This window comes from Nocardia sp. NPDC058640, from assembly GCF_042716995.1.
GTDB lineage: Bacteria > Actinomycetota > Actinomycetes > Mycobacteriales > Mycobacteriaceae > Nocardia.
In genome coordinates, this window is sequence record NZ_JBHXRG010000008.1 from 1 (window position 1) to 57,349 (window position 57,349).

The window sequence follows — 57,349 nt, forward strand, 5'->3', positions numbered from 1 at the left end:
CCACGGTTATTGCGCCCCCGTCCCCTAACATACCCCTAGACCAATTTTTCGGGCCCCTCGTTAACAACTTTGTCCCCCCCGGGGCGGTACACCGGGTTTTGGGGGGCACCCGGCCCGACACGCGAGGATGGTCGGATGCTTATCCGAATCGTCGGGACGCAGCTGCCCGGATCCTCCTGCCAACCGGCGGGAATCGCGTCGGCGTACACGAACATCCATGTCGGGGTGCAACGGAAGAACCGCCCACAGGAGTTGCTGGACCCACAACGGGGAGACGCCGACACGGTCACCTGGACCGTGGAGTGCACCGTCGACGGCGACGACGTGCGCGGTCCCTACATCCAGGGTCGGCCGGGGGAGCGGTTCCTGTACCTCAGCTGGGGCACCGTCGATGCCGCCGGTACCACCACCATGTTCCGGCGAGCCAAACTGATGCTGGCCGATGTCCCCGCCGAGGTCCTGTCCGCGGCGGCGCGATCAGGCGTACTCGAGGCGCGAGTGCGCCTGACCGACGCCGCCGGAAACCCGTTGTGCGCCAGAGTGAAACCCGCCTGGATCGACTGGACCGCCACGACCTGAGTGCCACAGCCTTTCGCTGCCCGACCGGCCGGCGCATCGGCTGACAGCGCGCGATCTCACCGGTGGGGAGTGGGCCGCGGTGAAATCAGCGTCCTCACTAGCATCGATGTAGCGCAAATATCGTTGAAACCAGAGGACGTGTGTTGAGTACCGAACAACTTGATCGCTGGAATGCTCAGGAAGCTGCCGCGGAGGCGATGATTCCGATCATCGGGACCCTGTATCGCAGTAAGGGTGTGACGATTCTGCTGCACAGCCGGTCGCTGGTGAACAAGTCGGTGATCAGCATTTTGCGCACGCATCGGTTCGCGCGGCAGATCGGCGGCGAGGAGCTGTCGGTGGATGAGACGTTGCCGTTTCTGCAGGTGATCAGCCGGTTGGATCTGGGGCCGTGCAAGGTCGATCTGGGGCAGCTGGTGATGGCGTATCACGCTGCGGGGCAGCGGCTTTCGGTCGAGGAGTTCACCACTTCGATGCTGGCGCAGGCCAGTGACGCGAACAAGGCGGTCTCGCAGGGGCCGCGCGATGTGGTGCTCTACGGGTTCGGGCGGATCGGGCGGCTGGTCACTCGGCTGCTCATCGAGAAGGCCGGGTCGGGTAACGGGCTGAGTCTGCGGGCGGTGGTGGTGCGTCGCGGTGGCGACGACGACCTGGCCAAGCGGGCGTCGCTGCTGCGGCGCGACTCGGTGCACGGGCACTTCAACGGCACGATCAAGGTCGATGTCGAGAACGAGACGATCACCGCCAACGGCAACGTCATCAAGTTCATCTACAGCGACGACCCGACCACGATCGACTACACCGCCTACGGCATCGACAACGCGATCCTGATCGACAACACCGGCCGCTGGCGTGACCGTGAAGGCCTGGAACAGCACCTGCGCCCCGGCATCGCCAAGGTCGTGCTCACCGCACCGGGCAAGGGCGACGTGCCCAATATCGTGCACGGCGTCAACCACCGCGACCTGGACCTGTCGCAGCAGATCTTCTCCTGCGCCTCCTGCACCACCAACGCGATCGTGCCGCCGCTCAAGGCTATCGACGACGAATTCGGCATCGTGCGTGGACATGTCGAGACGGTCCACTCGTTCACCAACGACCAGAACCTGCTGGACAACTACCACAAGGCCGACCGTCGCGGCCGCTCCGCGCCGTTCAACCTGGTGCTCACCGAAACCGGTGCGGCAGAGGCCGTCGCGAAGGCGATGCCGGACTTCAAGGCCAAGATCACCGGCAACTCGATCCGCGTCCCCACCCCCGACGTCTCGGTCGCGATCTTGAACTTGCAGCTGAAGCAGGACACCACCAAGGAAGACGTCCTCGCCTACCTGCGCCAGGTCTCCCTGGCAGGCCCGCTGAGCCGCAACCTCGACTACACCGCCGCCACCGACGCCGTCTCCAGCGACTTCATCGGCTCCCGCGCCGCCTCGATCATCGACGCCAACGCCACCATCGTCGAAGGCGACACCGCCATCCTGTACGTCTGGTACGACAACGAATTCGGCTACTCCTGCCAGGTGGTCCGCACCGTGCAATACATCTCGGGCATCGAATACCCGACCTACCCGCAGTCGGGTGCCGACACCCGCGCACTGGCCGACGCCCGGTAGCGACACGTCCGCGAGGCGGGCACCTGTTCCGACCAGGTGCCCGGCCGACCGCTTGTCGGGTCGGACATTGTTGTGCATACTGGCCACATGACGACAAGTGGAAAGGGCGTCCTCCGCCCGGGCCGTTGAGCCCCACGCCGGTCATCGAACCGGCAACCCTCCCGCTCGATCACGTCGACGATCCCCGCCTTGCCTTGTGGCTGCGCGTGCGCGAATTCGCTGTCCCACCCGCCATGATCGACACCGCCACCGCCCGCCGCACCGTCGGCGACTGGGCAGGCGCGTGCGCCGCGGCGCATGTCGACCTCGATCTCGATCTGCGTGCGCTGGCGCGAACCCATGGTCGAGAGCTGGCCGCCCGAGTGCGGGCCGATCTGCGCCATCTCGCACCGGATCTACTGCGCTGGCACCTACCGCGAGTCGCGCCCGACGGGTTGCTCCGGCCGGGATTGACAATGGTGCTGGCCCGATACGGCACCGCAGGTCAACCTGACGGCCTGGACGAAAATGACTGCGCCGGTGCGGCTTCGGTGCACCTGGTGGTTCGCACTCCGCCGACGTGGGCGACCGCCGGTCAGCGGATCAGCCTCGCGCTCTGGGACGCGGACCGACCCGAAGTCGGCCCGAACCTGCACCCACATCCGCGACCGAACCGGCGCTATCGGCTCGACCTGCACCCACATCTGTGGGACGCGCGCCACGCACATCAGCTGCGAATACGTTGTGGGACAGGTCAATTCGTGGCCTCCGAGCTCCCGATGCGGGTGCCCAGCTCGTGTGCGGTGGACCGCTGGCAGGCTGAGGCCGCGATCCTGCTGCGCACCGACCAGTGCGGGTCGGGGTTGGTCGCGGTGCGGTGTGGTGCGCGGAAACGGATCATCCTCGAGATCGGCGAGCACGATCTCGCGCAGTCGGGCCCACCCGCCTTGCGTATCGCGCAACAGGCCGTTCGCGGCGGCATCTCGGCGCTGCCGGTCCTGCCAGACGCGGCAACCTGGGTGCTGCCCGATCTCGAGCTGATCCGCCGAGGTGCGATCACCCCCGATCGGCTGCATCCGCTGGTCGCCTCGGCGCTCGGCGAAGCCTGCGAGCCGACCGAAACGCCGGGGACCAGCGGTGAGCGGCTCGTGGAATGCCGGGGACAGCAGCACCGAATCGGCGTGGTGGACGGCGTGCTCACCGCACTCGATCACGACCCGACCGAAATTCGGCGCGAGGAACTGCTGGTCGCGCTGACCGGCACCCCGATGCCCTGCCTGCAAGCCATCGACCGCACCCATCGCCGCCCGGACTGGCTGGACGTGGTTCGCGAACACCTGGACCACGGCGATATCGCGCGCGCGCTGACGGTGGTCGAGGGCGTGCTCGGCGCCGACGCGGTACTGCGCGACGGACCGCTGCGCACCGAGCTGGAAGCCGCTGTCCGGCAACGGATCACCTACGGCCTGTTCCGCGCCGGACTGCCCGCACCCGGTCGCGCCGACAATCCCGTGCGCCGACTTTCCCGGGCGCAGCGACGCACACATCCACGCCACGCAGCCTCGCGCTGATCCGTCGACACCGACCGACCTCCGCCACTGTCCGCTGCTCCACGGCTGTGGCAACCAGTCCCGCCGACTCGCGCGTGACCCCCAAACCTCCTCGACCCCAAGGTGATTCACACATGTCTGTTCACACACTGTGCCCTGCGCGTCCCAGCTCCCAACTCGACCTCGCAGGCGATCTGCTGACTCTGCTCGGCGAGGTCACCACCGAACCGCGCCCCGACACCCAACTCGACGCGTTGACCCTGGCCGTCGCCGCCGACCTACCGGTGCTGCTGTGGGGCGAACCGGGCATCGGCAAGACCGCCGCCCTGACCCAACTCGCCGAGTCCCTCGACCTACCGCTGACCACGGTGATCGCCAGTGTCCATGAGCCGTCGGACTTTTCGGGCCTGCCCATCATCGGCGACGATCCCGCGACCAAGGGTGTCCCGATGGCGCCGCCGGACTGGGCCGTGCGACTGGTACAAAACGGTCGCGGCCTGCTGTTCCTCGACGAACTGTCCACCGCCCCGCCGGCCGTGCAAGCCGCACTGTTGCGCGTGGTCCTGGAACGCCGGATCGGCACCCTGCACCTGCCGCCCGGCGTGCGCATCGTCGCCGCCGCCAACCCGCGCTCCTCAGCCGCCGACGGCTGGGAACTGAGCGCACCGCTGGCGAACCGTTTCGTGCACCTGCAGTGGGTGCACAACCACGATGTCGTCGTCCGAGGACTCGGCGGCACATGGCCGCGCGCGACCCTGCCGCGGCTCGACCACGAAAAGTTCTCCGAGGCAGTCACTTTCGCCAGACGCGCGGTGTGCACTTTGCTGGCGGCCAGGCCGAAACTGGTGCACCAACTGCCCACGACCGAAACCCGCCGTGGCGGAGCGTGGCCGTCGCCGCGAAGCTGGGAGATGACCGTGCGGCTGATCGCCTTCGCCACCGCCTCCGACGCCCGTCGCGACGTGTTGTCCCAACTGATCCGCGGCACCGTCGGCGACGGTGCCGGGTTCGAACTGCTCACCAGTATCGATCGAATGGATCTGCCCGACCCCGAAGTGCTGCTGGCCGACCCGGACGCCGCCGACCTGCCCGAACGCGGCGATCTGCGCCAAGCCGTGCTCGACGCGGTGGTGGCCGCGGTGCGCAAACGCCCGGAGAGATCCCGCTGGGACGCGGCCTGGGCGCTGCTGGTCAGGGCCGTGGAAACCGGTGCCCCCGACCTGGTGGTGGTCCCGGCGACCACCCTGGCCACCCTGCGGCGCGACAACTGGGCGATCCCCGCATCGATCGAACAGCTCGGCGCGATGGTGGCGGTAGCGCAGAGTGCCGACCGGGCCGCGGCCCGCGTGGCCGTCGAGGAAGGCCGATGACAGTGACGTCCGGCCTCGACCTCGACAAGCTGTATGCCGCACGCCTGCACGCCGTTTCGGCTCGGCCCTACCTCGCGACCGCCCTGTACGCGCTGCACATCGTCGAGTCGCCCGCGGTGCGGACCATGGGCGTGGACAAGTACTGGCGGTGCTATGTGTCGCCCGCGTTCGTGAACCACACGTCGGTAGAGGAGCTGGCTTCGATACTGGTGCACGAGGTTTCGCATCTCCTGCGCGAACACCACGCCCGCAGCGACCGCTACGCCGACACCCATGACCTGTCGGGCCCGGCGGAACGTCTGCGCATGAACATCGCCGCGGATGCCGAAATCAACGATGACGCCTTCGGTGACGGATTGGTCGTGCCGGACGGCGCGGTCACGCCGGGAACCCTGGGTCTGCTCGCGGGCGGACTCATGGAGGACTACCTGGATCAGTTCACCTTCGCGCGCGGAGCGCAGCAGTTGGGCTGGCTCGATTGTGGCAGCGGCGCAGACGGATCGGCCCGGGAGTGGGACCTGGGCCCCGACGGTGCCGACGGGCTCAGTGAACAGGAACGCGAAGGCGTTCGGTTCCGGGTGGCGCAGGGCATCGTCGGCAATCCGGGCAACGCGCCGCAGGGCTGGCGACGTTGGGCCGACCAGGCATTGCACCCGCCGCAACCCTGGCGGGACCTGCTGGGAGCCGCTCTGCGCGCGGCCGTTTCGGCCCCCGGCGTCGGTGAGGACTACACCTACGGCCGCCCGGCCCGGCGCAGCGCGAGCGTGCCCGGCGTCGTGCTGCCGAGCCTGCGCCGCACACCCCCACGCGTGGGAGTGGTCATCGACACCTCCGGCTCGGTCAGCGACGCCGAACTCGGCAGCGCCCTGCTCGAAGTCGCCGCCATCACCCGCGCCGTCGGCGGCCGCCGCGACCTGATCACCGTGTTCTCCTGCGACGCCGCCGCCCACATCGCCTACCCGCTGTGCCAGGCCGAATCCATGTCGCTGATCGGCGGCGGCGGCACCGACCTGCGAACCGGCTTCACCAAGGCCCTGCGCACCCGCCCCGACGTCATCGCGGTGCTGACCGACGGGCAAACCCCCTGGCCCAGCGACCCACCACCGTGCCGAACAATCGTCGGCCTGTTCCGCCGCGCGGATTCCTGGAGCGAGCACAACCCCGACTACATCCCCGATCGCCCGCCCACCTGGGCCCGTGTGGTCGACATCGGATGACGTCAGCCGTGTGACCGGTGTCACGGATTGGTGGCGATTCGCCACAAGTTGCCCGAAAAGCTTTCCTAGTGCTTGGGAAGTTCTTTACTATTGTCGCGGCCTTCGCGTCATGAGTCCGAAGCTCCACGAAGCCGTTCGCTGTTTCTCTTGCTAGTACATGTTCGACCGATGAACCGGGAGTGCGCTTCCGGCGAAGGAGAATGATGGCTACGAAATCTGTTCTGCGGCATGATGTTCCGGCGTCTGTGGTGGTGTTCTTGGTGGCGCTGCCGTTGTCCATCGGGATCGCGGTGGCGTCGGGGGCGCCGGTGGCCGCCGGGTTGATCGCCGCGGTGGTGGGCGGGGTGGTGGCCGGGTTGTTGGGTGGGTCGCCGTTGCAGGTGAGTGGGCCTGCGGCGGGGTTGACCGTGGTGGTCGCGGAGACGATCGCACAGTTCGGCTGGCGGGCAACGTGTTTCATTGTTGCCGGTGCGGGTGTTTTGCAGATTCTGTTCGGGCTCAGTCGGATTGCGCGCGCGGCGCTGGCGGTGGCGCCGGTGGTGGTGCACGCGATGCTGGCCGGGATCGGCATCACCATTGCGCTGCAACAACTTCTGGTGCTGCTGGGTGGGGTGTCGAGTCATTCGAGCCTGGCCAACCTGAGTGCGTTGCCCGCACAGCTGTCCGCGGCCCGCTGGGGGGATGTGATCGTGGGTGGGGCCGTGATGGTGATCCTGCTGGGGTGGAAGTATCTGCCGGCCAAGGTCAGGGTGGTGCCCGCGCCGCTGGTCGCGATCGTCACCGGTGCGGGGTTGGCGATGGTGTTGCCCACCGATATCGAGCGAATCATGTTGAACGCCTCGCTGTTCGAGTCCATGACGTTGCCGCAGCTTCCGTCGGGGCAGTGGTGGCAGGTGGCGTTCGCGGTGCTCACGATCGCGCTGATCGCCAGCGTGGAAAGCCTGCTCTCGGCGGTGGCCGTGGGGCGGATGCGCGACGGGCAGCGCGCCGATTTCGATCGGGAACTGCTCGGACAGGGTTGTGCGAATCTGCTGTCGGGGCTGGTCGGCGGGTTGCCCGTCACCGGTGTGATCGTGCGCAGTGCCACCAATGTCCGTGCGGGGGCGCGCACGCGGGCGTCGGCGGTGCTGCACGGGGTGTGGATTCTGGTGTTCTCGGTGGCGCTGGTCGGGGTGGTGGAACAGATTCCGAAGGCGGCGCTGGCCGGGTTGCTCATCGTCATCGGTATGCAGTTGGTGAAACTGGCGCACATCCGGCTGGCGCGACGCACCGGTGACCTGCTGGTCTACGTGGTGACCGTGCTCGGTGTGGTGTTCGCCAACCTCCTGGAAGGCGTGATCATCGGGCTGGGTCTGGCCTTCGCGTTGCTGCTGTGGCGGGTCGTGCGCGTGCACGTGCAGGCCACGCCGCTGCCGGACGGGAACTGGCAGGTTCATATCGACGGGTCGTGCACGTTCCTGGCGCTGCCGAAGATGTCGGCGGAACTGGCGAAGGTGCCCGCGGGTGCCGATGTGCGGGTGGAGATGACCGTGGACTTCCTCGACCATGCCGCGTTCGAGGCGATCGAGGACTGGCAGCGTCAGCACGAAAGCACCGGTGCGCGTGTCGATTTCGTCGAGATCGGGCCCGCCCGGATGGCCGATACCCCGGCCGCGCCGCCCACGCGCGGATTCGTGCGCGCCGCCATCGACGACATGCTGCGCCCGTGGCGGCACCAGAAGTCCGGTGGCCACGCGATGACCGCCGGGATCGCGGCCTTCCATCGCGGGCACGCGCACGTGGTCCGCCCGCACCTGGACGGGATGCACCAGGACCCCGACTCCTTTTTTCTCACCTGCTCGGATTCGCGGATCGTGCCCAATGTGATCACCAACAGCGGACCGGGCGACCTGTTCACCGTGCGCAACGTCGGCAACCTGGTGCCGGTCAGCGGCGACGACTCGGTCGAAGCGGCGTTGACCTTCGCCCTGGATTCCCTGGCGGTGCGCACCGTGGTGGTGTGCGGGCATTCCTCGTGCGGGGCGATGAAGGCGGTCCACAGCGCGGCCGACACCGGCGGCGGCCTGGGTTCCTGGTTGCGGCACGCCGAGCCGACGCTGCAACGGTTCCGCGCGGGTCATCCGGTGGCCGCCGCGGCCAGGGCGGCCGGATACGGCGAGGTGGATCAGTTGAGCATGGTGAATGTGGCCGTGCAGCTCGAGACGCTGGGACGCAACCCCGCCGTTCGTCGCGCGGTGGCCGAACGGGGGCTGGAACTGTCGGGATTGTTCTTCGACATCGCGGGCGCGCACGTGCTCGAGGTGACCGTCGACGGGGTTCGCGCCATCGACGATCACGCGGCACTCGCGGTCACCGGTTGACGCGGGTGGGGTGGGCAAAAACCCGCTCGTGGGCGGGGGCGAAGCCGTCACGTCGCGACCCGGCGGCGGTCGAACTCGTAGTGTGGACACCATGACCAGCGATTCGACCGCGGCCGAGCACGTCACCGACAGCGCCTCCACCGCCGAGCCGGGGCGATGGGACGCCGTCAAGGATCGCGGGCGCGCCTTCCGGGAACACATCGCCGCGCGCCCTACCCTCAACCTCGGTTACCGCATCGCCGTGGGCGTGGTCGGTGGGCTGGTGCTGCTGCTGGGGATCGTCGCGATCCCGTATCCGGGACCCGGCTGGGCGCTGGTGTTCGCGGGGTTCGGCATCCTGGCCACCGAGTTCGTCTGGGCCCACCACACCCTGAACTGGGTGCGCGGCAAGTACCGGATCGTCATGGACTGGTACACCTCGCGCGGCTGGTTCATCAAGGTACTGGGCGCGGTAGCCACCTTCGCCCTCGTCCTGGTGACGCTGTGGCTGCTGGGTACGTTCTCGATCATCGACGGGTGGATCGGAGTCGATTGGCCATGGTTGCACAGTCCCCTGATGTCGTGAGCACGGTTGCCGGCCGACTACTCGCCGATCCCGCGTGGGTGTCGGCCCGGATCGCCGAGATGAGTCGGTCGTGGGGCACGGAAACACCGAGGGTGGGCGGCACGCTGTGGTGGTGCATGGTCGCGTCGGCGCTGGTCGACCAGATCACCACCGCCTACGCATCCGGTCGACCCGCCCCGATCGCGACGCTGGACGGGCTCGAATGCGAGGTTCGCCCCGATGGGGGAGTCGAGCGCGTGCACTTCCGCGGCAAGTCTCCCGAGGCAGCCGTCGGAACCGCACTGCGCGAAACGCTGACCACGGTGATCATGCAGGTAGCGGCCGTTTCCGGCGCCGGAATCCCGGCCCTGTGGGCCATCGTCGCCGACGCGATCGGCAACCGCGCCCTCGACGCCGGTGCCCCCGAGGCAGGCACGAAACTGGCCGCCGAAATCGGCGCGAAACTACCTGCGCCCCGCTTCATCACGGTCGGCACCCGCACCTTTGTGAAACGCATCTCGTGCTGCCTTGTCTACGGGGTCCCCGGCTGCGAAATGTGCACCAGCTGCCCGAAACGCCCCTCCGCGGAGCGAACCGCCCTGTTGGCACAGACCTGAAAGATCTTTGCCACCTGGCCAAAAATCCCGAAGACACGGAACAGTAGGATCGTGCGTGCGGGATTTACCCCGCAGCCGCCAAGTCCAAGGAGAACCTCCCCGTGACCACCTCTGCACCCATCAGTCCTGTCGCCGTCGTCCGCGTGCCGGCCGGGACTACCGCGGGCGCAGCGGTTCGCGAAGCGGGGCTGCCGACGAAGGGCCCCGACACCATCGTGGTCGTGCGTGATGTCGACGGTGCGCTCAAGGATCTGTCGTGGACCCCCTCCGAAGACGTCGATGTGGAGCCGGTCGCCGCGAACACCGAGGACGGGCGCAGCGTGATCCGGCACTCGGCCGCGCACGTGCTCGCCCAGGCGGTGCAGCAGGAGTTCCCCGACGCGAAGCTCGGCATCGGCCCGCCGATCAAGGACGGCTTCTACTACGACTTCCAGGTCGACAAGCCCTTCACCCCCGAGGATCTGGCCAAGCTGGAATCGCGGATGAAGAAGATCATCAAAGGCGCGCAACGCTTTTCGCGTCGTGTCGTCGAGGTCGACGATGCCCGTGTCGAACTGGCCAACGAGCCGTTCAAGCTGGAGCTGATCAGCGACAAGTCCGGCATCGACGACCCGGAGATCATGGAGGTCGGCGGCAACGAGCTGACCATCTACGACAACCTCGACCCGCGCACCGGCGAGAAACTGTGGGGCGACCTGTGCCGCGGCCCGCACATCCCCACCACCAAGTTCATCCCCGCGTTCAAGCTGACCCGCTCCTCGGCCGCCTACTGGCGTGGCGACCAGGACCGCGAGGACCTGCAGCGCGTGTACGGCACCGCGTGGGAATCCACCGAGGCGATGGACGCCTACCTGGAACTGCTCGCCGAAGCCGAGCGTCGCGACCACCGCAAACTGGGCCTCGAGCTGGACCTGTTCTCCTTCCCCGACGAGCTCGGTTCGGGCCTGCCGGTGTTCCACCCCAAGGGCGGCATCATCCGCAAGGAGATGGAGGAGTACTCCCGCCAGCGCCACGTCGAGGCCGGCTACGAGTTCGTCAACACCCCGCACATCACCAAGGGCGCGCTGTTCGAGACCTCCGGCCACCTCGATTGGTACCGCGACGGCATGTTCCCGGCCATGCACCTCGATGCCGAACTCAACGAAGACGGCACCGTGCGCAAGCCCGGCCAGGACTACTACGTCAAGCCGATGAACTGCCCGATGCACAACCTGATCTTCCGTGCGCGCGGTCGCTCCTACCGCGAACTGCCGCTGCGGATGTTCGAATTCGGTTCGGTGTACCGCTACGAGAAGTCCGGCGTGGTGCACGGCCTGACCCGCGTGCGCGGCATGACCCAGGACGACGCGCACATCTACTGCACCAAAGAGCAGATGCACGCCGAGCTCACCAGCACCCTGCAGTTCGTCCTCGGCCTGCTGAAGGACTACGGCCTCGACGACTTCTACCTCGAGCTGTCCACCAAGGACCCGAAGAAGTACGTGGGTTCGGACGAGCTGTGGGCCGAGGCCACCGAAACCCTCGAAAAGGTCGCCGAGGCTTCGGGTTTGGATCTGGTGCCCGACCCGGGCGGTGCCGCGTTCTACGGCCCGAAGATCTCCGTGCAGGTCAAGGACGCGCTGGGCCGCACCTGGCAGATGTCGACCGTGCAGCTCGACTTCAACCTGCCCGAGCGCTTCGACCTCGAGTACACCTCCTCCGATGGCACCAAGCAGCGTCCGGTGATGATCCACCGCGCCCTGTTCGGCTCGATCGAACGTTTCTTCGGCGTGCTCACCGAGCACTACGCCGGTGCCTTCCCCGCGTGGCTGTCGCCGGTGCAGGTCGTCGGCATCCCGGTCGCGGAAAACTTTGCCCCGCACCTGGATTCGGTGATCGAGCGGCTGCGTGACGCCGGCGTGCGGGCCCAGGTGGACCGCAGCGACGACCGGATGCAGAAGAAGATCTTCAACCAGACCGCGCAGAAGGTGCCCTTCATGCTCCTGGCCGGCGCACGCGACGTGGAAGCCGACGCGGTCAGCTTCCGGTTCCGCGACGGCACCCAGGTCAACACCGTGCCGGTCGCCGACGCGATCGCCACCATCACCGCGTGGGTGCGCAACCGGGAGAACGCCTCGCCCACCGCGGAGGGATTCGAGATCGTCAAGGCTTCCTCATGAGCGAGCCCGTGGCCCCCGACGCCGGCTCCATCGTCGACGCCGGGGCGGGGCAACCCGACCGCCTGCAGCGGCTGTGGACCCCGTACCGGATGTCGTACATCACCGGCGAGGTCAAGCCCAAAGACGCGACGGGACATCCGTTCACCGATATTCCCAAGATGTCGGACGAAGACGGCCTGATCATCGCCCGCGGCGAGAATGTTTACGCCGTGCTCAACTTGTACCCGTACAACCCAGGGCACATGATGGTGGTACCTTACCGGCGAGTAGCCGACCTGGAGGACCTCACGCCCGCGGAAAGCGCGGAACTGATGGCCTTCACGCAGCGGGCCATTCGGGTGATGAAGCAGGTCTCGCGGCCTGCCGGATTCAACGTCGGCCTCAATCTCGGTGGTGTGGCCGGTGGTTCGCTCGCCGACCACCTGCACCAGCACATTGTTCCGCGCTGGGGCGGGGATGCGAACTTCATCACCGTGGTCGGCGGCGTGAAGGTGATGCCTCAGTTGCTGCGGGAAACGCGGCAATTGCTGGCGGAGGCGTGGGAGGAATAGAGAACGTGCTCAGCTTCTTCGGCCGCGAGACGTTTGCGAAAGCGACTGCGCCGCTGGGCAAAGCGCTCGTGCGAACGGGGCTCACCCCGGACGCGATGACACTGATCGGCACCGCGGCGACGATCGCCGCCGCGGTGACCCTGTTCCCCTCCGGACACCTGTTCTGGGGAACGTTGGTCATCTGGTTGTTCGTCATGTTCGACATGCTCGACGGCGCGATGGCGCGCGCCCGCGGCGGCGGCACGAAGTACGGCGCGGTCCTGGACGCCACCTGTGACCGGGTGGCCGACGGTGCGATCTTCGGCGGTCTGGCCTGGTGGGCGGTGTATCACGAGGGCAGCAAATCTTTGTTCGCGGTGACATTGGTCGTGCTGGTGACCTCGCAGGTGATCTCGTACGCCAAGGCGCGTGCGGAGGCCAGTGGGCTGTCCGCCGACGGCGGGCTGATCGAACGTCCTGATCGTTTGGTGCTGGTGTTGGTCGGTGCCGGGCTCACCGGTATCGGCGGGCACTGGGGTATCGACTGGCTGACCTGGGCTGTGTATGTGGCCATGTGGGTGCTGGCGGTGCTGAGCATCGTGACGGTGTTCCAACGGGTGTTGGCCGTGCGTAATTCGCCGGGTGCCCGGGTCGTTATTCCGCCCGCTGCGCCGCAGGAGGCTTCGTGAGTCTCAAAGATCAGGCCAGCGACTGGGGATACGCCGCGGGTTGGCGCCTGGTGCGGTCGGCACCGGAAGGGTTGGTGCGCAAGGTTTTCGACCTCGGCGCCGATCGGTCGGTGAAAGACGGCGGCCCGAAACAGTTGCGCCGCAACCTGTCTCGCGTCCTCGGCGTGCCCGCAGAACAGGTGCCCGATGAACTCATGCAGGCGAGTATGCGCTCCTACGCCCGCTACTGGCGTGAAGCGTTCCGGCTGCCGTCGATGGATCACACGAAGATCGACTACTACGTCGGCGGTCTGGAGAATGTCGACGCCGCCCTCGAACAGGGTCGCGGCCTGATCCTGGTGCTGCCGCATTCGGGCAACTGGGACATGGCCGGCGTCTGGTTGGTGCAGCACTATCAAACCTTCACCACCGTGGCCGAACGGCTGAAACCGGAATCGCTGTTCGAACGGTTCGTCGCCTATCGCGAGAGCCTCGGTTTCGAGGTCTTCCCGCTCACCGGTGGCGAGGAGCCGCCGTTCGTGGCCCTGGCGGAACGCCTGCGGCAGAACCGGATCGTGTGCCTGATGGGCGAACGCGACCTCACCGGCAAGGGCGTGCCCGTCGACTTCTTCGGCGAACGCACCTGGATGCCCGGCGGTGCCGCCAAACTGGCCATCGAGACCGGGGCCGCGCTGGTGCCCGTGCACGGCTGGTTCACCGTCGACGACGACGGCACCGAAGGCTGGGGCCTGAAAGCGGAACCCGCACTGGACGTTTCGGGCGGAGTCGCCGCGGCCACGCAACTGCTCGCGGACCGGTTCGCCGCCAATATCGCCGAGCATCCCGCTGACTGGCACATGCTGCAGCCGCTGTGGGAAGGCGACCTGTCCTCGGAACGACTGTCGCGGATCACCGCGAAGCAGAGCGGGGGACCGCGGTGAAGATCGGCATGATCTGCCCGTATTCGTTCGACGTCCCCGGCGGCGTGCAGGCCCATGTGGTCGAGCTGGCCCGGGTGTTCATCGAACGCGGGCACAAGGTGAGCGTGCTCGCCCCCGCCTCCGACGACACACCGCTGCCCGACTTCGTCGTCTCGGCGGGTCGCGCGGTCGCGATTCCCTACAACGGGTCGGTGGCGCGCCTGTCGTTCGGACCCATGGCGTACACCAGGATTCGCCGCTGGATCGACAGCAACGACTTCGACGTGCTGCACATCCACGAACCCAACGCCCCGAGCTTGTCGATGCTGGCGCTCAAGATCGCCGAGGGTCCCATCGTGGCCACCTTCCACACGTCGACCACGAAGTCGTTGGTGCTCAGCACTTTTCAAGGTGTGCTGCGCCCGTATCACGAGAAGATCAGCGGGCGGATCGCCGTGTCCGAGCTGGCCCGGCGCTGGCAGGTCGAGGCACTGGGGTCCGACGCGGTGGAGATCCCCAACGGGGTAGACGTGTCCGCCTTCGCGCGCGGCGAACCACTCGACGGGTACCCGCGCGCGGGCCGCACGGTGCTGTTCCTCGGCCGCTACGACGAACCACGCAAGGGCATGGACGTGCTGCTGGGCGCGCTGCCCGCGCTCATCGAGCATCATCCCGACGTCGAGATCCTCATCGTCGGGCGCGGTGACGAGGAGCGGTTGCGCCGCGTCGCCGGTGAGCACGCGGGTCACCTGCGCTTTCTCGGGCAGGTCTCCGACGAGGAGAAAGCCGCCGCGCTGCGCAGCGCCGACGTGTACGTCGCGCCGAACCTGGGCGGCGAGAGTTTCGGCATCATCCTGATCGAGGCGATGGCCGCGGGCACACCGGTGGTCGCCAGCGAACTCGATGCCTTCCGGCGCGTATTGCGTGACGGCACAGCGGGTTTGCTCACCCCCATCGGTGACTCCGACGCGCTGGCCACCGCCATCGACCTGTTGCTCACCGACAACGACGCGCGCGAACAGCTCGTGCGCACCGCCACCCAGGTCGTCGCCGAATACGACTGGCCGGTGGTGGCCGAGCAGATCCTGCGCGTGTACGAGACCGTCACCGTCGGTGACAACCGGGTGCGTGCCGCCGGATGATCACTTTCTCCGCGACCACAGTCCTTGTCCTCGGACTGATCGCACTGCTCGTGCTCGCCCTCGGCGTGTGGGCCTACTCCACCGCCAACCGACTCGACCGGCTGCACGTTCGCTCCGATCAATCCTGGCAGGCCCTCGACGCGGCCCTGGCCCGTCGCGCCGTGGTGGCGCGCGCGGTGGCGATGTCGGAGGCGGGACCGGTCAGCGCCGACCCCCGCCGCGCCGAACGGGCCGCGCTGCTGGCCACCCTGGCCGACCGGGCCGAACGCGTCGACCGCAGCGACCGCGAAACCATCGAGAACCAACTGTCCGCCGCGCTGACCCTGGTCGACATCGACCACCTGCGCCCCCAACTGGTCGCCGAACTCGCCGACGCCGAAGCGCGCGTGCTGATCGCGCGCCGCTTCCACAACGACGCCGTACGCGACACCCTCGCCCTGCGCACCCGCCGATCCGTGCGCGTGCTGCACCTGGGCGGTACCGCGCCGCTGCCGCACTACTTCGAGATCACCGAACGCGCCACCCCCGCCGCGGCCACCGGCCTGGTCGTGCACACCACCCGCACGTCGGCGCGGGTGGTCCTGCTCGACGAACAAGACCGTGTGCTGCTGCTGCGCGGGCACGACCCGATGATTCCCGAGATCGCTTTCTGGTTCACCGTCGGCGGCGGCGTGGAACCGGGGGAGAATCTGCGCGACGCCGCGGTCCGCGAAACCTACGAGGAAACCGGCCAACGCATCGACGCGGCCGCCCTGCGCGGACCACTGTGGCGACGTGTGGCGGTGTTCCCGTTCAACGGCGAACTCATCCGCTCCGAAGAACTGTTCTTCACCCTGCGCTGCCACGGTTTCGAATGGCGGCCCGCCGACCTCACCGCGCTGGAACGTCGCACCATCACCGACCACCGCTGGTGCACCGCCGCCGACATCCGCGCCCTCGACGCCGCGGGCGAAGCCGTCTACCCGTATCACCTCGACGAGCTGCTCGCCGAAGCTGTGACCGCGGCCACCGACGACACCCAGCACGTGGTGCGCTCGATCCGCTGACTGGCGACCACCGGACAAGGCCAGCGGTGGGCTGGGTCTGCATCGCCGCTGGTCGTGACAAGGCCAGTGGTGCTCAACTGGCTATGAAGGCCGAAAACGGGCAGCTCTAGAATCGACGGTGACACGTACCCGAGCGACTTGATTGGCGCCCATGACACAGGAGACAGCCGTGACTACGCCTGAGACCACCAACACCGTCGGCACCGCCCGCGTGAAGCGCGGCATGGCCGAGATGCTCAAGGGTGGCGTGATCATGGATGTGGTCAACGCCGAGCAGGCCAAGATCGCCGAAGACGCAGGCGCCGTGGCCGTGATGGCGCTCGAGCGGGTGCCCGCCGACATCCGCGCGCAGGGTGGCGTGTCGCGGATGAGCGACCCCGACATGATCGACGGCATCATCGAAGCCGTCTCCATCCCGGTCATGGCCAAGGCCCGCATCGGCCACTTCGTCGAGGCGCAGATCCTGCAGAGCCTGGGCGTGGACTACATCGACGAGTCCGAGGTCCTCACCCCCGCCGACTACGCCAACCACATCGACAAGTGGAACTTCACCGTCCCCTTCGTCTGTGGCGCCACCAACCTGGGCGAGGCCCTGCGCCGCATCACCGAAGGCGCGGCCATGATCCGCTCCAAGGGTGAAGCAGGCACCGGCGACGTCTCCAACGCCACCACCCACATGCGCACCATCCGCGGCGAGATCCGCCGCCTGTCCTCGCTGTCCGAGGACGAGCTCTTCGTAGCCGCCAAGGAACTGCAGGCCCCCTACGAGCTGGTCCGCGAGGTCGCCCAGACCGGCAAGCTCCCCGTGGTCATGTTCACCGCGGGCGGCATCGCCACCCCCGCCGACGCCGCCATGATGATGCAGCTGGGCGCCGAAGGCGTCTTCGTCGGCTCCGGCATCTTCAAGTCCGGCAACCCTGAACAGCGCGCCGCCGCCATCGTCAAGGCCACCACCTTCTACGACGACCCGGACGTGCTGGCCAAGGTCTCCCGCGGTCTGGGCGAAGCGATGGTCGGCATCAACGTCGAAGAAATCCCCCAGCCCCACCGCCTCGCCGAACGCGGCTGGTGATCCTTCGCCCGAAGTTGTTCGGGCACTGAGTAACTCAGGTGGGCCCGTCCGTTTCCGGACGGGCCCACCGTCGTCTGCGCTCCTGAGGGCTGGCCGGAGGCTCCTTCGGTGTCGGCGGCCAGGGCTGTGTCGCCGATCACCGCGCCTGTGCTGAATCAGCGACTTCGAGGTTGCAGAACAGCGACTTGGATCCGGTAGATCAGCGGGTTTGTGCTTGCAGAACAGCGACTTATGCGATGTCATGGTGTCGTGACCTCTGCCGATATCCTGTTCCGACATGCCCTGCCGTGGGCGACTGAGCTCGTCGAATCTTTCCCCGCAGTCGTCATCGAGGGTGCGCGACAGGTAGGGAAGAGCACGCTCGCCACGATGCTCGTCGAAGGCTCGGAACGCCCCGGTCGGTACCTGACTCTGGACGACGACATCATGCGGTCCGCAGCGCAGAACGACCCGCAGGCCTTCGTGAACCAGCTGCCCGACGGGTTGCTGGTCATCGACGAGATCCAGCGTGCCCCGGAACTGCTGTTACCGATCAAGGCGTCCATCGACCGCCACCGCACCCCAGGCCGATTCCTGCTCACTGGGTCGGCTGATCTGCTACGGCTCGAACGGACGCCCGACTCGCTCGCCGGCCGAGCCGTCACGCTGCCACTGCGGACCCTGAGCCAGGGAGAGATCAACGGTCGCGTCGATGACTTCGTGACTCGCTTTCTTGTCGGCGTGGATCCCTTCGGCGTCCGCTCGGCCGTCTCGCGTGTGGACTACGCGAACATCCTCGCCGCAGGTGGGTACCCGGAGGTCTTTCGGCGGTCGCCGCGACTGCGCAGGGCCTGGTTCGACGGCTACGTGGAACGCATCGTCCAGCGAGATGCCCGCGATGTCCGGCGTCTCGTCGATGGCAATCGTTTGGCGACCGTCCTGCGCCTGATCGCGGCAAACCAAGCCGGTGAGGTCGTCCGGGCTCGCCTTTCGCGGGATGCGGATGTCCCCGAGACGACCATGACCGCCTACCTCGATCTCGTCGAGACGCTCTATCTCGTCGAACGGATCCGGCCGTGGACGGGAAACCTCACAACGCGCCAGACCGGCAAGGCCAAAGGGCTCATTACCGACTCCGCGCTCGCGATGCATCTAGCCGGCATCACGGCTGAACGTGCCGCTGCGCTCGTCGGCGGTGGTGAGCTGCTCGGTCCGCTGCTCGAAGGTCTCGTGGTCTCCGAACTGCGCAAGCAGCAGACCTGGAGTGACACCCGGTTCTCTGTCTTCCACTACCGCGAGTCGTCAGGCGTCGAGGTGGACGTCGTCATCGAGTTGGACGACGGTCGGGTTCTCGGCCTCGAGGTGAAGGCGAAGCAGACCTACAAACCCGAGCACTTCCGTGGACTACAGCGGCTTGCCGAGCGCCTGGGTGACAGGTTCGTCGGCGGGATCGTGCTCGGCACCGCAGACCATGGTGTGCGATTCGGCGAGAACCTCGTGGGACTACCTATCTCCTCCTTGTGGGAGCTCTGACCGTGCCGTTACGGCTGGCCCGCTGCATCCTCGGTGTCGGTGGTGAGGGCGTCGGCGTAGTTTTCGGCGTAGCCGAGGATGAGGTGGCGTTGGGTGGGGAGTTGGACGGCTAGTTCGTGCCAGGCGATGGCGGTGGGGGAGCCGTAGAGGTGGGTGAGGTCGGTGACCAGGGCGGCTGCTTGTTCGGGGGTGGGGGCTACCGGGCGGGCGAAGGCTAGGAGCGAGGCGCCGATGGCTATGTGGCGGTAGCCGTGGGTGGTCATGCGGCGGATGACGGTGTGGTTGTCGTAGGTGGACCAGTCGTCGGCGAAGTAGCCGTTGGGGATGCCTGCGATGGCCAGGTCGTCGCGGTCCACGGGGACACGTTGGATCAGCACCACGTCGTCGACCACGCGGTCGGGGTTGCGGTTGGCGGCGACCAGGGCGGACAGTTCGTCCTCGGAGGCGTTGCGGGTGTCGCGCAGTGCTTCCCAGGGGATCCGCGCGGACGGGGTGTCCAGCAGGGCGGCGATCCGGGTGACGGCGTTGTTGTCGAAGTGGTGGGAGGCGACGGGGTCGTCGTGGTCGGTGCCGTCGTCGTCGACCAGGCCCAGCGTGGCGTGCATGCTCGTGTACGCGCATTGGCCCAGGTCGTCGAGGGTGCACAGCACGCGCGCGTCGGGGTGATCCATGCGGACCAGTTCCACCGCGTCCAGCAGTTGCGCGAAGGTGGTGACGTCGTCGAGCCGGGCAACGGTGTTGGAGTCCAGCCGGTTACGTCGAACGGGTGGTTCGCCCGGCTCGAAAGTCGTCATCTGCACTCCGCCATCCTGGCACGGGCTTCGGCGTGTCGAAGTGATCCCGCGCCGCTGGTGGTCTAGGCGGGTCTTGCCCGAAAATTGCTGCCAACTGGGCATACCGTACAGTCGGTCCGTGACCGCGCTCGACTTCTTCTTGCTGGTCGTCGCGGGATTGTTCACCGGTTTGATCGGTTTCGTCACCGGGATGGCCTCGATCGTCTCCTACCCTGCGCTGCTGGCCGTGGGCCTGCCGCCGGTGGCGGCCAATGTCACCAACACGGTCGCCATGGTCGCCGTGGGTGTCGGCGCGACCGCGAACTCCGGGCGCGAACTGACCGGCCGCGGGCCCACGCTCGTGCGATGGGCGGTGTTGTCGGCGGCGGGTGGTGCACTGGGCGCACTGGCCCTGGTGGTCGCCCCCGATGACGCGTTCGAGGTGATCGTGCCGTTTTTGGTCGCGCTCGCGTCGCTGGCCCTGCTGGTGCAACCGGTGGTGCGCCGTCACGTCGGCGAGCTCAACGCCCCATGGATCATGCCGCTGGGCATCCTGCTCATCTCCGTCTACGGCGGCTATTTCGGTGCGGGCGCGGGCGTGATCTACCTGTCGATGATGCTGCTGTGCACGTCCGAATCCGTGTGGAGCGCTTCGATTCTCAAGAGTTTCCTGCTCGGCATCGCCAACCTGGTCGCCGCGATCGGCTTCGCGTTCTTCGGGCCGGTGCACTGGGGTGCGGCACTGGCGTTGGGCGCGGGCGCGCTGGTGGGTGGCTGGTGTGGGCCGCCGGTCGTGAAAGTGATCCCGCCCAGCGTGTTGCGGGTGACGGTCGGTATCTGCGGACTGGGCCTGGCTGTGTACCTGGCGAAGTAGGACGTCAGGGTGCGGTGCGGTCCGTACTCTGGAGTCGGTGCACCTTTCGGATAGTGAAATCGCAATCCACGCAACAGAAGTCGCTTCGCAGGTGATTCGCTCGGCGTTCCACGCCCCGCTCGCGCGCTATGTCAAACAAGGCGATGATTTCGCCACGCAGGTCGATATCGCGGCCGAGAACGCCATCCTCGAAGTCCTGGCCACCGCGTGTCCCGGCGACCGGTTCTCCGCCGAGGAATCGGGTGTCACCGGGACGGCTCGCAGTGGGCGGACCTGGTTCATCGATCCACTGTGTGGGACCAGGAATTTCGCGGTCGAGACTGCCTTGGTGGCGGTGAACGTCGCTCTGCGGGAAGGTGATTCGATCACGGCCGCAGCGACCGCCGATCCGTTCGCCGACGAGGTTTTCTGGACCGCGGGGCACGGCGCGTTCCTGCGCGCGGACGGCCGCGACCAAGAGCTTCAGCCGCAACCCGACAGTCGCCTCGTCGATGTCGATCTGGACAACCCGTTCCCCTGGTCGACGCCCGCGCAACTGTTCGACGCGAAAGGCTTTGCGGGACAGTTCCATCCGCGAGTGCTGTCGACCTCGCTGGCCCTGGCATGGGTCGCGGCCGGCCGCCGCGCCGCCTACATCACCGGCGGCGATCTCCGCGACAGCGTGCATTTCGCCAGCGCGATCGCGATCTGCCAGGCGGCGGGCTGCGTGGTCACGGGCCTGGCCGGACAACCCCTGCACACCGCGCCCCACGGCCTGATCGCCGCCGCCGACAGCGACACCCACGCCCAACTCGTCGACGCGATCGCCGGCCTGCGGCCCGCGACCGGGCAGTAATGCTGGGATACACCACAATCCGACCCAACTCACAGACCCAAGTTGTCTGTGTCTCAGGGTTTCCTCAAAAATGCTGGGTAGCGTCCGGGCCGTGGCATGGAGGCCTGCGCTGTCTGGCGCAGTTCCGGGCCGTCGCCTCCCCGGGCGAGAACCGACCCGAAGTAAGGACAGTGAATGATGTTTCGTAGGACCGCACGAGTCGCGATCGCAGGCATGGCCGTGGTTGCCGCGCTCGGTCTGAGCGCGTGCAGCGACGACAAGGGCACCGCCAAGCCCGCACCGAAGACCACCGCCGCGGCCCAGGCGCCTGCCTCGGACCTGCCCGCAGTGCCGACCGTCGAGCAGCTCAACGCCCAGCTGTCCACCGCGCTGGACCCGACGGTCCCCAACGACCAGAAGCTGGACTTCGTGCAGGGCATCGAAGCCGATCCCGAACTGCCCAACCGTTTGGCACAGGCTGTCCAGGAGAACAACGTCACCGTGCTGGTCACCAAGGTGACCTCCTTCGGTGAGAGCGTCACCGCCAACGCCGACTTCGGCCTCAACGGCCAGGTCAACCCCGTCGACGTGCCGTTCGTCGCCGACGCGGGCAAGTGGAAGGTCCAGAAGTCGTGGGCCTGCGGCATGCTCACCAACCTGGGCCAGACCTCGGTCGCCTGCGCCTGATCGTTTCTCGCACGAGCCCCGTTCGGAAGTTTCCGGACGGGGCTTTCGCGTATCCGAACCGAAGCCGGTTCAGCTACGCAACGCCGCCCGATCGGGATGGTCCCAGCGGACCGTCCAGGTTGCCGCTTCGGGATTTTCGGCGGTGTGGTTGCGTAAGGCGGGCAACGTCCACTGCTGGTCGGGCGGTGTAAGTCGAAGGGCCGCTTGGTCGCTCAGTTCCAAGCGGATGGTGAGATCGAATTCCAGGCCTCGCCCGAGCAACATCGGACCCGCGAGAACCAGCACCAGATCGGCTTGGGCGGCACGAATCGCCGCCCGCGCCGACCGATCCAGATCCTCGTCCCACAGCGCGGGCAACCACCGGCCCTCGGTTCGCATCGAGGTCAAGATCTCACGTTCGATCGCCTCGTAGTCGAACCATGCTGTGCGATAAGACCATTCGTCGTCGCGACCGTATTCCATGCGCAAGGACGCCGGGCGAACGAAATCGTGCACCGACACCACCGCCGCTGAACGGCCGCGATCCGCCAGAACCTCGACGATCTGGCGGGCGAGCTCGACAGGCTGCGCGGCGTCGGCCCCGTCGACCGCGACCACCCGCCGTCCCGGCAGGTCGGCGAGCGTGTCGGCGACCAGGCCGGCGAGGGCCCGCGGTGAGGTGGGAGTGAAGGTGGGCATCGGTGGCATCTCAGCACATTTCGGGGCGTCGCGCCGAGCCGGACATACCGCCCGGTCGGCGAGACGATAATCTCGAGCACATGGCGACAATCGAAGAGGCGCTCGCGATCGAGCGGCTGGAGCGCGACATCTTCCGTGGTGCGTCCACGGAATCCCAGCTACCGCGCACCTTCGGCGGTCAGGTGGCCGGGCAGGCGCTGGTCTCGGCGGTCAGCACCGTGGACCCCACCTTCCAGGTGCATTCCCTGCACGGCTACTTCCTGCGACCGGGCAACCCGGAAGAACCCACCGTCTACCTGGTCGAACGCATCCGCGACGGGCGTTCGTTCTGCACGCGGCGCGTCACCGGGGTGCAGGACGGGCAGGCCATCTTCATGATGTCGGCGTCGTTCCATCACGGCGACGAAGGGCCCGAACACCAGGACGTGATGCCCGCGGTCGAAGGCCCCGACAACCTGCCCGACGCCAGCGTGAGCATGAGCCCCGAACGGCTGTGGGCCATGCGCGAATGGGAACACTGGGACATTCGCACGGTCCCGCAGGACCAGGTCGTGGCGCGCGACGGCGCCGTGTCGCCGCAGCAGGTGTGGTTCCGGTACCGGCACCCGCTGCCCGACGACCCGATGTTCCACGTCTGCACGCTGGCCTACATGAGCGATATGACGCTGCTCGGCTCGTCGAAGGTCACCCACCCCGACGAACCCACCCAGAACGCGTCGCTGGACCACGCCATGTGGTTCCTTCGCCCGTTCCGCGCCGACGAATGGTTGCTCTACGACCAGTCGTCGCCCTCGGCCGGCTTCGGTCGCGCGCTGACCGGCGGCAAGATCTGGGACCGCGAAGGCAACCTGGTGGCCGCGGTCGTCCAGGAAGGCCTCATCCGCACGCCCCGTCACAAGTGAGCGTGAGCGCGCCCACACCGACCTCGCTCGTAAGATCGACGGCTGTGAACGCAACCTCGACCCCCACCCGGCCCACCATCGGCGTGCTCGCACTGCAGGGTGACGTGCGTGAACACGTTGCCGCGCTGCAACATTGCGGCGCGAACCCGGTGCTGGTGCGGCGGGAGTCGGAACTGGCGGCCGTGGACGGGCTGGTGCTGCCCGGTGGTGAGTCGACCGCGATCTCCAAGCTGCTGCAGGCGTTCGACCTGCTGGAACCGTTGCGGGCGCGGCTGCGCGACGGGCTGCCCGCGTTCGGGTCCTGCGCGGGCATGATCCTGCTCGCCTCGGAAGTCCTCGACACCCGTGCCGACGCGCAGCACCTGTCCGGTATCGATATGACGGTGCGGCGCAACGCTTTCGGACGACAGGTCGACTCCTTCGAAACCGACCTGGACTTCACCGGCCTTGACACCCCCGTGCGCGCTGTGTTCATTCGCGCCCCGTGGGTGGAGCGGGTCGGTGACGATGTCGAGGTGCTCGCGCGCGTGCCGCACGGGCCCGCGCAGGGGCGCATCGTGGCCGCCAAGCAGGGCAATGTGGTGGCGACCTCGTTCCATCCCGAGGTCACCGGCGATCTTCGCGTCCACGAACTGTTCGTCGACCTGGTGCGTTGCGCGCGCTGAAAGCCCGCGTCCGCACCCGTGACCGGCGGTGAGTAGGCTGGTCCGAGCTTGTCCGGCCGGGCAGACGCGCAACCGACTTGAAGGAAGTAGGGCATGAGCGGCCACTCCAAATGGGCCACCACCAAGCACAAGAAGGCGGGAATCGATGCCAAGCGCGGCAAACTCTTCGCCAAGCTGATCAAGAACATCGAGGTGGCGGCTCGCACTGGTGGTAGTGACCCTGCGGGCAACCCGACGCTGTTCGACGCCATCCAGAAGGCGAAGAAGACGTCGGTCCCCATCGACAACATCGAGCGCGCCCGCAAGCGTGGCGGTGGTGAAGAAGTCGGCGGCGCCGACTGGCAGACGATCATGTACGAGGGCTACGGGCCCAACGGCGTGGCCGTGCTGATCGAGTGCCTCACCGACAACCGCAACCGCGCCGCGGGCGAGGTCCGGTTGGCCATGACCCGCAACGGCGGCAACATGGCCGATCCGGGTTCGGTGTCGTACCTGTTCGGTCGCAAGGGTGTGGTGACCCTCGAGAAGAACGGGCTGTCCGAGGACGACGTGCTCGAGCATGTGCTCGATGTCGGCGCCGAAGAGGTCAACGACCTGGGCGACGCCTTCGAGATCATCAGCGAGCCCGGCGATCTGATCGCGGTGCGCTCGGCGCTGCAGGCCGCCAACATCGACTACGACTCCGCGGAGTCCGGTTTCCAGGCGTCGGTGCTGGTCGCGGTGGACGCCGAGGGTGCTCGCAAGGTGTTCAAGCTGGTCGACGCGCTCGAAGACAGCGACGATGTGCAGAACGTGTACACCAACGTCGACATCTCCGACGAAGTCGCCGCGGAACTCGACGACGAGTAGGTCTCATGTCCGTTGAACCGCCCCGGCCGTGAATTCGGCTGGGGCGGTTCACATTTCAGGACGCGCGCTGCTCGTAATAGCCCGACATCGCCGGGTAGTAATCGGCGAAATCCGGCAGCTCGGTGTGCGTGCACGCGGCCACGAACATATCCGCGTAATACTCCCACCCCGGCCCGACCTGCGGAATCTCCGCCAACTGGTACTCCGAGGTCAGGTGATGGACCAGCCGCAACTCCGTCGCCGCACCGACATCGAGCAAACTCACCTCGAGCCGCCACAGCCCGATCTGATCCGCCGAGGAAATCCCCAGATGCAGCGGCGGCAGACAGTCATCGATGCGCATATCCGTCCACGGCTGCCCCTCCTCGAACCGCATCTGCACCCGAATGAGATTCCCGGCCCCCGCCTGCCCCTCCCACGTCCCATACCACCCCACGGTCAGATGCGGATCGGTCAACCGAGCCCACACCTCCTCGATCGGCAACCCCAACGCCCGCGTGATCACCAGATCCCGCCCCTCCGGCGTCACCACGATCTCCCCGGTAGGTATGGCCATCTGCGCTTCTCCCTCACCTCGAACCGCCCCAACCTGACCCCTCGACCGTACCCGCGCTCGAGGTATTCACCGCCGCGGTGGGGGAGGCATAGGTCGTGTTGTTCGGGGGCAGGTAAGGAGGGCGCACAGCTCGCTGCCCGCGACGCGTTGTCCTCAGAAGTGTCTGTGTGCGGTCTCGGGAAGTTCGCCTGATGGGCCGATCTTGCGCAGGATCGCGACAGCGATCTGCCAGAGGCGGTCGGGGTCGATGCTCGCGGCATTGCCGGTCTGCTGTCCGTCTGCCCCGAGGACGAGGTCACCGATCGGGTGACCGTCCGGTGAAGCCTGCCGCACTGTTTTGCTCGCAGCATCGACCAGCACGTGGCCTTCCTCCTTGGAGTCGGTGCCGAAGTCGGACTCCCAGCGGTAGACCGCGGAGCCCGGCCGGCGCCAAATGCCGATTGAGTAAGCCACCGTTTCCCTTTCTCAGCTGTTACTAGACAGCGGAACGTGTCGTACCCCGGTGTCACACTGGCGGCATGACGGAAACCAGTGTGCCGTTTCGGGTTCGGATTGCGATTCGGGTGTCTGATCTCGATGCGCAGTTGCATGTGACGGGGGCTGCCTATCAGCAGTTCGCGGATCATGCGCGGTTCGCGTGTGTGGGGGCGGCGGGGGTTTCGGTGCAGGAGTTGGTGGGGGCGGGGTTCGGGCCGGTGAATCTCGAGTTGAACGTGCGGTATCTGCGGGAGCTTCGCATCGATGACACGGTGGAGGTCGACTGTCGGTGGGAGTGGGGGCAGGGGAAGACCTATCGGGTGGAGCACACGTTGACCAGGGGAGACGGGGAGGTCGCTGCGACGGTGTCGTATGTGGCGGGGATGTTGGATCTGCGGTCTCGCAAGCTGGTCGAGGATCCGGCGGGTGTCTGGGCGAAATACGCCAGTGATCCGACACTGCTCGGGTTGCCGGCGCGGCCGGGGTGAGGGCCGTGTCGGTGGTCGGTGAGATGCGGGGGATGCTCTAGACTTTCGAACAACTGTTCGTGTCTTCGAAGGGGTGTTCGGTGCGGGTGATGGGCGTCGATCCGGGGCTCACGCGGTGCGGGCTGAGCATGGTGGACAGTGGGCCGGGGCGCAAGGTGGTGGCCTTGGATGTGGGGGTGGTGCGGACGCCGCCCGAGGCCGAGTTGGCTTTGCGGTTGATGGCGGTGGCTGATGCGGCCGAGGAGTGGATGGACATCCATAAGCCTGAAGCCGTGGCGATCGAGCGGGTTTTCGCGCAGCACAATGTGAGCACGGCGATGGGGACCGCGCAGGCCGGTGGGGTGATCGCGTTGGCGGCGGCGCGGCGGGGGATTCGGGTGGCGTTTCATACGCCCAGTGAGGTGAAAGCGGCGGTCACCGGAAACGGTTCGGCCGATAAAGCGCAGGTCACCGCGATGGTGACGCGGATTCTCGGGTTGCAGGTGGCGCCCAAACCCGCCGATGCCGCCGACGCGCTCGCGCTGGCGATCTGTCATTGTTGGCGGGCGCCGCTGATGGACCGGATGGCCGCGGCGCAGGCACAGGCGGAACAGATCCGTCGCCGCTACGAACAGAAGCTCGCCGAACAACGGAAGGTGGTGCGGCCGTGATCGCGTCGGTACGCGGAGAGGTACTCGAGATCGCGCTCGATCACGTGGTGATCGAGGCCGCCGGCGTCGGGTATCGGCTCAACGCCACCCCGGCCACGCTGGCCGGACTCACCCGCGGCGAGCAGACACGCCTGTTCACCGCGATGATCGTGCGCGAGGACTCGATGACCCTGTTCGGGTTCGCCGACACCGAAGCGCGCGAACTGTTCGGCCTGCTGCAGACCGTGTCCGGGGTCGGCCCGCGCCTGGCGATGGCGGTGCTGGCCGTGCTCGAACCCGAAGCCCTGCGAAAAGCTCTGGCGGAGAGCAATGTCGCCGCACTGACCCGCGTCCCCGGCATCGGCAAACGCGGTGCCGAACGCATGGTCGTGGAACTGCGCGACAAGGTGAACCAAGTGCCAGTGCCCGCCGGTCCACCTGGCGCGCAGACCGCGAGTACCCCTGTGCGAGAACAGGTTTCCGAAGCGCTGGTGGGCCTCGGCTTCCCCGCGAAACAGGCCGAACAGGCCGTGGACACCGTGCTCGCCGAACAACCCACCGCCACCACCTCGGCCGCCCTGCGCGCGGCCCTGAGCCTGCTCGGCAAGAACAGGTAGACCGTGGACTCCGATTTCGACACCTTCGACGACGAATCCGACCTCACCGCACGTTTACTCAGCACCGACGGTGAAGTCGAAACCGGCCTGCGCCCCACCTCGCTGGACACCTTCATCGGCCAGCCCCGCGTGCGCGAACAGCTGGCACTGGTCCTGCGCGGCGCCCGCCAACGCGGTGCCACCCCCGACCACGTGCTGCTGTCGGGCCCGCCCGGCCTGGGTAAAACGAGCATGGCGATGATCATCGCCGGCGAACTGGGCACCGCCCTGCGCATCACCTCGGGCCCGGCACTGGAACGCGCGGGCGACCTCGCCGCGATGCTGTCCAACCTGGTCGAAGGCGACGTGCTGTTCATCGACGAGATCCACCGCATGGCCCGCCCCGCCGAGGAAATGCTGTACCTGGCCATGGAGGACTTCCGCGTCGACGTGGTGGTCGGCAAGGGCCCGGGCGCCACTTCGATACCCCTGGACATCGCCCCGTTCACCCTGGTCGGCGCCACCACCCGATCGGGCGCGCTCACCGGCCCACTGCGTGACCGTTTCGGCTTCACCGGCCACATGGACTTCTACGACCCCGCCGAACTGCTGCAGATCCTCACCCGCTCCGCGCGGATCCTGGGCGTGCAGATCGACCCCGACGCCGCCGCCGAAGTAGCCGGGCGCTCCCGCGGCACCCCCCGCATCGCCAACCGACTGCTGCGCCGGGTGCGCGACTACGCCGAGGTCAGAGCAGACGGCATGATCACCCACCCCATCGCGATGGCGGCGCTCGAGGTCTACGACGTCGACGAACTGGGCCTGGACCGTCTCGACCGGGCCGTGCTCGGTGCGCTGGTGCGCGGATTCGGCGGCGGACCGGTGGGTGTGTCGACCCTGGCCGTGGCCGTCGGCGAGGAAGCGGCCACCGTGGAAGAGGTGTGCGAACCGTTCCTGGTCCGCGCCGGACTGGTCGCCCGCACACCCCGCGGCCGGGTCGCGACCGCGGGCGCCTGGGAGCATCTGGGCCTGGTCCCGCCCCCGGATCTGGTCATCGGGGCCATCGAAGTGCGGGGTCGCGAACCGCAACCCAGCATCGACCGCCTCGACTGAGGCGCGGCCGCGCCCGACAGGCACCGCACCGCAACGTCGTCTACTGTCGATTCAGTGGCAGTCCTCGAGATGGTGCAGCGGCTTCCTGAGCCGTTGCGTTCCCTGCTTCTCAAGCATCGGGAACTTCTGAAATTCGCCGTCGTCGGCGGTATCACCTGGTTCATCGACACCGGGGTCGTGTACGCGGTGAAACTGACCGTGCTCGGCGACAAGCCCCTGACCGCGCGCCTGCTGGGCGCGCTGATCGCGACCATCGCCTCCTACATCCTCAACCGCGAGTGGTCGTTCCGCGCGCGCGGTGGCAGGCAGCGCAGTCACGAAGCGGCACTGTTCTTCACCGTCAGCGCACTGGGCATCGCGGTCACCATGATCCCGCAGGCGATCTCGCTGTACGCGCTGAATCTGCGTGTGCCACACGTGGATCCGACGGTGCAGATGGCCGCGAACTTCATCTCAGGGCAGATTCTGGGCGTGCTGCTGGCGATGGCATTCCGCTTCTGGGCCTTCCGGCGCTACGTCTTCCCTGACGACCTACGCGAAGCGGAAATGCACAGCATCCAGGGGTAGGCAGGCTCAGCGTCGCTCGGCGTTCTCCAGGGCGGTGATCACGAGGTCGATGAAGGCGTCGACCTCGTCGCGGGAGTACCCGCGGGTGCCGAGGCGCGTGTCGGTGAACCGCACGCTGCGCACATCCGACGTGGTCAGACTGCCGGGCCCGTTGTGCGCCAGGGTCGCCGCGACCAGGTCGAGGAACGCGTCGACCTCTTCCTCGTGGTACCCGCGCCTGCCCACCGCGGACTGGGTGAACCGCATCCGGTGCACATCATCGGGGGTCAGCATCTGCGCGACATCGTCACCCGAGCGCGCCGCCGGGACGGGGGAGCCGCCCTTCTGCCGGTGCTCGAGTTCGGTGCGCACCCGGTCGAGGAAGTCGTCGACCTGGTCGGCCTGGTACCCGCGCCCACCGAAACGTGGGGCGCCGAAGTGCACGTGACGGATGTCGTCGGCGGTGAGCCCACCCTGTCCGTCCAGGGTCGCCGACACCTTCTCCATGAAGGCGTCGACCTCGTCTGCGTGGTAGCCGCGATGCCCCAGATTCGGCATGGCGAAGTGGGTGCGGCTCACATCGTCGGGCGTCACAGCGGTCATTATTTCAGGATTGCCCTTCTATCCCACGGCTTTTCGTTATCGGACAGTGGCCGCGACACCGTCGATGAACAGCCGCCGCACGGCGTGACTGTACACCGCCATCGCCGCGGGATCGGGGGTACGCATCCCCGTGACGACCCCGGCCACGATCATGCCCAGCGCTGCCTTGGCGGTGCTGGCGGTGTCGACGTCGGCGCGCAGATAACCCACGCGCACACCATGTTCGAGGTAGCGGGCCATCAGGATCTCGGTGGCGTCGAGCAGGCCGTAGATGCGGTCGGTGAGTTCGTCGTCGATGCCGGTGGCGTGGAACAGCAGCAGCTGCGCGGTGCGCGGATCGTCGAGCAGGACCCGGTTCAATGAGTCGCTGATCCGGTCGATCAGGGCGGCGTATTCGTCGAGGGTGGCGGCACTCTCGGGCTCCATGCCCTGGTCCAGCGAACCGAACACGCGCCCGCTCACCTCGTCGATGACATGGTCGATGATGTCGCGTTTGTTCGCGAAGTAGCGGTAGAAAGTGCCGTGGCCGATGCCCAGACGTGTGGCGATGTCGGCGATTCCGGTGGCGTGATAACCCTTTTCGGCGAAGCAGTCGAACGCGGTATCGATGATCTCCCTGCGCAATTCGGCCTTGCGCTGCTCGATTCGCGAGGGTGGCTTCGTCACATTGACGATGTTACAGTCGCCGTAAGCAGAATGACATGTCATTCTGACGCTGATTGTGGAGGTTCGACGTGGCACCTCAGCTCGACGCTGTCGTGGTCGGGGCGGGTTTCGGCGGCATCGGTGCCGCTATCGAACTCGACCGGCTCGGCTTGCGTGATTTCGTCATTCTGGAGCGCGAAAGCGACCTGGGCGGGACCTGGCATGTGAACAGGTATCCCGGCCTGGCGGTCGACATCGCCTCGGTGACATATTCGTATTCCTTCGAACCCAATCCCCGGTGGTCCCGACTGTTCGCGCCCGGCGCGGAACTGAAGGAATACGCCGAGCACGTGGCCGACAAGTACGGTCTGCGCGCGCGGATGCGGTTCGACACCGTCGTGGACGGCGCGCGCTGGGACGACGACGACCAGCAGTGGGAGGTGTCGATAGCGGGCGGCGAAACGCTGACCGCGCGCTACCTGCTCACCGCGACCGGCTTCCTGTCCCAGCCGTATACTCCGCCGTTCCCCGGCATCGAGTCGTTCGCGGGCAAGATCATCCACACCACCGACTGGGACGCCGACTACGACCTGACCGGTCGCAAGGCCGCCATCATCGGCACCGGCGCCACCGCGGTGCAGTTGGTGCCCGAGGTCGCAACACAGGTCGACGAGCTGACGGTGTTCCAGCGCACCCCGATCTGGGTGGTGCCCAAAGTCGACGCACCGATCCCCGACGTGGTCCAGAAGATGTTCGCCACGGTTCCGCTGACCCAGAAGGCCGCGCGACTGGCCAACACCGCGATGCTCGAGGCGCTGATGGTCGTCGGGGTGCTGCATTACAAGCAGGCCAAACCGCTCAACACCGCCGCCGCGCTGCTGGCCAAGGCGCACCTGTTCGCGCAGGTGCGCGACCGGGAGACCAGGGACAAGCTCACGCCGCATTACGACTTCGGCTGCAAGCGACCCACGTTCTCCAACACGTACTTCGCCACGTTCAACCAACCGCACGTCCACTTGGAAACGAACTCGATCGACCACCTCGAACCCGACGGCATCGTCACCGCCGACGGCCACAAAACCGAGATCGACACCCTGCTGCTGGCCACCGGCTTCAACCTGTGGGACGTGAACTTCCCGGCCATCGAGATCGTCGGCCGTGACGGCGTGAATCTGGGAAAGTTTTGGCGCGACAACCGCTTTCAGGCCTACGAGGGCATCACCGTGCCGCACTTCCCCAACTTCATCAGCCTCAACAGTCCCTACTCCTACAGCGGGCTGTCGTACTTCACCACCATCGAAGCCCAGATGAAGCACATGGGCCGGTTGTTCACCGAACTGTTCCGACGCGGCGAGCACACTTTCGAGGTCACCGAAGACGCCAATGCGCAGTTCCTCGACCGGATGACCGAGAAGCTGGGCTCGTCGGTGTTCTACGGCGGCGACTGCGCCACCTCGCGCAGTTATTACTTCAACCAACACGGTGAAGCGGCCCTGCTGCGCCCCACCAGCACCGCCTCCGCACACCGCGAAGCCGTGTCGTTCCCGCTCGACGATTACACCTACGGCCGGGCCGAATGAGACCCGATTCACGCGCGCGTCGGTGGTCGGTGTGTCGCCGCGACGGGGAACTGGCAGACTGTGGGACGTACTTGCACGTCCACCACTGACTAGGGACTGACTTCGACGATGGACTTCCTCTTTCCGCTGCTGATCCTGGCCCTGCTCGTGCCGATGTTCTTCGGTATCCGCAAACAGAAGCGGGAGGCCGAGAAGGTCTCGACCCTGCAGGACAGCCTGAAGGTCGGTGACCGGGTGATCACCACCTCGGGTCTGTACGGCACCATCGTCGACACCGACGAGACCACCGTCGACCTGGAGATCGCCGAAGAGGTGGTGACCACCTGGCTGCGTCAGGCGATCCGCGAGGTGCGCGTCGACGAGACCACCGCCGACGAGACCACCGTCGACGGTGCGCACGAAGCCATCGACGCCCCCGTCGTCGAGGAAGCCGTGGAGCAGACCGAGACCCGGCTGACCAAGGACTGACCAGTCCCTTTTCCCGCCCGGGCGCGCTCTTGCGTTCCGGGCCGGGCACCGTTGTGCCCACCGATCCAGCCTCGACTTCCGCCTAGGAGATGACCTGCTGTGCCACCTTCCTCCCAAGGATCGGCGCATCCGTTCCGGTTGCTCGGTGTATACGCCGCGCTGCTGGCCGTGATCTACGCGCTGGTGTTCTTCACCGGTGACCATTCCCCGTCGGCCAAGCTCGGCATCGACCTGCAGGGCGGTACCCGCGTCACGTTGACCGCGCGTACCCCCGACGGCAACAAGCCGAGCCAGGAGAGCCTGAAGAAGGCGCAGGAGATCATCGAGGCCCGTGTCAACGGTCTCGGCGTCTCCGGCTCCGAAGTGGTCATCGACGGTGACAATCTGGTCATCACGGTGCCCGGCGACGACAGCCAGCAGGCACGCGCGCTGGCCACCACCGCCAAGCTCTACATCCGCCCGGTGCTGTTCGCGACCCAGCCGCAGGCAGGCGGGGCAACTCCGCCCGCGCAGCCGGGTGGCACCGCACCCCCGGCTACCGACGCGCCGGTACCCGCGCCGGGTGAATCGACTCAGCCCACCCCGGGCGAGGCGACCCCGCCCGCGGACGCTCCGGTCACCCCGGCGCCGCAGTCGCGCGTGTTCCCCGCGCAGGCACCGCCAACGCCTACTCCGGCTCCCGGTGATCTGACCTTCCAGCAGCAGCAGGCCAAGGAGATCGCCGACGCCAAGGCGCTGCGTCAGAGCACCGACCAGCAGGTCCAGCAGATCGCTGTGACAGCCATGGACTGCACCAAGCCCGACCCGCTGGCCGGTAACGACGACCCGGCCCTGCCGCTGGTCACCTGCTCGCAGGACGGCACCGAGGTATTTTTGCTCGGTCCCAGCCGCATCGACGGCCAGGAGATCTCCGATGCGAAGTACCAGTTGGAATCGGCCAAGCACGCGGTGAATATCTCGTTCAAGTCGGCCGGTGGTGAGATCTGGGGTCAGCTCACCACGGAGTACCTGAACAAGCGAGTCGCCTTCGTACTGGATTCGAGCGTGGTCAGCGCGCCGCAGGTGCTGTCGGGTGGGCAGTACACCGGATCCACCCAGATCACGGGTCAGTTCACCCCCGACAGCGCGAAGGAGTTGGCCAACACCCTCAAGTACGGTTCGCTGCCGCTGTCGTTCCAGACCTCCGAAGCCGAGACTGTCTCGGCGACGCTGGGCCTGTCCTCGCTGAAGGCGGGCCTGCTCGCCGGTGCCATCGGCCTGATCGCGGTGCTCATGTACTGCCTGCTGGTGTACCGGATGCTGGGCCTGCTGGCCGGGTTCTCGCTGATCGCGGCCGGTGTCGCGGTCTACGGCATCATCGTGCTGCTGGGCCGCTGGATCGGGTTCACCCTCGACCTGGCCGGTATCGCCGGTCTGATCATCGGTATCGGTCTGACCGCGGACTCGTTCGTGGTGTTCTTCGAACGCATCAAGGACGAGATGCGCGAGGGCCGCAGCTTCCGCTCGGCCGTGCCGCGCGGTTGGGCCCGCGCCCAGCGCACCAACCTGTCGGGTAAGACCGTCAGCTTGATCGCCTCGGTCGTGCTGTACCTGCTCGCCGCCGGTCAGGTGAAGGGCTTCGCCTTCACCCTCGGTATCACCACCGTCCTCGACGTGATCGTGCTCTACCTGGTCACCGCCCCGCTGATGATGCTCGCCGCGCGTTCGCCGTTCTGGGCGAAACCGTCGGTGAACGGTCTCGGTTCGGTCCAGCAGATCGCCAGGGAACGCGGCCATGCCCGGCCGAAGGAGATGTCACGATGAGCAACGACCAGCCCACCGAGGAATCGGTGAACTTGGACAAGGACGAGCCGACGCAGGGCCCGAAGCACGGGTTCTTCGAACGTCTCTACACCGGCACCGGTGGCTTCCCCATCGTCAGCAGGCGCAAGTTCTTCTACACGATGTCGGCGGTGCTGCTGCTGATCTCGCTGCTGAGCATCGCGGTGCGCGGCTTCACCCTCGGGATCGACTTCGAGGGCGGCTCGCGTATCCAGATCCCGGCCGCGGACAACGTCAGCACCCAGCAGGTGGAAGACGTCTACGCGCAGACGCTGGGCCACGGACCCGTCGCGGTGCAGAAGGTCGGCTCCGGCGCCTCGGCCACCATTCAGGTGCGTTCGGAAACCCTGGACCTGAACCAGACCGAACAGGTCCAGTCGGCGCTGTTCGACAAGTTCCAGCCCAAGGACTCGTCGGGTCAGGTCACCCGCAACGCCATCAGCATCGCCGAGATCAGCGAGACCTGGGGCGGGCAGATCACCAAGAAGGCGCTGATCGCGCTGGCGGTGTTCGTGCTGTTGACCATGGTCTACATCGCCATCCGCTTCGAACGAGACATGTCGATCGCGGCGATCGTGTCGCTGTTCTTCAACCTGTTCGTGACCGCGGGTATCTACTCGCTGGTCGGGTTCGAGGTGACACCCGCGGCGGTGATCGGCCTGCTCACGATTCTGGGTTACGTGCTGTACGACAACGTGGTGGTCTTCGACAAGGTCGAGGAGAACACCCGCGGCGTGCTGCACCTGAACAAACGCACCTACGCCGAACAGGCCAACCTGGCCGCCAACCAGACGTTGATGCGCTCGATCAGCACCACGATCATCGGTATCCTGCCGATCATCGGCATGCTGGTGATCGCGGTCTGGCTGCTGGGTGTGGGCACCCTGAAGGACCTCGCGCTGGTGCAGCTGGTGGGCATGATCGTGGGCGCGTACTCCTCGATCTTCCTCGCCGTTCCGGTGCTGGTGTCGATCAAGGAACGCTGGGGTCCGGTGGCCGCGCACACCAAGAAGGTCCTGGCCAAGCGTGCCGGGGTCGGTGAGCCCGCTCGGGTTCCGGTGGGTGCGGGTGCGCGTTCGCGTCCGACCGGTTCGGGCGCACCGCGACCGGGCTCGCGGCCGACAGGAAAGCGTCAACAGCGAAGGCACTGACACACGAGCAGGGGATCTCATCATGCGACGCAGCACGATTCGATTGATCACCGTGCTGGCCACCGCGGCGGTCACCACCTCCGTGGTGGCCGGCTGCTCGACCAAGAACCAGGTGCCCTCCATCGGGTACGCGGTCGACGCGGCGGTGGCCAGCTACAACGGCGCGAGCACACTGGGCGCCGGTAGCGGCACCGCGGCGGTGTTCGGTCGCGTGCTGACCGGGTTCTTCTACACCGGACCCGACGGTCAGCAGGTGGCCGACACCGACTTCGGCACGGCCAAGGAAGTGCCGGGCGAAGCCCAGACGGTGCAGTACCGGCTCAACCCGGATGGGGTGTACTCCGACGGGGTGAAGACCTCCTGCGACGATCTGGTGCTGGCCTGGTCGGCCCGCTCGGGCAAGTTCACCCGTCCTGGTGAGCGTGGCCCGGTGCCGTTGTTCGACGCGGCGAGCACCACGGGCTACGACGAGATCGAGCGGATCGACTGCCAGCCCGGGTCGCGCGACGCCACGGTGGTGTTCCGGCCGGGCAAGCACTACCTGCCGTGGCGCACGCTGTTCAGCGCGACCGAGGTGATGCCCGCGCACGTGGTGGCGCAGGCGGTCGGCGTGCCGAATGTGGTGGGCGCCTTGCAATCCGGCGACGAAGCGGTGATCAGCCGGATCGCCGATTTCTGGAACAGCGGCTGGACCATCGGGTCCGGTGCGCTGGACCTGACCAAGTTCCCGTCGTCGGGGCCGTACCGGATCGAATCCTTCGGTGCCAAGGACGGTTTGGTGCTGGTGGCCAATGAGAAGTGGTGGGGTGACGCGCCCGAGACCAAGCGGATCGTGGTGTGGCCCAAGGGAACCGACTTCGCCGCCAAGGCGAAGGAGAACGCCCTGGGCGTCGTGGATCTGGGGGCCGGGTCGGTCGCGGATCTGAAGCTGGACGGGTTCGACGAGCAGACCGTGGCCAGTCGCGGTGCCGAGCAGCTCGTGCTCGCCACCGGCGGGGTGTTCTCGCGGGTGGAGGTTCGCCGGGCGTTCGCGCAGTGTGTGCCACGGCAGGCGCTGTTCGACACCCTCGGTAAGGCGGGCGAACCGCCGACGCACGGGCTCGGTGCCGGTGTGTTGAATTCGCGTGTGGTGCAGCAGGATTCGCTGTACTACCCGGCAGTGGTCGGTGGTGCGGACCGGTACCTCGGTGCCGACATCCCCGCGGCTACCGCGACTTTGGCTTCGTCGGGAACGGCGCAGCCGACCGTGCGGATCGGGTACCAGGGGCCGGATGCGCGCCGTGCGCAGACGGTCGCCATGATCGCCGACTCCTGCCGTGGGGCGGGGATCACCGTGGTCGACGCGGGTGCGCCCGACTTCACGCCGGGCAAGTTGCGCGAGGGTGCGGTCGACGCGGTGCTCGGTGGCACCGGCGCGGTGCCGGGGCCCGCGGGGTCCAGTGCCGGTGTGCCCGCGGTGTCGGCGTTGCGGGCCGGTAGCGGACTCGATTTCGGTGGCTTCGCCAACGGTCGCTACGATGCGATCACCGATCAGCTGGCGGGCGAGACCAACTCGACCACGACGCTGAACCTGCTGACCGAAGCCGAAAACCTGCTGTGGGCGCAACTTCCGAGCATTCCGTTGTTCGCGACACCGCGCGTCATCGCCTTCGGCACCGGCATGGAGAACGGGATCGCCGGGCCGACACAGGCCGGTACCGGCTGGAATATGGATCGCTGGGTGTTGCAGCGATGACAGGTGAGGGAAGAGAGTCGATGAGCAAGCACGCGGTGGCCGAATCCGGTGACCAGGCCGATGAGCGCACCGCTGTAGCGGCCGAGGCGGTCGAGCGGCTGACTCGCTGGCACGACGACTTCCCCACGCCGGGAGTGCGTTTCGCCGATCTCACCCCGGTCTTCGCCGACGCGGTCGGGTTCCGCGCGGTCATCGACTGCTTCGCCGCCATCGCTCCCGACGCCGACCTGGTCGCCGGTGTCGACGCGCGCGGGTTCCTGCTCGGCGCCGGTGTGGCCGCGACGCTGGGCACCGGCGTGCTGGCCATCCGCAAGGGCGGCAAGCTGCCGCCGCCGGTGGTGTCGCGCGAGTACAACCTCGAATACGGTTCCGCCGCACTGGAAATCCCGGCCAACGGGGTCGAGCTCGAGGGCAAGCGAATCCTGCTGCTCGACGACGTCCTCGCCACCGGTGGCACCTTGGCCGCCGCGGCGGCACTGTTCACCGAGGTCGGTGCCGTGGTGGTCGCGGCCGCGGTGGTCATGGAGCTCGAGTTCCTGAAGGGGCGCGAGCACCAGGGTGACTACCCGGTGACCTCGATCGTCAAGCTCTGACTCAGCGCGCCGCCCGCCACATCGGCCACAATTTCGGGCCGCCGTCGGGAAGTTGCAGTTCGCCGGTCACGGTGAAGCCGAAGCGTTCGTAGTACGGGACGTTGACCGGGTTGCTGGATTCCAGGTAGGCGGCGGCGTGTTCGGCATCCACGCGGTCGAGTCGACTGTGCAGCAGGGCGTGCGCGAAGCCGCGGCCGCGCACGTCGGGCGCGGTGCCCAGCATCGCCAGGTACCAGTGCGGTTCGGTGGGATGGTTCTTCTTCAGCAGGTCACCGACCTGTTTGCCGGCCAGGGCGCGTCGGCCGAACGCGCGCCAGATACCGGGCAGGGTGCGCAGTTCGGTCAGCGGCGACGGGTCGGGATGGTTCGGCGGGGTCCACAGTGCCGCGCCGCCGACGGTGCCGTCGCCGCGCAACGCCAGGTCCGAGGCGTGCGCGGGGAAGAACAGGTGCCGTGCCATCGTGGCGAAAAACCTCGGCAGGCCCGCCGCTCGACGGTCCGGGTCGGACAGGATCCAGCTCATCACGGGGTCGTGCTGGAACGCTTCCGCCAGCGTCGCAGCGGCCGCATCGATGTCGTTTCCAGCGGCTTCGCGCACCACGATCGTGTTCGACATCGCACTCCTTCGATCATGGTGCGCCCGGTTCGCGGCGCCTCGCGTCCAGGCTAGCGGTTCCATGACGGGGCTCACATGACCGAAAAAGGGGTGGCGCGTCGGGGCGGATCGGTGTTATCAATAGAGAGTCTTGTTCCCGGCGATCGGAGTTACTGCGTTGATTTCTTGAGGTAGCGCTTTCGGACGGTCCGCATTCCGCGCACCGTGTCTCCGTCGCACCTCCAGGGGATCCGCATGACCTCTCTTTCCTTTTCCGATCTCACTTTTCACTGGCCGGATGGCACGCCCGTATTCGACGGGCTCGATGCTGTTGTCGGGCCCGGTCAGATCGGCCTCGTCGGCGCCAACGGTGCCGGAAAATCCACGTTGCTGCGGCTGGTCGCCGGTGAGTTGACGCCGGTGCGCGGGTCGATCAGTGTGCCCGGCGATATCGGGTACCTGCGTCAGGATCTGGGTATGCGCGCTGGTCAGCGCGTCGACGCGCTGCTCGGGATCGCCGAGCTACGGGCCGCGTTGCACCGCATCGAGAACGGCACCGGCGAACCGGCCGACTTCGACACCGTCGGCGTGCACTGGCAGGTCGAAGACGAGGCGATCGCCCTGCTCGGCAAGCTCGGACTCGACTACGTCGCCGGGTCCGTCGCCGACCTCGACCGAACACTCGACACCCTGTCGGGCGGCGAAACCGTGCTGCTCGGCCTGGTCGCGGAACTGCTGCGCGAACCCGACGTGCTGCTGCTGGACGAGCCGACCAACAACCTCGACACGGTGGCACGTCGACGGCTCTACGACGTGATCCGCCAGTTTCCCGGCACCGTGCTCGTGGTCAGCCACGACCGGGAACTGCTCGACCGCATGGACGGGATCGCCGAACTGCGCGCAGGCGAGATCCGGCTGTTCGGCGGCAACTACAGCGAATACGAACGCATCATCGATGCCGAACAGGAGGCAGCACAGGCAGCAGTACGCGACGCACGCAGCGACGTGCGCAAACAGGCACGCGAGCTGGAAGCGACCCGGATCAAACTGGACCGTCGAAAGCGCTACGGGCAGAAGATGTTCGACACCAAACGCGAGCCGAAGATCGTGATGAACATGCGCAAACGCACCGCCGAGGTGTCGGCGGGCAAACTGCGCAACTCGCACATCGACAAACTCGACACCGCCCGCGAAACACTGGACCACGCCGAGGAATTGGTGCGCGCGGACCGCGAGATCCGGGTCGACCTCCCGGGCACCCGCCTGTACCCCGGACAGGACGTCATCGCACTGGACCAGGTGCGCCTGGCCAACGGTCCGGTGGTGGACCTGCGCGTGAGCGGCCCCGAACGCATCGCGCTCACCGGCCGCAACGGGTCAGGAAAAACGACCCTGCTGCGTCGAATCGTCGCCGAACAACCGAAGGTGGCCTGGCGACTGCTCCCGCAACGCCTGGACGTATTCGATGAAACCCGAACAGTTTTCGACAATGTCGCCGACGCCGCACCCCACGCGTCAGCCGAACAGATCCGAGGTCAACTGGCCCGCTTCCTCTTCCGAGGCACCGACGCCGACATCACCGCCGCAGCCCTGTCCGGCGGCGAACGCCTCCGAGCAGCCCTGGCCACGCTGCTGCTGGCCGACCCCGCCCCGAAACTGTTGATGCTCGACGAACCCACCAACAACCTCGACCTGCCCAGCCTGGCCCACCTCACCCAGGCCCTGGCCAACTTCGAAGGAGCCCTGATCGTCGTCAGCCACGACGACCACTTCCTCGAAGACATCGGCGTCACCCGCAGGCTCGAACTCACCCCTGAAGGACTGGTCGAGTAGGGCGGCTCGCGTGCGTCGAAGGAGGCGGGTCCCCCTCGAGCAAACGCGGACGAGTTCACCGGTGGCCCTTGACGATCGTTGTTTTAGTTGAATAGACTAAAACACGATCGAGCGAGAGGGAGTGGTTCGCATGGGGTATGGGAACTGGGATGACACCGCCTATCGGGCGGGCAAGACGTATCGGGCGCGGCACGGGGTGGACGACTTCGGGTACACGGCCGAGATGCGCGCGAAGTCGTATGACGACTGGTGTGCGCATCCGCTGCTGGATCCGTTCGGGGTCGGGAAGCGGGAGTGCCGGGATTCGGCCGAGCACGGGAACTCGCTGCCGGTGGCGGTGCTGTTCGACGTCACCGGGTCGATGGGGCGGGTGCCGCGGATCATGCAGGACAAGCTCGGCAAACTGCACGGGCTGTTGAAGAACAAGGGATACGCGCAGGATCCGCAGGTGCTGTTCGGGGCGATCGGTGACGCCGATTCCGACCGGGTGCCGTTGCAGGTGGGGCAGTTCGAGTCCGACAACCGGATGGATGAACAGCTGCGGGCGATCCTGCTGGAAGGCGGTGGTGGCGGGCAGAAGTCCGAAAGTTATGAGCTGGCCGCGTATTTCATGGCCGAGCATGTTGTGACGGATGCGTGGGACAAGCGCGGGAAGAAGGGGTATCTGTTCCTGATCGGCGACGAGTTGAACAAGCCTCGGCTGGCTGCCCGGCATGTTCGCGCGGTGATCGGTGATCATGTGCGGCGCGATGTGTCGGTCGAGTCGATCTATCGCGAACTCGAACAGCGGTGGCACGTGTACTACATCCTGCCTGACCAGTCCTCGTATTACAGGGATCCGGAGATTGCCGAGCACTGGCGGGAGTTGCTCGGGCAGAACTTCCTGAAGCTCGAGGATCCCGGTGCGGTGTGTGAATTGATCGCGCTGACAATCGGATTGGGGGAGGACCGGGTCGATCTCGATACCGGGCTGGCGGATCTGCGGGATGTCGGGTCGGGGGACGAGGCCGACGCGGTCGGTCGGGCGCTGGGGTCGAAGCCGGGGCGGACCATTCGAGCACTGCCACCGGGTCGCTGAAAGAGCAAGGGGCACTGTGATGTTCGGAGCGGATCATCTGATCGTGGTAGATCTGGGGTTCGGCGACGCGGGCAAGGGTGCCACGGCCGACTGGTTGTGCTCGCCCGAAGCCGACCTCGGGGTGACGGCGGTCGTGCGGTTCAACGGCGGTGCGCAGGCCGCGCACAACGTCGTGGTGCACGGTCGCCACCACACCTTCGCACAGTTCGGGTCGGGGACTTTCGCCGGTGTGCCGACGCTGTTGTCGCAGCACATGCTGGTCGAACCAATCGCGCTGGCTGCCGAATCCGAACAGCTTGCGGCACTGGGTGTTCCGGATCCACTCGGCCTGCTCGCCGTCGACGGGCGTGCCCTGCTCACCACCCCGATCCACATTGCCGCGAACCGTGCACGCGAGGACGCGAGGGGTTCCTCGCGGCACGGTTCCTGCGGGCGTGGGATCGGCGAAACAGCGTGGTATGCACTGGAACACGACGCACCCAGGGTGTCCGACTGTCGGGCTCCAGCTGTACTGCGCGCGAAGCTGGACAGGCTCGCCGCGCACTACGACAGTCTGATCGGCCCCAGCTCGCACGGGTACGAATCGATCGATGCCATGGTCGCGATGTGCCGCGATTTCGCGCGAGCCGTCCGCATTACCGGCGCGGATGAGCTCGCTCGCTGCGCGCAAAGTGGCCGTTTGGTGTTTGAGGGTGCGCAAGGCGTGCTGCTCGACGAGTGGCGGGGTCTACACCCGCACACCACCTGGTCGACGGTCGAGCCACGCAACGCCCGCGCCATGATCAACGAAATCGGCGGGACCGCAACCGTCTTGGGCGTCACCCGCACCTACATGACTCGCCACGGCGCGGGCCCCCTGCCCACCGAGGCGCCGCTGCGAATCCCGGAACCGCACAACGAGACCGGGCACTATCAGGGCGATTTCCGCCAGGGTCACCTCGATCCGATCCTGTTGCGCTACGCCATCGACGTGTGCGGCGGTATCGACGGTCTGGTAGTCAACCACCTCGACATCCCCGGAACACTGTGTGCCGCACAGGCATACGACACCCCGGCGGGAAGGATCGCCGAGCTCGCTCCGGGGCGATGGCGTGACCTCGACCATCAGCAACGGCTCACCGACCAACTCTTCACCGCGACACCGATTCTCACCTCGATCGACGACGACCCGGCAACCTGGCTGGCGCAGCGGTTACAAGTCCCGGTGGTGCTGACCGGCCACGGCCCGGCCCGCCACGACCGCAAGCCAGGCCCGGCCTGGATGGAGCCCGACTGAACCGCCAGGACGTGGCCTCCCCACGAAGCCTCGACTCAGGGAACAATCCAGGCATCCGTACCGTGAAGCGCGGTCGCGGCCGGCAACGCGCAACGCAGTAGGTCGAGCGCTCGAGGCAGGATGAGGTGACGTGTGGAGCAATCCGTTGTGTCGATCGATGTGGTGACCCTGCGATGCTGGGACACCGACAGCAGCGTGCGCATCGGCATCGCCCCCCGCCAATTCGAGCCGTTCACCGGCGAACTAGCGCTGCCCGGCGTACTGCTCGGCCGCGGCGAACGCCTCGCCGACGCCGCCCGCCGCGCGGTCCATACCAAACTCGGCGTCCCCACCGAGGCGATCGGCGCGGTCGGCCAACTCGTCACCTTCGACGAACCCCACCGCGACCCCCGCGGCCCGACCCTGGCCATCGCCATGTGGGCAGTCGTCGCCGAACACGACGGCCCCGCCGAATGGGTGGACTTCGACACCGTCCCACCCCTGGCCTTCGACCACAACCTCATCGTCGACACCAGCCGAGCCCTACTGGCCGCCCTGCTCTGGAAAGACACAACCCTCACCCGAGCCCTCACCGGCACCGAGTTCCCCGCCACCCGCGCCGTCGACCTGAGCACCTCCCTACACGGCACCCGCCCCGACCCCGCCAACCTCAACCGCACCCTGGCCGCGATCCCCGGCTTGGACCGCACCGGCGAACGGCGTCGTGTGAAGGCGACGGGAAGACCTGCGGTCGTGTGGGCGTTCGACGCAGACGGAGGCTCAAATGGCTTCGACGATTAAGGTCTTTGGGTATCCGGATATGAAGCGGAACTCTCCGCCGCGTCGGTGATCACCGCTGCAACGCGGGTAGTTCCATCTCGTCCCACCCAGTGAAGACCCTCGGCGTGTGCTGCTGTGTATGCGATCCGTGATGATCATCGAACGCGCCCCTCGTCAACGGAAAGCCTTCCGCCGCAACGAGTCCGACCCCAAGCGTCGGCGCTGAAGCTACTGACGTGCTGAAACATGGTGCACCGCAACCTCTCCGACGTAGAGCGACCGGCTTCCGGGGATCATGGTGTGTCCCGAAGTAGGACGTATCGGTACATTTCGGGCATACTGTCGGCCTAGGGCCCGTCGATGGCGTGTCGGCAGCGTCCTGTGCTCGTGGGGAAGGGAACAACTGAACATGCACTCATTGCGATCCGATGACCCCAAGTCAATCGGACCATACGAGTTGTTGGGAGTACTCGGATCGGGAGGGATGGGGCGGATCTATCTCGGCCGCATCGGGAAGGCAGGGCAAGCGGTTGCGGTGAAGGTCATCCGGCCCGACTTGGCCGACGATACTGAATTCCGTATCCGTTTCCGCCGGGAGGTGGCTGCCGCGCGGCGCGTCAAAGGAAAACACACGGCGGCCCTGCTGGATGCCGATGTTGAGGCCGACCATCCGTGGTTGGCTACCGAATTCGTAGCTGGTGTACCTCTCGACGATGCAGTTCGAGAACACAACGCGCTTCCGGAAGAATCGGTAATCCTTCTTGCCGTCGGACTTGTGGATGCACTGACGGATATTCACAATGCAGGAATTGTTCACCGTGACCTGAAGCCGTCGAACATCTTGCTTACCACGGAGGGGCCGCGGGTTATCGATTTCGGAATCGCGCGTGCCGCTGATGACACGGTGCTCACCGCGACAGGTCAGTTCATCGGATCGCCCGGATATATGGCTCCTGAGCAAATCGCGGGCACCGACGGTCAAGGCTCCAGTGGCGATATCTTCGCGCTCGGTGGTGTATTGGTCTTTGCTGCAACGGGCCGCAACCCGTTTGGGAGTGGCGACCACGTATCCATGCTATGGCGAGTCATGTATCAGGAAGTCGACTTCGGTAGTGTCCCAATGCGGTTGCGGCCAGTACTCGCCGCTTGCATGGCCAAGGAGCCCGATTCCAGGCCCACTCTCACGCAACTGCGCGAACAGTTCGACGTCCTGAAGTCTCTCGACCGCCCTAAATGGCTTCCGTCCCCAATCTATGAAGCAGCCAGCCGACGTGATAGCGCCTTCTTGGATGGTTGGAGCGCCGATGGAGACGATGGCGGAGCAGCTTCTTACCGACTCGCTGCGGTGCCGCTGACTCCGGATGCAGCCCCATCTCACGGTTTCGACGAAGATCCGAATCGTGAGATATCCGCAATGAGCCGCACGCCGCCAACCGCTGAAAAGGGAGTGGTCTCGAGGCGGCGATCAGGACGCCTCATTTTCGCGGGCATTGGCATTGGAGCTCTCATTCTGGGTGTAGCAACCAGTGGTTACCTAATGTTTGGCGATGCATCGAGAAACAGTGATTACGCATCCTCGGAGGGTTCCGCCACTTCCGTCACTTCGGTGCCTCCATCAGAAGCGGTGGCCACCGTCACCGCCGCGCAGCCTACGACGACGAGTAGTCATATAGCTGTCGCTACCACTGTCAAGTCTGCTACCGAATCACCAGCCGCGGCTCCGCCTGCGGGCGACCTGCCCGATAGCTTCGCCGCGACGTGGTCAGGTATAGATCCGCTCTCATCCGGGCCTATCACTGTCATAATGCAATCCGGAAATATCGGAGATGTAATCGGCACAATGAGTACTAATGACAATATTCTTGGTTGTACGGTGAGCACCCTAACGCTAGTCAGTGTGAGCGAGTCGCAGGTAAAGACGGAATATCGCGGATCAAGCCCAGGATGCATTCAGGGCTCCCCTGGTACCTATGCCACCTTTACGATTAGTGGGGAAAACGTTCTTTCGATGCTTTACAGTGGGAGTGCTACGCCATTGGCCTTCGTCCAGCAGTTGTATCGAACTTCATAACTCCGGTGGTTCCCAGGTCGTAGAGGGCAAAGGCGCGGCGTAGGACAGGGTACGAAACATTGTGGACAACAACGTTTCCGGGCGTGCGACCGTGTTCGGTGCCGGCGTGAGCGTGCCCGTGCAAGGCGAGGGTCGCAGGGGCGGCGTCGATCGCTTCGCCCAGGGCCTGACAACCCAGACCGGGAAAGATCGACGGTGCCTCGCCGGTCAGGGTCTCGATGGTGGGGGAGAAGTGCGTCAGGGCGATGCGGGTGGGGGTGTCGAGGGTGGTGAGGGCCTGGTGGAGGCGGGCGGCGTCGACGGGGCCGCGGCGCATGAGGGCGCGGTGTTCGTCGGTGGCGGTGTCGGGATCGCCTGGGTGGGTGGGGAATCCGCCCGAACCGCCCATGACGCCGGCGATGCCGATGCGGTGGTCGCGCACGGTGCGGATCGTCGAATCGCCGTCCAGCACTTGGACTCCGATGTCGGCGAGCAGGTCGGTGAGGAGGTCGACGAGTCCGGCGTCGTGGTCGTGATTGCCCAGGACCGCGATGACCGGAACCGGCAGGTCGACCAGTTCCGCGCACAGGAGTTCGGCCTCGTACTCGGTGCCACCATCGGTGAGATCGCCTGCCAGCAACAGCATGTCGGCTTGGCTGCCCAGACGCTCGAAATGGGGTCGGAACTTTCCCGCGACGGCCGCACGCATGTGCAGGTCGGCGGTGGCGGCGATGCGAACTGGCGTTGGGTTCCCCATCAGCCAAGAGGGCCACAGCGACTGGGCTGTTGTCAACGGAATTCGGGGTGCGCGCCATGTCTGGTTCGTGGGTTGTTCAGCGGGGCGTCCGGGTGATGCGCAGTGGATGAAACGTCGATGAATACCCTGGTGGCGGGCTCGCCGGGGCCGCCGGAGAGCCGCATGGTGAGCTCATGCGCGAGACGTCCGCTCCGGCGAAAGTGCTTGTTGCGCTGGCCACTGCGTTGGTGACCATTCCGCTGGTGGGGTCGGCGGCCGGGTCGGTGGCGGCGTTCGATGATGTGGGGGTGCGGGTCGACGCGACCGCTGCATTCGGTGCACCGTCGCGCGGGGTGGGAAATGTGGTGAACAAGGTTGTCGTGATCGGGATCGACGGGCTGATGTTCGACAAGGCCGACGCGACGCAGGCACCGAGGTTGCGGCATCTCGCCGCGCAAGGACTGCTGTCGCAGGGCAGTATCGCCGGGCACATCACCGTGTCCGGGCCGTCGTGGGCGAGCGCGCTGACCGGCGTGTGGGATACCGAGCACGGGATCACCGACAACGAATTCGACGGCGGCCCGTTCCTGGCGCACCCGACCGTGTTCACCCGGATCGAACGCGCCGACCCGAGTAAGCACACCGTCGCCATCGGCACCTGGCACCAGATCGCCACCATCGCCGCCACCGGCGACCGCCGAGCCGACCTCGCACTCACCACCGCCCCCGTCCCCGACGACCCCGACGAATCGGCCACCGACGCCGCCACCGCCACCGAGGTGATCTCGACAATTCAGCGATCAGGCCCCGACCTGACCTTCACCCACCTCGACCAGATCGACCTGGCAGGCCACCAACATGGCGGCGCATCCCGCGCCTACCTGTCCGCCATCCGTCGAGTCGACGAGTTGGTCGGCACCATCGTCGCGGCCGTAGACCGTCGGGCAGCAACCAACCCCCACGAACAGTGGACAGTCCTGGTCACCACCGACCACGGCCACCTCCCCACCGGCGGCCACGGCGGCCAAACCCCCGCCGAAACCGCCAACTTCGTCATCGCCCGCGGCCCCGACTTCACCCCCCACACCACCGACGCCCACACCCTCGTCGACATCACCCCCACCATCCTCGACCTGCTCGCCACCCCACCCGGCCGCCTCGACGGCCACAGCATCCGCACCCGCCCCACGACCGACACGCGCTGAGAAGCTCAACGCCTTCGTCGACCACGGCTATTTCAAGCTATTTTTTGGGCCGGATGACCGAGATGTCGACCGAACTCACGGTGAGCGGTGTCGAGGTTTGCCTGATATCGCGGGCCAATGCAGTCGCGGATTCGGCGGTGAAATCGCCCGAGATGGTGGTTCGTCCGCCCATCTGTGGACCTTGCATCACTTTGGGGGCGCTCAGGACCGTTGAGTCGAGGACGAATGCGACGCGCTTGTTGATCGAATCGCGGGTGAGCGAGGCCCAGGCGTCGCTGCCCGTCGCGGTGAAGGCGAGATCGATCTCGTGTCTGGCTTGCCGGGTGTTGAGTCCGGCGATGACGGTGTCGACCTGGCGGCCGTCGATTCTGGACGGGCCGAGCAGGAACGCCTCGGTGCGGTCGGTGGCGCAGGTGATGAGCGGTAGCGAGGGGTCGTCGGTGCCGGCGAAGGGGTCGGCGCCGGCGCAGTCCAGGGAGTTGAGGACCTCGATCTGGGTGTCGTGGTCGGTGCTCTGCCGGAGCGCGCGTAGATCCCCTGGAACGGGTTGGGGGGGCGGTCGTGGGCTGGGTGCGCTCGGCGACGGCCAGCACGGGGCGCAGGTGCAGCGAAGGGATTCGTCCGTAGACGCGTGCGCCCTCGCCCGCCGTGTCGCGCACGGTGGCCACGACCGACCCACCCGACACCGATGTCTTCGCGGCATACCCGTTGCGCGCGAGGCGATCGCCGATGACCTGCCGGAGACTGTCGAGATCGGCGGGCTCTGGCTTCGCCCCGTCACGCTGAGCGAAGGTGTAGGTGATCCGCGTTTCACAGCCGGGGCAGTCCGCGGGTGCGGTGGTCGTCGCCGGCACCGTCGACTCGATGGCATCGTCGGCACCCTGACCGAACGAACAGCCTGCCGCCGCCAGCACCATCATGGTCACCACGGGCATGAGTCGAATCCGCACAGCTGGTCCATCCTGTTGAAAACCTTGTTCTACCGGGTGAGATTTATCAGATACCGGGTGTCGGTGCCGAACCGGCGTACATTCGTCGAGGTGGGACGTAGTTTTCGGGCGCTGACGTCGGCGCGTGGCGCGCTGATCGGCGGTTGAGTCGATTCCGCCGCACCCCTGTGACCACCGTGATTCGAACACCAGGTCGGTAGGGGGATTAAAGTTGGTGATCCGGGAGGTTGCAGCACTCGGCCGATGTGGTCCGGATGCAGCATGAGAGGTGGTGGCATGACTCGTCAACTCGGCGAAGCGAACGTTGGTCAGGAACCCACCGGCGCCAAGCCAAGCGGAGGTGCCCCGGTGAATCCAGAACCCGTCAAGCCGTCCCCCACCGCCTCGGTTCCCAGCTCCGCCTCGCGGCGGGTGCGTGCGCGGCTGGCCCGAAGGATGACCGGTCAGCGCGGGATCGCGGCGGTCAAGCCGGTCCTGGAACCGCTGGCCACGGTCCACCGTGAGCTGTATCCCAAGGCCAACCTGAGCCTGCTGCAGAAGGCCTTCGACGTCGCCGATGAACGGCACGCCAAGCAGTTCCGCAAGTCCGGCGACCCGTACATCACCCACCCTCTCGCGGTGGCGAACATCCTCGCCGAGCTCGGCATGGACACGACCACGCTGGTCGCGGCGCTGCTGCACGACACTGTTGAGGACACCGGCTACTCCCTCGAACAGCTCAAAGAGGAGTTCGGGCAGGAGGTCGCGCACCTGGTCGACGGCGTCACCAAACTCGACAAGGTCAACCTGGGTGCCGCGGCCGAAGCCGAGACCATCCGCAAGATGATCATCGCCATGGCGCGCGACCCCCGCGTGCTGGTGATCAAGGTCGCCGACCGGCTGCACAACATGCGCACCATGCGGTTCCTGCCGCCGGAGAAGCAGGCCAAGAAGGCCAAGGAAACCCTCGAAGTGATTGCGCCCCTTGCGCATCGCCTCGGCATGGCCACCGTCAAATGGGAGCTCGAGGACCTCGCCTTCGCGATCCTGCACCCCAAGAAATACGACGAGATCGTGCGCCTGGTCGCCGACCGCGCCCCCTCGCGCGACACCTACCTGGCGAAAGTGCGCGCCGAGATCACCAACACCCTGGCCGCGTCGCGGATCAACGCGATCGTGGAAGGCAGGCCCAAGCACTACTGGTCGATCTATCAGAAGATGATCGTCAAGGGCAAAGACTTCGACGACATCCATGACCTGGTCGGCATGCGCATCCTGTGCGAAGAGGTCCGCGACTGCTACGCCGCGGTCGGTGTCGTGCACTCGCTGTGGCAGCCGATGGCGGGCCGGTTCAAGGACTACATCGCGCAGCCGCGCTACGGGGTCTACCAGTCGTTGCACACCACCGTGGTCGGTCCCGACGGCAAACCACTGGAAGTGCAGATCCGCACCCAGGACATGCACCGGACCGCCGAATTCGGCATCGCGGCGCACTGGCGGTACAAGGAAACCAAGGGCAAGCACTCCGGTGACGCCGCCGAAGTCGACGACATGGCGTGGATGCGCCAACTGCTGGACTGGCAGCGTGAAGCCGCCGACCCCGCGGAGTTCCTGGAATCGCTGCGCTTCGACCTGAAATCGCCGGAGATCTTCGTGTTCACGCCCAAGGGCGACGTGATCACGCTGCCGCAGAAATCGACCCCGGTCGACTTCGCGTACGCCGTGCACACCGAGGTCGGGCACAAGTGCATCGGTGCCAGGGTCAACGGCCGACTGGTCGCGCTGGAACGGCAACTCGAAAACGGCGAAGTCATCGAGGTGTTCACCTCCAAGGCACAGAACGCGGGCCCCAGCCGCGACTGGCAGAAGTTCGTGGTCTCCCCGCGCGCCAAGGCCAAGATTCGCCAATGGTTTGCCAAGGAACGGCGCGAGGAAGCCCTCGAAAGCGGCAAGGAGCAGATCTCCAAGGAGGTCAAGCGCGTCGGACTGCCGCTGCAGCGGTTGATGAGCGTCGAGGCCATGACCGCGGTCGCGCACGAACTGCACTACAGCGACATCACCACGCTCTACACCGCCGTCGGCGAACACCAGGTGTCCGCGCACCATGTGGTGCAACGACTCATGGCCCAACTGGGCGGCATCGGCGACGTCGAGAACGAGCTGGCCGAGCGGTCCACCCCGTCGACCACCCCCGCGCGGCAACGCGTCACCGGCGATGCGGGCGTGCTCATTCCGGGCGCGTCGGGCACGGTCGCGAAGTTGGCCAAGTGCTGCACGCCGGTGCCGGGCGACGAAATCATGGGCTTCGTGACCCGCGGTGGCTCGGTCAGCGTGCACCGCACCGACTGCACCAACGCCGATTCGCTGCAGGAACAGCCCGAACGCATCATCGAGGTCTCCTGGGCGCCCTCGCCGTCGTCGGTGTTCCTGGTCGCCATCCAGATCGAGGCGCTGGACCGCACCCGGTTGCTGTCGGATGTGACCAAGGTGCTGGCCGACGAGAAGGTCAACATCCTGTCCGCCGCGGTCACCACCCACGGCGACCGCGTCGCGATCAGCAAGTTCACCTTCGAAATGGGCGATCCCAAGCACCTGGGCCACCTGCTCAACGTGGTCCGCAACGTCGAAGGCGTGTACGACGTGTACCGGGTGACCTCCGCCGCCTGACACACACGCAAGGCCCGGACACAGGTAAAGGTGTCCGGGCCTTCGCGTGTCACCGTCGGATCGCCGAAAGATTGCTGGCCGCACAGCGTTTGCCGGAGGCAGTGAAAGGGCCGCGAAGGGCAGCGGTTGGGATACCCGGAATCTGTTACGGTTTAGTGCGTTTCAACGCTCCACTGGTCAGCGGAAACGGACTGTGATGCGGATCGATAATGCTCGGTACACGACACACCTGACGGCGACGCGCACGGCGTTCACCGTTGCTTCGCTGTCGATTTCGGCGGGGATGTCCGACTCGCGCGGTTTGGGAATGTTTCCGAGCCCTGGCGGCGCGTCTACAACATCCGCACGCCGTGGTGGGGGACAATTTCGGTTCGGGACAGGAGCCGATGGCGCCTCAATCCGGCGGCGCGACGACTCCGCCTGCCGCGACACCCTTCACCACCGCACCTCCACCTGTCCGTTCTCTGTGAACTGATCACCGAGAGGTCTTCGATGCGAACTGTGCCCGGCGCCGTGGAAAGGGGGGAATGTTGAAGTCGTACAACGAATTGTCGCGCTGGTACTCGGCCCTGGAGCCGCAGACCCAGCCCGACGACCCCGCGCGCGGGGGCACCACCGACCCGGTGGCCGGCGACGAGCAGCCCGACGATGCCGCCGAACCGTTCAGCCTGACCCTGGACTTCCAGCCCGACGCCGTAGAGCATGTCGAGTCGAAGGCGAAGATCGAACCGTTCCAGCGCGTGGCCGAGTTCGATGACACGACAAGCCAGTCCGTGGACATCGACGCCCTCGACTACGACAAACAGCCGATCCCGGTCGAACCCGCACAGCCGGTCGAACCCGAACCGATCCCCGCACCCCCCGCACAGCTGGCCGACCGCCGCAGCGACTACACCGGCGGCTGGTCGGACTGGGTCGCCGACCCCGCGCCCGCCACCGACGACGACTACGACGCGAACCTCGTCCAATTCCCCTGGCCCGACGCCGCCACCGACGAATACGACGACGCCCGAGTCCTGGAACCCTCCGGCGCTCTGCGCGCGAACCGGAAACGCCACCGCGCCTGGGTCGTTCTCGCGATCTCGGTGCTGGTGCTCGTGGTCGCCGCGACCGGCGTGGCCTTCCTGCTGTTCGGGCGCGGCGCCACCACCACCGCCCGCCACGCGGACTCGCCCCTGCATTTCACCGCGGGCAACCTGACCGCCGACCCCGCCGGACAGTGCCCGACCGAACGCACCGACACCGTGGTCCGCAGCGCCGAAGCGGGCGGCACCGACTCCGGTCCCGACGCGGTACTGGCCTTCCAGCACGCCTACTACGTGACCCGATCGGGTGCGCAAGCCCGCGCGGTGGTCACCCCCGACGCCGAAGTGTCGCCCGCCGCGGTGATCCAGCGCGGCATCGACACCATCCCGGTGGGCACCACCCACTGCGTGCGGATCACTACTGTCGCGACCGACCGGTTCACTGTGGAGGTCACCGAGTTTCGGCCCGCGGGCGCACCGGCGACCTACACCAAGCAGTCGGTGCGCACAGCGCAGGTCGGCGATCGCACGCTCATCACGGGCATCGCGGCAGGGTAAGGAGAAGCGATGACAGACGACTGGAGCCGATGGCTCGACGAGGCCCCGGACGGGGCCGACGATCCGGTGCGTGATCCGGCCCCGGTGGTGCGGTTACGGCGCAAGAACGGGGAACGCCGCGACGGCACCCGCAGACCGATCCTGGTGGTCGGCGGCTGCGGCGGTGCCGGCACGACAACGACCGTGCTCGGCCTGGCCGCGGAACTGGCCGCCGTGGGCGCGACGACCGTGGCCGTGGACGCGACCGCCGCCGGCAGCGATATCGCGTTGCGTGGCGCGGACAAACACCTGCACCCGGTGAACCTGCAGTCGTGGGTCTACGGCCGCGGCGACGACGAACCCGCCCCGCTGGAAGACTGCCTGTCGCGCTCGACCTCCGGTTTCGGTCTGCTGTGGCGCGACGCGACCCCGCTCCGTCGGCGCGCGACATATCTCACTGTGGCAAGGACTTTGGACTCCGGCGGGTATACGGCGGTCTACGACGGCGGCAATCCGATAGCCGGACGGCAACTGCGACCCCTGCTCGACGACGCCGATATCGCCCTGGTACTGACCATTCCGGCGCGCGTGGACGCGGCCAACCGCCTGCGGGTGACCCTGGAATGGCTCGACGACCACTACGGCGACGACGGCGCGGGCGTGGTGGCCGACACCACTATCGTTGTCTCACACCAGTATTCGCACGACGACTCCCGAGTAGCCGAGCATTTGCGCGAACACCTGTCGGGCTGGGTGCGCGAGGTCGTGGAGATCCCGTACGACCCGCACCTCGCGCGCGGCGAGCTCGTGCGCCACAGCGAGCTGGCCACCGCGACCCGTTCGGCATATGCGGACCTGCTGGCCGGGGTGGCATCATGACGGCAGCCATGAATCTTCGTCGTCGTCGTGAACCGGACGCCCCCGCCGGTGTAGTCGCGCCGCCAGAGTCGCTGCGCGCCAAGATCTGGGAGCGCCCGGTGCCGGGGGTCGGCCGGGCGCCACTGGTGTGGTTGCTGGGCGTGCACGGTGGCGCGGGTGCGACCACGCTGTCGCACGTGCTGGCACCCGCCGCCGACGCGCGCGGACGCTGGCCCGGGGTGTTCGATCGCGAATCGCCCTATGTCGTGCTGGTCGCCAGGGAAACCATCTCCGGTCTCACTCGCGCGCACGACCTGCTGCGCCAGCACCACGCCGGACTCGCCGGTCCGGCACTGGTTTTGGGTCTGATCACCGTCGCCGCGCGTCCGGGTCGGATGCCACCGGAGATCCGGCGCTACCGCGACGTGGTCGGCTCGCTGGCCGGACACGTCTGGCAGGTGCCCTGGTTCGAGGAATGGACCCTGGTGGAATCGGACGCGCTGCCGGTGTGGACGCCGGGCGACGAGGTGGCGGTCAAGAAACGCCGCGCCGACCCGCTCGACGAAGTGCCTCTGGAAATCGGTGAGCTCGGAACCGATGTGGTCGCCGCGATCCGGGCAAGTCTCGGTGCGCCCGGTAGCGGCGAGAGTCGATCATGAACGCCGGGCGGGAATCCGGTCGGTGGTGTACAAACGTGTGTCGGCGTCGAAGTGTTTGCGGCACAACACCTTTACAGTGGGAGAAAGGCACCCGATGAGCATGCTCCTCCTCGCCGTGCAGGACACGTACGGCACCGTGCTGGCCCAGGTCGGAAATCCGACCCCGGAAGCTCCCCCCGGCTCGGAAAAGATCCTGCAGCTGGTGCGCTACCTCACCTGGTTCGTGCTGCTGTCGGGCATCTGCGGCATCACCTACGCGGGCGGTAAGTTCGCGTGGGAGCGGTGGACCGGTGGTGGGCTCGAGTCGCCGAAGATGGTGGCGGGCGCCATGATCGGCGGCGTCGTGGCCACCAGCGCCGGCACGATCATGAGTGCGGTCATCGGTTAGTGATCACTGTGCTCGCCTATAAACAGCTCCCGGCCGAGGTGTTGGCGCCGATCATGCAGCTGCTGAACTGGTTGCTGTGGTTCGTGCTGTTGATGTGCCTGGCCTGGATGATCCTGGCGGCGGGTCGACTGTGGATCGCGTTCCGCAGCGACCTGGCCGTCAACGATGCCTCGCACGGCATCTTGATGAGTCTGATCGGCGCCTCGGTAGCCAGTACCGCGTCGGCGATCGCGCTGGCTTTCCTGCCGGCATGAGTTGGCCCGTGACCGCGGTGGGGCAGGGTGGCCGCGGTGCGAAAATTGTTGGGTTACAAAATTACTGAACGACCGCACGACATCGTGATATCGGAGGGACCGCAGTGAGCGAGAAGGAGCCGGGCACGCGCGACCGCGCTTCCTTCGGCATGATCGCCTCCGGTGCCTTACTCGCGCTGATCCTGGTCGCGGGCGCGGTGGTGTACTTCACCCGCGGTGGTGACACCGAGGTCGACAGTGCACCCCCGCCCGCCCAGGCCGCGGGCGGAACAGGTTTCGCCGAACCTGACGTCGACTTGCTGGGCAGGCGGGTCGACATTCCGAACAATCCGGCGGGCCAGCCGTTGGCCCAGCAACCGGGTACGCAACGTACCGCCGCGGACCCGGATTGGCTGACCGCCGCGCCGGAGGGCACCACGAAACCGCATGGGTGGCAGCGTGTCTACGGCGCGTCGGTCCCGTTCTCCACCTCCGACGGCCCGACCCGCATCGAAGACGGACTGGCCGTCGGGTACGCGCACACCCCGCAGGGCGCGGCCCTTGCCGCCGCGCAGATCACCTATCGGCTCAACGCGCGCCCGGCCGACCGTGACCTGTACGTGAACCAATTACGGGTCAGCACAGCACAATTGGCCGCCTACGACTCGGCGCTGTCGGGTGACCGGCTGCCGAAACAGCAACCGGAGAAGGTGACTCGGTACTTCGTGGCCTCCGACGCGTTCAAAATCGACGACTACGCCGACGACCTGGCGATCGTGCGGCTGGCCTCGCGCGGCCCCGTGCTGGGCGGCAAACAGACCTACGCCGCCATGCGGATGATCGTGGTGTGGGACGACGGTGACTGGCGGTTGAAACCGTCCACCACGACCAATGCGCAGACCGAATACGTGGAAACGCTGACGGGGTGGACGACATGGTGACCATCGTGGACAAGCACAGCCCGGATCGAAGCCGCGCGAATCATGCAGGGGTGCAATCAATGCTGAGGCGGATCTTCACCATCTTCGCGGTGGTCTTCACCGTCATGCTCGCCACACCGACCGTGGCCATGGGCCAGACCTACGGCTTCGACGAGGCGTGCAACGAACTGCACGACACCCTCGACGGCGTCGCCATCCCCGGCATCTCCCTCGGCGACGCGGCTTCGGCGGTCTGCAAGGCGGGCAACGCGGCCTCCCATCCCGGCGACGCGGCCACCGCGGTCAAGGACAAGGCGTGGGACTCCACCTTCGGCAAGGTCGTCGACTCGCTGATGAAGGGCCTGGGGGAGGCGCTGATCCTGGCGTTGACCTTCTGGATGAAGGTGCCCAACGAGGCGGTGAGCAACTCGGGGGAGCTGTTCACCAAGATCAACGACTACACCTATCAAATACAGATATTGCTGTTGATCGCGTCGGTGATCATCACCGGCGGCCGGTTGGCCGAAGCCAGACGCGGGGCGGCGGTCAGTGAGGCCGCGGAATCGTTCCGGCTGTTCGCCCGAGTGGTGTTCAGTTCGTGGATGCTGGGGGCGGTGATCGTGGCGGGCACGCGCGCCTCGGACAAGTTCTCCGAATGGATCATCGAGGACGCCACCGGCGGCAATGCCAAGAACATGGCCGAGTTGATGGTGAAAACCTCGAAACTGCAAGCGTTTTCGCCCGGTTTGGTGTTGATCATCGCGATCGTCGGACTGCTCGGTGCGCTCGCGCAGATCGTGTTGGCCATCGTGCGGCAGGGTCTGCTGGTGGTCGCGGCGGGTGTGTTGCCGTTGGCGGCGGCCGCGTCGGCTACCGGGACCGGTAAGCAGTCGTATCAGAAACTGGTCGGCTGGATCATCGCGTTCATGCTGTTCAAACCGGTGGCCGCGATCGTGTACATGATCGCGTTCACCACCGCGGGGCACGTCGACGAGACCACCCAGTCCGGCGGGTTGCCCAGTGGTGAGGACGCGCAGCGAATGCTGGTGGCGCTGGTGCTGCTGTGCAGCGTGGCGTTCGTGTTGCCCGCGCTGATGCGGTTGGTCGCACCGGCGGTGGCCACGGTCGGTCAGGGTGGTTCGGGTCTGGTGGTGGCCGGTGGTGTGGGTCTGGGCGCGATGGCGCTGGGTGCCATCGGTACGAAAGCCGTTGCGTCGCGGCCCGTCGCGGCACCCGGATCGGCGGGATACTTCGCCGGTGGATCGGGTGCCGGTGGCGCGGGCAGGCCCGGTGGTGGTCCGCGACCGACACCGCCACCACGCGGCGGCGGCGGAGGCGGTGGTGCGGCGGCGCCCCCGGCGGCCAGTTCCGGCTCGGTACCGGCGGGGGCCCGCAATGTGGTCGCCGCGCGCACCGCGGCCGGTGGGGCCACCCGCTCGGATCAAACCATGGGCGACGTCGCCGGTGACCGCTGGGCGAATCG

The 57,349-nt window shown here is 66.8% G+C and carries 56 protein-coding genes (1 of these 56 cut by a window edge); 47 read left to right on the top strand and 9 right to left on the bottom strand.

The window, feature by feature from the left end:
* The first annotated feature begins 135 nt into the window (after positions 1-135).
* The 16 genes from ACFWU5_RS12765 (at position 136) to ACFWU5_RS12840 (ending at position 18,875) form a co-directional block, all read left to right on the top strand.
* The gene (locus ACFWU5_RS12765) at positions 136-579 is read left to right on the top strand and encodes a DUF5990 family protein (protein ID WP_379267254.1); all 444 of its coding nucleotides are present in this window, start codon (positions 136-138) and stop codon (positions 577-579) included.
* Positions 580-722: 143 nt separating this feature from the next.
* On the top strand, positions 723-2,189 hold the full coding sequence (locus ACFWU5_RS12770; protein ID WP_379267255.1) for a glyceraldehyde-3-phosphate dehydrogenase: 1,467 nt from the start codon (positions 723-725) through the stop codon (positions 2,187-2,189).
* A gap of 125 nt (positions 2,190-2,314) precedes the next feature.
* Positions 2,315-3,739 (top strand): hypothetical protein, encoded by a 1,425-nt coding sequence (locus ACFWU5_RS12775; RefSeq protein ID WP_379267256.1) that lies wholly within the window; start codon positions 2,315-2,317, stop codon positions 3,737-3,739.
* Positions 3,740-3,852: 113 nt separating this feature from the next.
* Entirely contained in the window at positions 3,853-5,088 is a 1,236-nt protein-coding gene (locus ACFWU5_RS12780; RefSeq protein WP_379267257.1) for an AAA family ATPase, read from the top strand.
* Complete coding sequence (locus ACFWU5_RS12785; protein ID WP_379267258.1) at positions 5,085-6,305, top strand: VWA-like domain-containing protein; 1,221 nt, start codon at positions 5,085-5,087, stop codon at positions 6,303-6,305. The genes ACFWU5_RS12780 and ACFWU5_RS12785 overlap by 4 nt, the downstream gene beginning before the upstream one ends.
* Before the next feature lie 200 nt (positions 6,306-6,505).
* Positions 6,506-8,665 (top strand): SulP family inorganic anion transporter, encoded by a 2,160-nt coding sequence (locus ACFWU5_RS12790; protein WP_379267259.1) that lies wholly within the window; start codon positions 6,506-6,508, stop codon positions 8,663-8,665.
* A gap of 91 nt (positions 8,666-8,756) precedes the next feature.
* A complete protein-coding gene (locus tag ACFWU5_RS12795) occupies positions 8,757-9,230 on the top strand; it encodes a TIGR02611 family protein (RefSeq protein ID WP_379267260.1) in 474 nt (157 codons plus the stop codon).
* On the top strand, positions 9,227-9,826 hold the full coding sequence (locus ACFWU5_RS12800) for a (2Fe-2S)-binding protein (RefSeq protein ID WP_379267261.1): 600 nt from the start codon (positions 9,227-9,229) through the stop codon (positions 9,824-9,826). The genes ACFWU5_RS12795 and ACFWU5_RS12800 overlap by 4 nt, the downstream gene beginning before the upstream one ends.
* A 101-nt stretch (positions 9,827-9,927) precedes the next feature.
* A complete protein-coding gene (thrS, locus tag ACFWU5_RS12805; RefSeq protein ID WP_379267262.1) occupies positions 9,928-11,985 on the top strand; it encodes a threonine--tRNA ligase in 2,058 nt (685 codons plus the stop codon).
* The gene (locus tag ACFWU5_RS12810; protein ID WP_379267263.1) at positions 11,982-12,536 is read left to right on the top strand and encodes an HIT family protein; all 555 of its coding nucleotides are present in this window, start codon (positions 11,982-11,984) and stop codon (positions 12,534-12,536) included. Before thrS ends, ACFWU5_RS12810 begins: the two co-directional genes overlap by 4 nt.
* Positions 12,537-12,541: 5 nt before the next feature.
* Positions 12,542-13,204 carry a phosphatidylinositol phosphate synthase gene (pgsA, locus tag ACFWU5_RS12815; RefSeq protein WP_379242510.1) on the top strand — a complete coding sequence of 221 codons (663 nt, stop codon included), beginning with the start codon at positions 12,542-12,544 and terminating at the stop codon, positions 13,202-13,204.
* On the top strand, positions 13,201-14,124 hold the full coding sequence (locus ACFWU5_RS12820; protein WP_379242320.1) for a phosphatidylinositol mannoside acyltransferase: 924 nt from the start codon (positions 13,201-13,203) through the stop codon (positions 14,122-14,124). Before pgsA ends, ACFWU5_RS12820 begins: the two co-directional genes overlap by 4 nt.
* Positions 14,121-15,245 (top strand): glycosyltransferase family 4 protein, encoded by a 1,125-nt coding sequence (locus tag ACFWU5_RS12825; RefSeq protein ID WP_379267264.1) that lies wholly within the window; start codon positions 14,121-14,123, stop codon positions 15,243-15,245. The genes ACFWU5_RS12820 and ACFWU5_RS12825 overlap by 4 nt, the downstream gene beginning before the upstream one ends.
* Entirely contained in the window at positions 15,245-16,291 is a 1,047-nt protein-coding gene (locus ACFWU5_RS12830; protein WP_379267356.1) for an NUDIX domain-containing protein, read from the top strand. The genes ACFWU5_RS12825 and ACFWU5_RS12830 overlap by 1 nt, the downstream gene beginning before the upstream one ends.
* A 151-nt stretch (positions 16,292-16,442) precedes the next feature.
* Positions 16,443-17,363, top strand: coding sequence for a pyridoxal 5'-phosphate synthase lyase subunit PdxS (gene pdxS, locus ACFWU5_RS12835; RefSeq protein ID WP_379242318.1), 921 nt, complete (start codon positions 16,443-16,445; stop codon positions 17,361-17,363).
* Between the two features lie 249 nt (positions 17,364-17,612).
* Positions 17,613-18,875, top strand: coding sequence for an ATP-binding protein (locus ACFWU5_RS12840; protein WP_379267266.1), 1,263 nt, complete (start codon positions 17,613-17,615; stop codon positions 18,873-18,875).
* A gap of 8 nt (positions 18,876-18,883) precedes the next feature.
* Here the strand turns inward: ACFWU5_RS12840 and ACFWU5_RS12845 are convergent, their stop codons facing one another.
* Complete coding sequence (locus ACFWU5_RS12845; protein WP_379242316.1) at positions 18,884-19,669, bottom strand: hypothetical protein; 786 nt, start codon at positions 19,667-19,669, stop codon at positions 18,884-18,886.
* 118 nt (positions 19,670-19,787) lie between these two features.
* Here ACFWU5_RS12845 and ACFWU5_RS12850 point away from each other — a divergent pair, with 118 nt between their 5' ends.
* From ACFWU5_RS12850 to ACFWU5_RS12860, 3 genes are all read left to right on the top strand, one after another.
* Positions 19,788-20,522, top strand: a complete 735-nt coding sequence (locus ACFWU5_RS12850; RefSeq protein WP_379242315.1) for a sulfite exporter TauE/SafE family protein — start codon at positions 19,788-19,790, stop codon at positions 20,520-20,522.
* A 37-nt stretch (positions 20,523-20,559) separates the two neighbouring features.
* Entirely contained in the window at positions 20,560-21,357 is a 798-nt protein-coding gene (locus ACFWU5_RS12855) for an inositol monophosphatase family protein (RefSeq protein WP_379267267.1), read from the top strand.
* Between the two features lie 174 nt (positions 21,358-21,531).
* Positions 21,532-22,023 (top strand): hypothetical protein, encoded by a 492-nt coding sequence (locus ACFWU5_RS12860; RefSeq protein WP_379267268.1) that lies wholly within the window; start codon positions 21,532-21,534, stop codon positions 22,021-22,023.
* Between the two features lie 69 nt (positions 22,024-22,092).
* Here the strand turns inward: ACFWU5_RS12860 and ACFWU5_RS12865 are convergent, their stop codons facing one another.
* Positions 22,093-22,701 (bottom strand): hypothetical protein, encoded by a 609-nt coding sequence (locus ACFWU5_RS12865; RefSeq protein WP_379267270.1) that lies wholly within the window; start codon positions 22,699-22,701, stop codon positions 22,093-22,095.
* 80 nt (positions 22,702-22,781) lie between these two features.
* Here ACFWU5_RS12865 and ACFWU5_RS12870 point away from each other — a divergent pair, with 80 nt between their 5' ends.
* The 3 genes from ACFWU5_RS12870 (at position 22,782) to ACFWU5_RS12880 (ending at position 25,117) form a co-directional block, all read left to right on the top strand.
* Entirely contained in the window at positions 22,782-23,603 is an 822-nt protein-coding gene (locus ACFWU5_RS12870; RefSeq protein WP_379242311.1) for an acyl-CoA thioesterase, read from the top strand.
* Between the two features lie 44 nt (positions 23,604-23,647).
* The gene (gene pdxT / locus ACFWU5_RS12875; protein ID WP_379242310.1) at positions 23,648-24,268 is read left to right on the top strand and encodes a pyridoxal 5'-phosphate synthase glutaminase subunit PdxT; all 621 of its coding nucleotides are present in this window, start codon (positions 23,648-23,650) and stop codon (positions 24,266-24,268) included.
* A 93-nt stretch (positions 24,269-24,361) separates the two neighbouring features.
* Positions 24,362-25,117 (top strand): YebC/PmpR family DNA-binding transcriptional regulator, encoded by a 756-nt coding sequence (locus tag ACFWU5_RS12880; protein ID WP_379242309.1) that lies wholly within the window; start codon positions 24,362-24,364, stop codon positions 25,115-25,117.
* Positions 25,118-25,172: 55 nt separating this feature from the next.
* On the opposite strand, the gene ACFWU5_RS12885 is transcribed toward ACFWU5_RS12880, so the two are convergent.
* Both ACFWU5_RS12885 and ACFWU5_RS12890 read right to left on the bottom strand, forming a co-directional pair.
* Positions 25,173-25,673: an SRPBCC domain-containing protein gene (locus ACFWU5_RS12885; RefSeq protein ID WP_379267271.1), complete on the bottom strand. Its 501-nt coding sequence runs from the start codon at positions 25,671-25,673 to the stop codon at positions 25,173-25,175.
* 153 nt (positions 25,674-25,826) lie between these two features.
* On the bottom strand, positions 25,827-26,126 hold the full coding sequence (locus ACFWU5_RS12890; RefSeq protein WP_379242307.1) for a hypothetical protein: 300 nt from the start codon (positions 26,124-26,126) through the stop codon (positions 25,827-25,829).
* 65 nt (positions 26,127-26,191) lie between these two features.
* Here ACFWU5_RS12890 and ACFWU5_RS12895 point away from each other — a divergent pair, with 65 nt between their 5' ends.
* The 5 genes from ACFWU5_RS12895 (at position 26,192) to ACFWU5_RS12915 (ending at position 29,543) form a co-directional block, all read left to right on the top strand.
* A complete protein-coding gene (locus ACFWU5_RS12895; RefSeq protein ID WP_379267272.1) occupies positions 26,192-26,638 on the top strand; it encodes an acyl-CoA thioesterase in 447 nt (148 codons plus the stop codon).
* A gap of 80 nt (positions 26,639-26,718) precedes the next feature.
* Positions 26,719-27,288 (top strand): crossover junction endodeoxyribonuclease RuvC, encoded by a 570-nt coding sequence (ruvC, locus tag ACFWU5_RS12900; protein WP_379267357.1) that lies wholly within the window; start codon positions 26,719-26,721, stop codon positions 27,286-27,288.
* Complete coding sequence (ruvA, locus tag ACFWU5_RS12905; protein ID WP_379267273.1) at positions 27,285-27,884, top strand: Holliday junction branch migration protein RuvA; 600 nt, start codon at positions 27,285-27,287, stop codon at positions 27,882-27,884. The genes ruvC and ruvA overlap by 4 nt, the downstream gene beginning before the upstream one ends.
* Positions 27,885-27,887: 3 nt before the next feature.
* The gene (gene ruvB, locus ACFWU5_RS12910) at positions 27,888-28,976 is read left to right on the top strand and encodes a Holliday junction branch migration DNA helicase RuvB (protein ID WP_379242304.1); all 1,089 of its coding nucleotides are present in this window, start codon (positions 27,888-27,890) and stop codon (positions 28,974-28,976) included.
* 54 nt (positions 28,977-29,030) lie between these two features.
* Entirely contained in the window at positions 29,031-29,543 is a 513-nt protein-coding gene (locus tag ACFWU5_RS12915; RefSeq protein ID WP_379267274.1) for a GtrA family protein, read from the top strand.
* A 6-nt stretch (positions 29,544-29,549) separates the two neighbouring features.
* Here ACFWU5_RS12915 and ACFWU5_RS12920 read toward each other — a convergent pair whose 3' ends face one another.
* A complete protein-coding gene (locus tag ACFWU5_RS12920; protein WP_379242302.1) occupies positions 29,550-30,125 on the bottom strand; it encodes a DivIVA domain-containing protein in 576 nt (191 codons plus the stop codon).
* 36 nt (positions 30,126-30,161) lie between these two features.
* Positions 30,162-30,791 carry a TetR/AcrR family transcriptional regulator gene (locus ACFWU5_RS12925; protein WP_379267275.1) on the bottom strand — a complete coding sequence of 210 codons (630 nt, stop codon included), beginning with the start codon at positions 30,789-30,791 and terminating at the stop codon, positions 30,162-30,164.
* 68 nt (positions 30,792-30,859) lie between these two features.
* On the opposite strand from ACFWU5_RS12925, the gene ACFWU5_RS12930 reads away from it, so the two are divergent.
* The 6 genes from ACFWU5_RS12930 to ACFWU5_RS12955 all read left to right on the top strand — a co-directional run bounded on the left by ACFWU5_RS12930 (position 30,860) and on the right by ACFWU5_RS12955 (position 38,118).
* Positions 30,860-32,350 (top strand): flavin-containing monooxygenase, encoded by a 1,491-nt coding sequence (locus ACFWU5_RS12930; protein ID WP_379267277.1) that lies wholly within the window; start codon positions 30,860-30,862, stop codon positions 32,348-32,350.
* A 108-nt stretch (positions 32,351-32,458) separates the two neighbouring features.
* Positions 32,459-32,818 (top strand): preprotein translocase subunit YajC, encoded by a 360-nt coding sequence (gene yajC / locus ACFWU5_RS12935; protein ID WP_379267278.1) that lies wholly within the window; start codon positions 32,459-32,461, stop codon positions 32,816-32,818.
* 99 nt (positions 32,819-32,917) lie between these two features.
* Positions 32,918-34,621 carry a protein translocase subunit SecD gene (gene secD, locus ACFWU5_RS12940; protein WP_379267279.1) on the top strand — a complete coding sequence of 568 codons (1,704 nt, stop codon included), beginning with the start codon at positions 32,918-32,920 and terminating at the stop codon, positions 34,619-34,621.
* The gene (gene secF, locus ACFWU5_RS12945; RefSeq protein WP_379267280.1) at positions 34,618-35,790 is read left to right on the top strand and encodes a protein translocase subunit SecF; all 1,173 of its coding nucleotides are present in this window, start codon (positions 34,618-34,620) and stop codon (positions 35,788-35,790) included. The genes secD and secF overlap by 4 nt, the downstream gene beginning before the upstream one ends.
* A gap of 22 nt (positions 35,791-35,812) precedes the next feature.
* A complete protein-coding gene (locus tag ACFWU5_RS12950; protein ID WP_379267282.1) occupies positions 35,813-37,525 on the top strand; it encodes an ABC transporter substrate-binding protein in 1,713 nt (570 codons plus the stop codon).
* A gap of 20 nt (positions 37,526-37,545) precedes the next feature.
* A complete protein-coding gene (locus ACFWU5_RS12955) occupies positions 37,546-38,118 on the top strand; it encodes an adenine phosphoribosyltransferase (protein ID WP_379267283.1) in 573 nt (190 codons plus the stop codon).
* Between the two features lies 1 nt (position 38,119).
* Here the strand turns inward: ACFWU5_RS12955 and ACFWU5_RS12960 are convergent, their stop codons facing one another.
* Complete coding sequence (locus tag ACFWU5_RS12960; RefSeq protein WP_379267284.1) at positions 38,120-38,734, bottom strand: GNAT family N-acetyltransferase; 615 nt, start codon at positions 38,732-38,734, stop codon at positions 38,120-38,122.
* Between the two features lie 234 nt (positions 38,735-38,968).
* On the opposite strand from ACFWU5_RS12960, the gene ACFWU5_RS12965 reads away from it, so the two are divergent.
* The 5 genes from ACFWU5_RS12965 (at position 38,969) to ACFWU5_RS12985 (ending at position 45,730) form a co-directional block, all read left to right on the top strand.
* Entirely contained in the window at positions 38,969-40,546 is a 1,578-nt protein-coding gene (locus tag ACFWU5_RS12965) for an ABC-F family ATP-binding cassette domain-containing protein (RefSeq protein WP_379267285.1), read from the top strand.
* 130 nt (positions 40,547-40,676) lie between these two features.
* On the top strand, positions 40,677-41,624 hold the full coding sequence (locus ACFWU5_RS12970) for a hypothetical protein (protein ID WP_379267286.1): 948 nt from the start codon (positions 40,677-40,679) through the stop codon (positions 41,622-41,624).
* A 19-nt stretch (positions 41,625-41,643) separates the two neighbouring features.
* Positions 41,644-42,900 carry an adenylosuccinate synthetase gene (locus ACFWU5_RS12975; RefSeq protein WP_379267287.1) on the top strand — a complete coding sequence of 419 codons (1,257 nt, stop codon included), beginning with the start codon at positions 41,644-41,646 and terminating at the stop codon, positions 42,898-42,900.
* A gap of 132 nt (positions 42,901-43,032) precedes the next feature.
* Positions 43,033-43,680 carry an NUDIX hydrolase gene (locus tag ACFWU5_RS12980; RefSeq protein WP_379242290.1) on the top strand — a complete coding sequence of 216 codons (648 nt, stop codon included), beginning with the start codon at positions 43,033-43,035 and terminating at the stop codon, positions 43,678-43,680.
* A gap of 388 nt (positions 43,681-44,068) precedes the next feature.
* A complete protein-coding gene (locus ACFWU5_RS12985) occupies positions 44,069-45,730 on the top strand; it encodes a serine/threonine protein kinase (protein WP_379267288.1) in 1,662 nt (553 codons plus the stop codon).
* Here the strand turns inward: ACFWU5_RS12985 and ACFWU5_RS12990 are convergent.
* Positions 45,687-46,466 carry a metallophosphoesterase gene (locus tag ACFWU5_RS12990; RefSeq protein ID WP_379242288.1) on the bottom strand — a complete coding sequence of 260 codons (780 nt, stop codon included), beginning with the start codon at positions 46,464-46,466 and terminating at the stop codon, positions 45,687-45,689. The two genes, ACFWU5_RS12985 and ACFWU5_RS12990, sit on opposite strands and share 44 nt — an antisense overlap.
* Positions 46,467-46,639: 173 nt before the next feature.
* On the opposite strand from ACFWU5_RS12990, the gene ACFWU5_RS12995 reads away from it, so the two are divergent.
* Positions 46,640-47,650 carry an alkaline phosphatase family protein gene (locus ACFWU5_RS12995; protein ID WP_379267289.1) on the top strand — a complete coding sequence of 337 codons (1,011 nt, stop codon included), beginning with the start codon at positions 46,640-46,642 and terminating at the stop codon, positions 47,648-47,650.
* 37 nt (positions 47,651-47,687) lie between these two features.
* Here ACFWU5_RS12995 and ACFWU5_RS13000 read toward each other — a convergent pair whose 3' ends face one another.
* Entirely contained in the window at positions 47,688-48,329 is a 642-nt protein-coding gene (locus tag ACFWU5_RS13000) for a hypothetical protein (RefSeq protein ID WP_379267290.1), read from the bottom strand.
* 547 nt (positions 48,330-48,876) lie between these two features.
* Here ACFWU5_RS13000 and ACFWU5_RS13005 point away from each other — a divergent pair.
* The 8 genes from ACFWU5_RS13005 to ACFWU5_RS13040 all read left to right on the top strand — a co-directional run.
* A complete protein-coding gene (locus ACFWU5_RS13005; RefSeq protein WP_379242285.1) occupies positions 48,877-51,246 on the top strand; it encodes a RelA/SpoT family protein in 2,370 nt (789 codons plus the stop codon).
* A gap of 530 nt (positions 51,247-51,776) precedes the next feature.
* Positions 51,777-52,829, top strand: coding sequence for a hypothetical protein (locus ACFWU5_RS13010; RefSeq protein WP_379267291.1), 1,053 nt, complete (start codon positions 51,777-51,779; stop codon positions 52,827-52,829).
* A 9-nt stretch (positions 52,830-52,838) separates the two neighbouring features.
* A complete protein-coding gene (locus tag ACFWU5_RS13015; protein ID WP_379242283.1) occupies positions 52,839-53,687 on the top strand; it encodes a MinD/ParA family protein in 849 nt (282 codons plus the stop codon).
* The gene (locus ACFWU5_RS13020; RefSeq protein ID WP_379267292.1) at positions 53,684-54,325 is read left to right on the top strand and encodes a hypothetical protein; all 642 of its coding nucleotides are present in this window, start codon (positions 53,684-53,686) and stop codon (positions 54,323-54,325) included. The genes ACFWU5_RS13015 and ACFWU5_RS13020 overlap by 4 nt, the downstream gene beginning before the upstream one ends.
* A 94-nt stretch (positions 54,326-54,419) precedes the next feature.
* Positions 54,420-54,713: a hypothetical protein gene (locus ACFWU5_RS13025; RefSeq protein WP_056815437.1), complete on the top strand. Its 294-nt coding sequence runs from the start codon at positions 54,420-54,422 to the stop codon at positions 54,711-54,713.
* Positions 54,713-54,967, top strand: a complete 255-nt coding sequence (locus tag ACFWU5_RS13030; RefSeq protein WP_379242281.1) for a hypothetical protein — start codon at positions 54,713-54,715, stop codon at positions 54,965-54,967. The genes ACFWU5_RS13025 and ACFWU5_RS13030 overlap by 1 nt, the downstream gene beginning before the upstream one ends.
* Positions 54,968-55,071: 104 nt before the next feature.
* Entirely contained in the window at positions 55,072-55,887 is an 816-nt protein-coding gene (locus tag ACFWU5_RS13035) for a hypothetical protein (protein ID WP_379242280.1), read from the top strand.
* Between the two features lie 59 nt (positions 55,888-55,946).
* Positions 55,947-57,349 carry the 5' portion of a hypothetical protein gene (locus ACFWU5_RS13040; RefSeq protein WP_379267293.1) on the top strand. The gene runs 37 nt beyond the window's last position, so the window shows 1,403 of its 1,440 coding nt (coding positions 1-1,403); its start codon is at positions 55,947-55,949; the stop codon falls past the right edge of the window.

Coding starts and splice junctions, on each gene's coding strand:
- ACFWU5_RS12950 (WP_379267282.1), top strand. CDS start 35,813: ATGCGACGCAGCACGATTCGATTGATCACCGTGCTGGCCACCGCGGCG.
- ACFWU5_RS12880 (WP_379242309.1), top strand. CDS start 24,362: ATGAGCGGCCACTCCAAATGGGCCACCACCAAGCACAAGAAGGCGGGA.
- ACFWU5_RS13025 (WP_056815437.1), top strand. CDS start 54,420: ATGAGCATGCTCCTCCTCGCCGTGCAGGACACGTACGGCACCGTGCTG.
- ACFWU5_RS13015 (WP_379242283.1), top strand. CDS start 52,839: ATGACAGACGACTGGAGCCGATGGCTCGACGAGGCCCCGGACGGGGCC.
- ACFWU5_RS12865 (WP_379267270.1), bottom strand. CDS start 22,701: ATGCCCACCTTCACTCCCACCTCACCGCGGGCCCTCGCCGGCCTGGTC.
- ACFWU5_RS12790 (WP_379267259.1), top strand. CDS start 6,506: ATGATGGCTACGAAATCTGTTCTGCGGCATGATGTTCCGGCGTCTGTG.
- ACFWU5_RS12985 (WP_379267288.1), top strand. CDS start 44,069: ATGCACTCATTGCGATCCGATGACCCCAAGTCAATCGGACCATACGAG.
- ACFWU5_RS13020 (WP_379267292.1), top strand. CDS start 53,684: ATGACGGCAGCCATGAATCTTCGTCGTCGTCGTGAACCGGACGCCCCC.
- ACFWU5_RS12990 (WP_379242288.1), bottom strand. CDS start 46,466: ATGGGGAACCCAACGCCAGTTCGCATCGCCGCCACCGCCGACCTGCAC.
- ACFWU5_RS12965 (WP_379267285.1), top strand. CDS start 38,969: ATGACCTCTCTTTCCTTTTCCGATCTCACTTTTCACTGGCCGGATGGC.
- ACFWU5_RS12795 (WP_379267260.1), top strand. CDS start 8,757: ATGACCAGCGATTCGACCGCGGCCGAGCACGTCACCGACAGCGCCTCC.
- yajC (WP_379267278.1), top strand. CDS start 32,459: ATGGACTTCCTCTTTCCGCTGCTGATCCTGGCCCTGCTCGTGCCGATG.
- ACFWU5_RS13005 (WP_379242285.1), top strand. CDS start 48,877: ATGACTCGTCAACTCGGCGAAGCGAACGTTGGTCAGGAACCCACCGGC.
- ACFWU5_RS12970 (WP_379267286.1), top strand. CDS start 40,677: ATGGGGTATGGGAACTGGGATGACACCGCCTATCGGGCGGGCAAGACG.
- ACFWU5_RS12995 (WP_379267289.1), top strand. CDS start 46,640: ATGCGCGAGACGTCCGCTCCGGCGAAAGTGCTTGTTGCGCTGGCCACT.
- ACFWU5_RS12785 (WP_379267258.1), top strand. CDS start 5,085: ATGACAGTGACGTCCGGCCTCGACCTCGACAAGCTGTATGCCGCACGC.
- ACFWU5_RS12845 (WP_379242316.1), bottom strand. CDS start 19,669: ATGACGACTTTCGAGCCGGGCGAACCACCCGTTCGACGTAACCGGCTG.
- ACFWU5_RS12920 (WP_379242302.1), bottom strand. CDS start 30,125: ATGACCGCTGTGACGCCCGACGATGTGAGCCGCACCCACTTCGCCATG.
- ACFWU5_RS12885 (WP_379267271.1), bottom strand. CDS start 25,673: ATGGCCATACCTACCGGGGAGATCGTGGTGACGCCGGAGGGGCGGGAT.
- ACFWU5_RS12765 (WP_379267254.1), top strand. CDS start 136: ATGCTTATCCGAATCGTCGGGACGCAGCTGCCCGGATCCTCCTGCCAA.
- secF (WP_379267280.1), top strand. CDS start 34,618: ATGAGCAACGACCAGCCCACCGAGGAATCGGTGAACTTGGACAAGGAC.
- ACFWU5_RS12860 (WP_379267268.1), top strand. CDS start 21,532: ATGATGTTTCGTAGGACCGCACGAGTCGCGATCGCAGGCATGGCCGTG.
- ACFWU5_RS12895 (WP_379267272.1), top strand. CDS start 26,192: ATGACGGAAACCAGTGTGCCGTTTCGGGTTCGGATTGCGATTCGGGTG.
- ACFWU5_RS12780 (WP_379267257.1), top strand. CDS start 3,853: ATGTCTGTTCACACACTGTGCCCTGCGCGTCCCAGCTCCCAACTCGAC.
- ACFWU5_RS12960 (WP_379267284.1), bottom strand. CDS start 38,734: ATGTCGAACACGATCGTGGTGCGCGAAGCCGCTGGAAACGACATCGAT.
- ACFWU5_RS12870 (WP_379242311.1), top strand. CDS start 22,782: ATGGCGACAATCGAAGAGGCGCTCGCGATCGAGCGGCTGGAGCGCGAC.
- ACFWU5_RS12975 (WP_379267287.1), top strand. CDS start 41,644: ATGTTCGGAGCGGATCATCTGATCGTGGTAGATCTGGGGTTCGGCGAC.
- pdxS (WP_379242318.1), top strand. CDS start 16,443: ATGACACAGGAGACAGCCGTGACTACGCCTGAGACCACCAACACCGTC.
- ACFWU5_RS12955 (WP_379267283.1), top strand. CDS start 37,546: ATGAGCAAGCACGCGGTGGCCGAATCCGGTGACCAGGCCGATGAGCGC.
- ACFWU5_RS12810 (WP_379267263.1), top strand. CDS start 11,982: ATGAGCGAGCCCGTGGCCCCCGACGCCGGCTCCATCGTCGACGCCGGG.